Genomic DNA, 57671 nt, shown 5'->3' on the forward strand with positions numbered 1-57671 from the left:
AATCCGGCCCAGGTGGCGGTGTAGCCATATACCTCCTGTAGCAGCTGCGGCAGTAACACTATCGAGCCGAAGTAGAGCATATAGGCCAGGCTTATCGACAAACAGCCGATGGTGAAGTTGCGCATCTTAAACAGCGACAAATCGACTATTGGATGGTCGTCGGTGAGCTCCCACACCAGCAACACCAATAGCGCCACCACGGCGACCACCATCAGCACTATAATTTCGGTGGAGCTAAACCAGTCGAGCTCTTTATCGCGATCCAGCATCACCTGCAGCGAGCCAATGCCCACCACCAACAGCACCAAACCCACCATATCGATCGGGCGGATTTCGGTTTGGGTTTCACGTCCGCGCAGCGTTTGCAGCGTCAGCAATACCACCACCAAACCAATCGGTACGTTGATGAAGAAGATCCAGCCCCAGTGATAGTTATCGCTGATCCAGCCGCCCAAAATCGGGCCGCAGATCGGCGCGACAATCACCGTCATCGCCCACAGCGAGAGCGCCACGCTGCGTTTCGCCGGCGGATAGTTGTTCAGCAGCAAACTCTGCGACAGCGGAATCAGCGGACCGGCAACCACGCCCTGAATGACGCGGAAGAAGATCAGCATCTCAAGGCTTTCGGACATGCCGCACGCCCAGGACGCCAGCACAAACAGAATGGTCGACCAGGTAAACAGCTTCACTTCACCGATGCGCTTCGCCAGCCAACCGGTAATCGGAATCGAGATGGCGTTTGCCACCCCGAAAGAGGTAATTACCCATGTGCCCTGCGAGTTCGAGGCACCGAGGTTACCGGCGATGGTCGGAATCGCCACGTTAGCGATGGTGGAGTCGAGTACCTGCATAAACGTCGCCAGCGACAGGGCGATGGTCATCAGGACTAACGGCGCACCTTCAAGCGGTTTTTGTGCCATAACAGCCTCCCGCGGCGTTAGTCAGCGTTGGCACGAACGATGTCAGTAATCAGCTGGTTAACCGGCGCGAGGTCGATTGCCAACGCATTACTTTCATACGCGGCTTGCGAACGCACGGCGCTGGCCAGCGTGGCGCCATCTTTGTTCTGCGTGTCGACTTTCACCAGCGTGGAGAGGCCGATACGCAGCGGATGTTCCGCTACTTGTTTCGGATCCAGCTCAATACGCACCGGCAGACGCTGAACCACTTTGATCCAGTTACCGGTGGCATTCTGCGCAGGCAGCAGCGAGAAGGCGCTGCCGGTACCCATGTCCAGGCCCACCACTTTGCCGTGATACTCCACGTCATCGCCGTAGATATCGCTGATCACCGTGGCCGATTGACCGATACGCACACCCGCAAGCTGCGTCTCTTTAAAGTTCGCATCGATCCACAGGTTAGTTGACGGCACCACCGCCAGCAGCGGCGTGGTGGTGGAGATTTGCGAACCCACCTGCACGCTACGACGTGAAATGAAGCCATCAATCGGGCTACGAATCTCGGTACGCTGCAGCGCCAGCCAGGCATCGCGCAATTCAGCCGCACTTTGCTGTACCGCCGGCTGGTTTTCCAGCGAGGTATTCAGAATCATCGCCTGGTTAGCGTTGTATTGCTGTACTGCCACATCCAGCTGTGCTTTGGCAGTTGCCACGGCATCACGCGAGTGTTGCAGCTCTTCGCGACCAATCAGATTAGACGCGCCCAGCGGCTCGCGGCGTTTCAGGTCAGCTTCAGCCTGTTCTAACGCGGTTTGCTGCAGCTTGATGGTGGCTTGATACTGCTTGCCGTTGATCATCAGCTGGTGGGTTTGACGCACGCTGGTGGCCAACGCGGTCTGCGCTTTCTCAAACGCCTGCTCGGCATCGGTTTTATCCAGTGACACCAACACATCGCCTTTCTTCACGATGTCGGTGTTGTCGAACCACACTTTGTTTACGCTGCCGGAAACCTGCGCCATCACCTGCACCTGGTTGCCCGCCACGTACGCATCATCGGTTTCCTGGAAGTGACGCAGCACCAGATACCAGTAAGCCAGATACGAAACACCAATAATTACAAACACGATAGCCAGCAGGATCAGCACACCTTTGCGCTTCTTCTTTTTATTCGCTGGCTGTTGCGGGCTTTGAGCTTCCGCTGTCGCACTCATGTCGTTCTCCACGTTTTCCATTTGGTCGGGATGTGCTGATCCTTCAACACGGTTGCCCGAGTCGAAAAAGCCAGCGCTTGAGCGCTGGCCGGACAAAAGGGGATTAAAATAGCGATTTCGGAAGGTGATTGTGTCGCACTTCTTGCTATTAGCGCGACAGGGAAGCGATAACCTGATCTTCGTCCATTTTATCGAGACGGTTAAGTAACTTACGGGTAATCGATTCCAGCTGATCCTGCTCGTTAGTGGAGAGCGAAGACCACAAGTATTGCAGGCTCTGATGCTGCGGTGGCAGCAGCTGACGCAGGAACTCATTACCTTTTTCGGTCAAATGCAGATGCAGGCAGCGACGATCGTTCTCGCTTTCACGGCGTTCGATCCAGCCGCGCTTCTCCAGCTCATCGGCGATACGCGTGGCATTGGTGCGTGAAGAGCCGAGAGCAGAACTCAGTTCTGAAGGCTGAATGCTCTGATTTTCCTGCGCATCAAGGGTAATCAGTGCCATGAATAAGGTCTCGTTAATTCCCTGCGCCTTCAACATTTTGTTGCGATTATCCAGCAGTTTTCCCTGCATATGCATGCACAAGCGGGTCAGAATAATCTCCTGCAGCGGAAAATCTTTATGGCGGTTAGCACGGATGTTTAGCATCTGTTCAATGGGAGTAAACGAACTTTCCATTTTAAAAAAACCTCTTAGTTGCAACTGGTATAGTAATGATGGTGACAGATTAAGCGTAGTCACAATTTCCGCAGGTGATTGTTAGTACGATCACATTGTCAACATCTGACATTCCAGGTTGTTCCTTAACCCAGGGCATTTCGCCCTGACATCCCGCCTGATCATGCAGGCAGCCGATGTCATCAATTAATCCCGGGAAATCTTTTTACTGATAAATAATTTCGCGAGAAAAAATAACTCTGGTGAATAACTGCGCTGCTAACCATAACAAAGCCAATCATCAATGAACAGTATCGCTCAGCGGTTTGGTCTCATCTTTACGATTTCTAAACACTTTTAGCACGCAGCTTGTCCACTAAAATCAAGGCGTTGATTAACATGCTCTTAACAACGCCCGCGCGGATGCGATACCAGCAAAAATGATGGAATTCGATCGCTAAGCGGGAAGCAGTCATTGCGCGAGGAGAAGAGAGATAATCATTTGTGGGTAATAGTAACCGAAAAAATTATTTCAATGGTGTGTTAATTAACAGGACGTACCAGTGCGCTATAGCGCACGCTTCGCTTATCGGGGAATGAGAAAGGGTAAGGAAGAAACTTGCCGTAGCGGCGCAATTCATTGCGCAGAGTGGTTGTAGTGCATTTATCGCAAGAAAAACGGCGCGATAAATCGCGCCGCCACAATACCAACGCTAATGTAAATCGCGTTACTTCGCTGCCGCCAGCGCGTCCTGAATCCACTTATCGAATTCCGCCTGGTGACCTTTGATCCAGCCATCAACGTGGCCATTGATATCGGCTTCAGACGCATGGCCCGCATGCATCGCTGCATTCTCGGCGTTGATGTCGCCAATTGGCAGCTTCATCTCAGCAAACAGTTTTGCCGCTGCCGGATTTTTCTCGGTCCAGGCTTTGTTGGCGACAATGTGCATGGTGTTCACCGGGAAACCGTAGTTAGCACCGTTCGCCAGCTTGGTATCGACTTTGCTCTGCTCGCCTGGCAGTGAAGAGAACGGCACCTGCAGCCATACCACATCTTTACCCGGCTTCAGCACGTCGCTGACCCAATACGGCGTCCAGGTGTAATAGAACACCGGTTTGCCCTGCTTAAAGCGCGTGATGGTATCGGCGATCATCGCCGAGTAGTTGCCCTGATTGTGCTCAACGGTATTGCTTAGCTTGTAGGCTTCAATCTGGTGATTAATCACCGCTTCACAGCCCCAGCCTGGCGTACAGCCGGTCAAATCCGCTTTGCCATCGCCATTGGTATCAAACAGCTTGGCGATCTTCGGATCTTTCAGCTGCTCAATATTGGTGATGTGATACTGCTCGGCGGTTTTCTTATCGATCAGGTAACCCTGCGCAGCGCCACCGACGTAAGTGCCTTGACGATAAAACTTCGCATCGCCGCCCGCTGCTTTATACATATCGTCGTGCAGCGGTTTCCAGTTGGTGGCAATAAAGGTGGCATCACCGGCTGCGATAGTGGTGTACGCCACGTTGTAATCAATCTCGCTTGGCTTCTCAACGGTATAGCCGAGTTTCTCCAGCGCGCGGCTCACCAGCAGCGTCTGGAAGGTTTCTTCTGAGATGGTGCTCTGAGTCGGTTTAACGGTGATGCCTTTACCGGGCAGGTCGGCGGCGGACACGTGCGTCGCGGCGAACGTCGTCAGGACGGCAGCGATGAGAGCTGTCTTGCGCATAGTCATTCCTTATTTTACGTGTTACGTCGGAGACGGGCGGCCGCAGCGGACCGCCCATTGAAATCAGGCTTTTTTACTGAAAGGGCGCATCAGCAGACCCAGCGGGCCAGTGCTGTACCAGTGGCGGCTGCCACGGCTGCGACTGTCGCGGCCCATCGACTGGGTCAAACGATCAAGAATAATGGCGAGAATCACGATGCCCACGCCGCCGACGGTGGCGAGGCCCATATCCAGGCGACCAATGCCGCGCAGCACCATCTGGCCAAGACCGCCTACGGCGATCATCGAGGCGATGACTACCATCGACAGCGCCAGCATCAGCGTCTGGTTGACGCCAGCCATGATGGTCGGCATCGCCAGTGGCAACTGGACTTTGAACAGCATCTGGCGCGGGCTGGCACCGAAGGATTCACTCGCTTCAATCAGATCGGCTGGCACCTGCTTAATGCCCAGAATGGTGAGGCGCACAATCGGCGGCAGCGCAAAGATGATGGTCACCACCACGCCCGGCACGTTGCCGATACCAAACAGCATCACGATCGGCACCAGATAGACGAAGGCGGGCGTGGTCTGCATCGCATCCAGTAGCGGACGGATAATGCGCGCGGCACGTTCGCTGCGCGCCAGCCAGATGCCGAGCGGCAAGCCGATGATGATGCAGAACAGCAGGGCGGTCAGTACCAGCGCCAGCGTCACCATCGCCTGCGACCAGGCGCCAATTGCGCCGATGGCAATCAGCGAGACCAGCGTGGCAATGCCCATCGCCGGGCTGGCTATTTGCCAGGCGATCAGCGCAAACACCACAATCGCCACCGGCGCGGGCATGCCGAGCAGTAACTGCTGGAACGCGCTGAGGATGTAATCCACCGGCACGCGAATCCCCTGAAACACCGGGCGGAAATGGCTGACCACCCAATCGATGCCTTCAGTCACCCAGCTATCGAGGGGAATCCAGGTTTTATGGAACGGATCCATGATGTTGAAGTGTTCTGGCGCGGGAGCGGGCGCGCTGCTCAACCAGTCGCTGCTGCTGGCAGCATTGCTGGCGGCATCGTGGCCACCGCTGCTGGCGGCGGAGGGATCGCCCCATGCATCGGCGCTGTTATTATCCGCAGGCGCGGCACTGCCGCTCGCCCAGGGATCGCTGCTGCTGGCGGTGGCGCTGGTATCGGTTGTGGCAGGTTGCTGGGAGGTTTGGCTGGCGCTTTCCCACGGATTCGCTGTTTGTTCACTCATGATTAGGCTCCTTCACGGTCTAAAGCACGCAACAGCATGCTTTTCGAAATGATACCGACGTACTGATTCTCCTCGCTGACCACCGGCACGGCGCAGGGCGCTTGTGCCACATGCGACAGCAGATCGTTCAGGGAGGTATCGGCAGGAACCGCTAACGGCGTGTCGAGCAGCGCGCTATCCAGCCCTTCACCGGCCGCCAGCGCGGCTTTCAATGAATCGGTGGACACCACGCCAACAAACTTCTGTTTCTCCAGCACATAGCCATATTCGCGATCTTCATCCTGCAGCAGCTTGATGGCGGATCGCGGACCAAAACCGGCGGCTTTGCGGATCAGTGAACCCGCACTGCGACGCGCAATATCTTTGGCGCTAAACACGTGACTGATATCGACGCCACGGAAGAAGGTGCGCACATAATCGTTGGCAGGATTATTGAGGATTTCATCCGGCGTGCCGACCTGCACCACTTCGCCGCCCTGCATAATGGCAATGCGGTCGCCAATGCGCATCGCTTCATCGAGGTCGTGAGAAATAAATACGATGGTACGCTGATGTTTGGCCTGCAGTTTTACCAGTTCATCCTGCATTTCGGTACGAATCAGCGGATCAAGTGCTGAGAAGGCTTCATCCATTAATAAAATATCTGGATTAATCGCCAATGCGCGGGCTAATCCAACGCGTTGACGCATGCCGCCAGAAAGTTCATCGGGATAAGAGTGAGCGTAATTATCCAGGCCAACCTGACGCAATGCTTCCAGCGCTTTTTCCTGACGTTCGGCCAAAGCGACGCCGGCTAATTCTATGCCAAAAGCCGCGTTATTTAGCACCGTCATGTGCGGCATTAATGCGAAGGATTGGAATACCATGCTGATCTTATTTCTGCGTACTTCACGCAGTTCCGATTCCGATATTTTGGCAATATCGACACCGTCTATGATTACCTGGCCGCGGGTGGGCTCGATCAGACGATTGAGAAGGCGAACCATGGTGGACTTACCTGAACCTGAAAGCCCCATGATGACGAAGATCTCGCCTTCTTCAATGGCCAGACTGGCATTTTTGACGCCAACAGAGAGACCGGTTTTCGCCAGAATACTCTCTTTGCTTTCGCCTTTATCGATCAGCTTAAATGCCTTTTCGGGATTATCCCCAAATACCTTATATAAATTCTTTACTTCGAGTTTAATTGCCATGCAGTAATTAATTTCCCGGTTAAATGTTTAACTATTTCTTGTTGTGGTCCTGAGTAAAATTAAGCGCCCTATACCCTAACATAGTGAAATTATCTGACAACCCTGAATGGCGATATTCGGCGGCACGCGCAGCGGTCAATGGCTAAAATCGCCAGTGCTCACAAGGGATGCGCGTGGATTAAATTTTTATGAAGGATAGTGTGATTTATCACTATTTCACGGCGGAAATGGTGTCAATGGCGTGAAAAAAGATGTTGTGAGTGGAAATAGAAAGGGGCGATTGATGAATATTTAAATGTCAATTATGACGAGGCGAGGGGAATAAATGTGGAATCCAGGTCGCCATAAATGGCGACCCTACGACGTAGGGTGCGCATTAATGCGCACCGGGTATTAATGTTAAAAATTCCAGTCTTCGTCTTCGGTCTCTACTGCTTTCCCCATAACGTATGAGGAACCGGAGCCCGAGAAGAAGTCGTGGTTCTCATCAGCGTTGGGCGACAGCGCAGACAAGATCGCCGGGTTCACTGCGGTCAATTCCGCCGGGAACAGCGCTTCGTAGCCGAGGTTCATCAGCGCCTTGTTGGCGTTGTAGTGCAGGAAGGTTTTCACCTCTTCCGCCCAGCCGACTTCGCCGTACAACGCTTCGGTATACACCACTTCGTTTTCGTATAGTGCCAGCAGCAAATCAATCGCGAACTGTTGCAACTCTTCACGGCGACCAGCATCAACATTTTCCAGCGCTTTTTGGTACTTATAGCCGATGTAGTAACCGTGAACCGCTTCGTCACGAATGATCAGACGAATCAGGTCAGCGGTGTTGGTCAGCTTGCCACGGCTTGACCAATACATCGGCAGCCAGAAACCGGAGTAGAACAGGAACGATTCAAGGAACACGCTGGCAACTTTCTTCTTCAGCGGATCCTCGGCGCGATAGTGCTCCAGCACAATCTTCGCCTTGTTCTGCAGCGCGTCATTCTCTTCACTCCAGCGATACGCCGCATCGACATCTGCGGTGTTACACAGCGTGGAGAAAATCGAACTATACGAACGCGCATGCACCGCTTCCATAAAGGAGACGTTCGACAGCACGGCTTCTTCATGCGGTGTCATCGCATCCTCCATCAGGCCCGGCGCACCGATCACGTTCTGGATGGTGTCGAGCAGCGTCAAACCGGTAAACACCCGAATGGTCAGCTGCTGTTGCTGGTGGTCCAGCGACTGCCATGCCGGCAGATCGTTGGAGAGCGGCACTTTTTCCGGCAGCCAGAAGTTGCTGGTCAGTCGGTTCCACACTTCGAGATCTTTCTCGTCCTGGATGCGGTTCCAGTTAATCGCTTGAATTTGTTTAAGTTGCATAGTTTTCATCACAGTGAGCAGGAGACGCAGCCCTGCACCTCGGTGCCTTGAAGCGCCATCTGGCGCAGACGAATGTAATAGAGCGTTTTGATGCCTTTTTTCCACGCGTAGATCTGCGCTTTGTTGATATCGCGCGTGGTGACGTCGTCGCGGAAGAACAGCGTCAGCGACAGGCCTTGATCGACGTGCTGCGTGGCTTCGGCGTAGGTATCAATAATCGCCTCCGGCCCAATTGAGTACGCATCCTGATAGAGGTCGAGATTGTCGTTGGTCATAAACGGCGCCGGATAATAGACGCGGCCGGTTTTGCCCTCTTTACGGATCTCAATGCGCGACACAATCGGGTGAATGCTGGAGGTCGCATGGTTGATGTACGAGATCGAACCGGTGGGCGGAATCGCCTGCAGGTTCTGGTTGTACAGTCCATGCTGCATCACCGCTGCACGTAGCGCTTGCCAGTCGGCCTGCGTTGGCAGAGTCAGTCCGGCATCGGCGAACAGTTTTGCCACGCGCGCGGTGCGCGGCAGCCAGCGCTGTTCGACATATTTATCGAAGTAACTGCCGCTGGCGTATTTCGACTCGGCGAAACCGTCAAAACTCTTCTGATGCTCCTGCGCCAGCAGATTCGAGGTGCGCACGGCGTGATAGGTGACGCAATAGAAGTAGAGATTGGTGAAGTCCAGCGCCTCTTCTGAACCGTACGCCATGCCTTCGCGCGCCAGATAACCGTGCAGGTTCATCTGGCCGAGGCCAATGGCGTGCGAGCGGCGATTGCCTTCCGCCACCGACGGCACCGAATTGATCTCACTCATCTCAGAAACGGCGGTCAGCGCACGCACGGCGGTTTCCACGGTTTGTGCCAGATTGCGCGAATCCATGGCATGCGCAATGTTGAGCGAGCCGAGGTTGCAGGAGATATCTTTGCCGACGCGACGATAGCTAAGATCGTCATTGAACTCGCTGGCGCTATTAACCTGCAAAATCTCGGAGCAGAGATTACTCATGTTAATGCGACCGGCAATCGGGTTACTGCGGTTCACGCTGTCTTCGAACATGATGTACGGATAGCCCGATTCAAACTGAATCTCCGCCAGCGTCTGGAAGAAATCGCGCGGTTTGATGTAGGTTTTGGTGATGCGATCGTCCGCCAGCATCTCGTCGTAATGCTCGCTGATGCTGATATCACCAAAGGCTTTGCCGTAGATGCGCTCAACATCGTACGGCGAGAACAGCGCCATATCGCGATTCTCTTTCGCCAGCTGGAAGGTGATATCCGGGATCACCACGCCAAGCGACAGCGTTTTAATGCGGATCTTCTCGTCGGCGTTTTCGCGTTTGGTATCGAGAAAACGGAAAATATCCGGATGATGGGCATTCAGCCACACCGCGCCTGCGCCCTGACGCGCACCGAGCTGGTTGGCGTAGGAAAACGCATCTTCCAACATCTTCATTACTGGAATCACGCCCGACGACTGGTTCTCAATGCGCTTAATCGGCGCACCCGATTCACGCAGGTTGGAGAGCAGGAACGCTACGCCGCCCCCGCGTTTCGACAGCTGCAGCGCCGAGTTCACCGCGCGACCAATCGATTCCATGTTGTCTTCGATGCGCAGCAGGAAGCAGGAGACCAGCTCGCCGCGCTGCTGCTTTCCGCAGTTAAGGAAGGTTGGCGTAGCCGGCTGGAAGCGACCGCTTAGCATCTCCGCCAGCAGCTCGCGCGCTAAGGTTTCATTGCCGCGAGCCAGCGTCAGCGCCACCATGCAGGCGCGCTGTTCAAACGTTTCCAGATAGCGTTTGCCGTCGAAGGTTTTCAGCGTATAGCTGGTGTAAAACTTCCACGCACCGAGGAAGGTGTGAAAAGCGAAACCCGCCGCATCGGCTTCATCGTGCAGCTGGCACAGGAAAGCGAAATCGTACTGATTCAGCACTTCGGCTTCGTAGTAGCCTTCGGCCACCAGATAGCGCAGGCGTTCACCCGCAGAGGCAAACTGCACGGTATGGGGTTGCACATGCTGCAGGAAGAACTGGCGCGTCGCTTCGTGATCTTTGCTGAACTGGATGCGGCCGTCGGCGTCATACAGGTTCAGCATCGCGTTAAGCGCGTGGTAATCCGTTAGCGAGCTGTTTAGGGTGTCTGTCGTTGCCAAAATTGGGTCACTCCCGCTTTTACATTAGCGATATCGTCGGGGGTTCCCATCAGCTCAAAGCGGTAGAGATAGGGAACCTGACATTTCTGCGCAATGATGTCGCCCGCCAGGCAATAGCCTGCACCGAAGTTGCGGTTACCGGCAGCAATCACCCCGCGAATCCCGCGTCGGTTGGCATCATCATTGAGGAATTGAATCACTTGTCTCGGCACGGCTCCGCGCGAACTGCCGCCGCCGTAGCTCGGCACCACTAAAATGTAGGGCTGTTCGATATGCAGGCGCTGCGTGCCATCAACCGGAATGCGGCGGGCAGGCAGCCCAAGACGCGTGATGAATCGGTGCGTGTTTTCCGACTGGCTAGAGAAATAGACCAGTGGAAACATGGCTTATACCCCGACGGCCGCGAGCTGGCCCAGGCTGGCAATTTTGTCGGGACGGAAGCCACTCCAGTGATCGTCTTGTGTCATCACCACTGGCACCTGGCGATAGCCGAGAGATTTGAGGTTGTCGATGGCTTCAGGTTGGGTATCAAGGTTGATCAGCTGATAGTCGATACCTTTGCGGTCCATGGCATTTTTTGTCGCATTGCACTGGACACAGTTATCTTTGGTGTAAATAATAATGCGCATGATTCGTATTTCCCTTTGATTGCGGTCAGATTGCGAGATACGAAGCAAATTCCTGTTTGCATCGAACTTCGTCCTTGACGACATTGGGTAGTTAGTTGATGGGTTAAATACTAGATGTAGTGTTCCTGGCGGTCAAGCCCACCATATATAGGGTTTTGTGATTTTGTTCTTTGGATAATCGCTAAGCCCAGAGATCATGCGCCTTCCAGGCCGGAAAAATTTTTTGTAAAGGGAATGGAGTGGGAAGGTTGGTTGGATTTTGTGCGATTTGACCCTCATCCCAGCCTTCTCCCGCAAGCGGGAGAAGGAGCCGATCCAGCTAATTATTCCCTCTCCCGCTTGCGGGAGAGGGCTAGGGTGAGGGAAAGCGCGCACTATCTCGCGCCCACAAAAAAGCCTCGCATCAGCGAGGCTTATTGAGTCTACTTTCAGGCTTATCGGCGTGAAGACACCAGCAGCGCGCCAAGCACCAGGCCTATTGCCGCACCGACGCCCACGCCGTGCCACGGCTTGTCGTGGACATAGGCATCAACCTGCGTACCCGCATCACGCGCCGCTTGCGATACGCGACTCTGTCCGCCGCTCAGTTTGGCACGCGTCTGCTTCAGCAGCGCCTGCGCCTGGCTGCGTGCATTATCAACCTCATCTTTAGCTTCACTGCCATAAGATTTAAGTAACGCCTCTAGCGAATCGGCCAGTTCGTTTACATCCTGATTGATATCAATGTCATCGTTTTTTGCGCTTCGATTAAACATTTTTTAGCTCCCTTTGATTTAAAACGTAATACTCAGTGTAGACGAAGCGTGATTAAACGCAGGGATGTGCCAGGCTTTAGGGAAAATTCCGAATGCCCATGCCATCCTGCTGCTGTAAGGTTGCGGGGCTGTGAGAAGAGAGGAGCAAGCATGTATTTACGACCAGATGAGGTAGCGCGCGTACTTGAGAAAGTAGGCTTCGAAATGGATACCCAAACGCCAAAAATTTACGGTTATCGTCGCGGCGAAAACTATGTGTATGTTAATCGCGAAGCGCGAATGGGACGGACCGCCTTAATCATTCACCCGACGCTGAAAGAGAAAAGCCAGAGCTTTGCTGAACCGGCCTCAGAGATGAAAACCTGCGATCACTACACGCAATTCCCACTCTATTTAATGGGCGATTCGCAGGAGCATTACGGTATTCCGCACGGCTTCAGCTCGCGCGTTGCGCTTGAGCGTTATCTGCAAGGCGTATTCGGCGCCTGATCTTGCGCCCCGTCAACGCGGGGCCGCAAACCCTCACTGAATCCTCTCCTTCTGCCCCGTTGCAAATCCGCACGCTGACGCGTATAACCTTGTGTCCATATAGATGTTCAGACGTCCATACGGATAATTATGATGCAAACTCAGGCTACGCCTCCGCAGGAAAATTTTAAGCGCACCATGAAAGTACGGCATCTGGTGATGCTGTCGCTTGGCGGTGTGATCGGAACCGGACTGTTCTTCAATACCGGCTATATCATCTCAACCACCGGCGCAGCCGGAACCTTGCTGGCCTATCTGATTGGTGCGCTGGTGGTGTGGCTGGTGATGGTCTGTCTCGGCGAGTTGGCCGTGGCGATGCCGGAAACTGGCGCATTCCACGTCTATGCCGCACGCTATCTCAGCCCGGCCACCGGTTATACCGTCGCCTGGCTGTACTGGCTCACCTGGACGGTGGCGCTGGGTTCCAGCCTGACTGCCGCCGGATTCTGTATGCAGTATTGGTTCCCGAGCGTGCCGGTATGGACGTGGTGTCTGGTGTTCTGCATCGCCATCTATCTGCTGAATATCGTCTCAACGCGCTTCTTTGCCGAAGGTGAATTCTGGTTCTCCATCATCAAAGTGATCACCATCATCGCTTTTATCCTTCTCGGCGCAGGCGCGATCTTTGGTTTTATCCCGATGAAAGACGGCAGCGCCGCGCCGGGATTGCACAATCTCACCGCGTCCGGCTGGCTGCCGCACGGCACGCTGCCGATTCTGATGACCATGGTGGCGGTCAACTTCGCGTTCTCGGGCACGGAATTGATCGGTATCGCCGCTGGTGAAACCGAGCAGCCGCAAAAAGCGCTGCCACTGGCGATCCGCACCACCGTGGCACGGTTGATCATCTTCTTTATCGGCACGGTATTCGTGCTGGCGGCGCTGATCCCGATGGATCAGGCGGGGATCGTCAAAAGCCCGTTTGTGCTGGTGTTTGAAAAGATCGGCATCCCGTACGCAGCGGATATCTTCAACTTCGTGATCCTGACCGCCATCCTCTCCGCCGCTAACTCCGGCCTGTATGCTTCAGGCCGTATGTTGTGGTCGCTGGCTAATGAGAACACGCTGCCGCGTTGTTTTGCGCGTGTTAATCGCCGCGGCATTCCGGTGCTGGCGCTGACCGTGAGCATGATTGGCGGCCTGCTGGCGCTGTTCTCCAGCGTAATTGCGCCGGACACGGTGTTTGTGGCGCTGTCGGCGATTTCCGGTTTTGCCGTGGTAGCGGTGTGGCTCAGCATCTGCGCCTCGCACTATGTGTTCCGTCGTCGCCATCTGCAAGCGGGTGGCAGCTTACTACAGCTGGCGTATCGCGCGCCGCTCTATCCGCTGACGCCGATTCTCGGCTTCCTGCTTTGCCTGCTGGCGTGCGTCGGACTGGCGTTCGATCCGTCGCAGCGTATTGCGTTGTGGTGCGGCATTCCGTTTGTGCTGTTCTGCTATGCCGCATACCATGTCACGCAACGACGTAAGTCATCCCTTAAGGCTGAGGAGGCCAACGATGTCGCGTAATCCCATCGCGCAGGCACTAACCCAAACTGACACGCTGATTCTCGATGGTGCGCTGGCGACCGAGCTGGAAGCGCGCGGCTGCAATCTGGCCGATGCGTTGTGGTCGGCCAAAGTGCTGGTAGAAAATCCTGAGCTGATTTATCAGGTGCATCACGATTACTTTGCCGCAGGCGCGCATGTGGCGATCACCGCCAGCTATCAGGCCACACCGCAGGGTTTTGCTGCGCGCGGATTAGATGAAGCGCAGGCGCTGGCACTGATTACCCAGAGCGTACAGCTGGCGCAGCGCGCGCGTGACGACTATCGCGCATCTTCGGCCAGCACCGCGCCATTGCTGGTGGCCGGATCCGTCGGGCCGTATGGCGCGTTTCTGGCCAATGGCGCGGAGTATCGGGGTGATTACGCGCTGCCGGAAGAGGAGATGAAAGCGTTCCACCGTCCGCGCGTGAAGGCGTTGCTGGAAGCGGGTGTCGATCTGCTGGCCTGCGAAACGCTGCCGTCCTTCGCTGAGGCGCAGGCGCTGGTGAGTTTACTGGCCGAATTCCCTGACAGCAGCGCGTGGTTCTCCTTTACCCTGCGCGATGCCGAACACCTCAGCGACGGCACGCCGCTGAGCAAAGTGGCGCAGCTGGTGAATGCGGCACCGCAAGTGGTGGCGATTGGCATCAACTGCGTGGCGCTGGAGAGCGTGACGCCCGCTCTGCGCAGCTTACAGGCGCTGTGTGACAAACCGCTGCTGGTCTATCCGAACTCCGGCGAGCAGTACGATGCCAGCAGCAAAACCTGGCACTCCGCGCCATCGGGTTGCACGCTGCATGACAAGTTCGCCGAATGGCAGCAGGCGGGCGCACGTTTGATTGGCGGCTGCTGCCGCACCACGCCGCAGGATATCGCGGCGATTGCCGCCTGTTGTCAACCGCAATAAAGCGCAGAAAATCATCAGTGATAGCGCGATTAAGCACAGAAGGGCAGTTTACACTGTCCTATCTGATGCTAATGCGGACCTGCTATGAACCTGCGACCTCTTTTTCCTGCCTGTGCGCTGCTGCTGAGCGGCTGCGCCACCATTGTCGGCACTGAAACGCAACCGGTGAAAATCGACTCCCTGCCGCAAGGCGCGCGTTTCACCGTGCAGGATGAGACCGGCCGCGCGGTGGCGCAGGGCTATACGCCGCAAACCGTTGAGCTGGCGAAATCGACCGGGAATTACTTTGGTAAGAAGCACTATCAGGTGATGCTGGAGAGTCCGGGCTACGTGCCGCTAACCTTGCCGATCGAGGCCAGTGCCAATCTGTGGTATTTGCTGGGCAATATTCCGCTATTGGGCTTCCCCGGCTGGTTGCTGGTCGATCCCTTTTATGGCGGCATGTACGATCTCAAACCTGAACATCCGCAGCCGAAGTTGAACGTCGTTGGCGCACGCGGTTAATCACGCAGCCATTTATGGCGTAATGCCGCTCAGTTAAGCGCAGAGCGACTTTCGTTCGCCATGTACTGAGGCAGTTGCAGTACCCTGGTGCGGCGACCGAGCAGAGAGCGCCTGGCCGCGCCCTCTGCACTCCCGGGCCTTGCGCCAGCCCAATCCGCCGCTTCGCGGTACCTTCACTCATTCACGATTCCTGACGGACCGGTGGCGATTCGCTCCTGCTCAGCGCCACCTCTCGCCGCATCCATGCGGCTCGCCCTGGAATCCCTCATTCGCTCAGCGGTTTGGGATGTCGCCTCAACACCGTCGCTGCAGCGACAATGCGTTTTTCTGACTCACCATTGCTACAAACCCCGTAGGGTCGCCATTCATGGCGACCTGGTGCGCATGAATGCATAGACAATGATTACTGCGCGGTGGGCTTCACCATCGCATTGGCGCTTTTATGCTGCGCCAGATGCTGCTGCTGGAAAATGCACATGCGGATGGTGTTGCGGTATTCGCCGTTGATGAAAAATTCGTGCTTTAGTACGCCTTCCACCTCAAAACCCAACTTGGTGTAGATATGCACCGCCTTCTTATTCTCTTCATCGACAATCAGATAGAGTTTGTAGAGATTCAGCACCGAAAAGCCGTAATCCATCGCTAACTTTGCCGCTTTCGTGGCTAAGCCTTTGCCCTGATGTGAAGGATCGATAATGATCTGAAACTCAGCGCGGCGATGCACGTGATTAATCTCGACCAACTCCACCAAACCGGCTTTGTGTCCATCATGCTCCACCACAAAGCGACGCTCGGTTTGATCGTGGATGTGTTTGTCATACAGGTCAGAAAGCTCGACGAAGGCTTCGTACGGCTCCTCAAACCAGTAACGCATCACGCTGGCGTTGTTATCGAGTTGATGCACAAAGCGTAAATCTTCCCGCTCCAGCGGACGTAACTTAACCGTCATACGGTATTCCTTGTTGTTGAATGTTGTTCCACGATGCGGCCCTGCGCCATGCGCGCCGCGCGATCGCACATGTGATCGATCACATCCGGATCGTGGCTGACCAGCACCATGGTTAAACCATCTTTTTGTTTTAGATCGTTGAGCAGGTTGAGGATCTCGGCCTGCACCGACATGTCCAGCGCCGAGGTCGGCTCATCCAGCAGCAGGATCTTTGGTTCCAGCAGCAGGGCGCGCACAATCGCCACGCGCTGACGCTGACCGCCCGAAAGCTGATGCGGATAGCGATCCGCCAGCGCCGGATCCAGCCCGACATGGCGGAACCCGGCATTAATGCGGTCGTCGATGTTATCACGCTTAAGCATTTTCAGCGGTTCCGCCAGCGTGCGACGCAGGCGATGACGCGGATGCAGCGAAGCGTAGGGATCCTGAAACACCATCTGCACATCGCGGCGCAGCTGGCCGGTAAACGCTTTGCCGGGCTGCACGGCGGTGCCCGCCAGCGACATGCTGCCGCTCCAGTGCGGATTCAATCCCGCCAGCACCCACAGCAGCGACGACTTGCCGCAGCCGGACGGGCCAACCAGACCAAAACACTCACCGGCCGCGACCTGCAGCGACACATCGTGCACCACGGTACGCAGCTCGTAACCTTGCTTGTGCGAAACGCTGAGGTTCGATAACTCAATCATCATTCTTCTCCAGTGCTGCACGATCCAGCACCGGCAAGCGCTCGCCGTGCGTGGCTTTACTCGGACGACAGGCCCACAAGGTGCTGGTGTAAGGATGGCTGGCGTTGGAGAGTTCGGACGCCGGCAAGGTATCCAGCACGCGGCCCTGATACATCACCATCACACGTTCGCAGTGCTCGGAAACCTGTTGCAGATCGTGGCTGATCAGCAGCAAACCCATGTTGCGCTGCTCCACCAGACGACGAATCAGCGCCAGTACCTGATCGCGCATCGCGTGATCGAGTGCCGACGTGGGTTCATCGGCGATCAGCAGTTCAGGATCGGTGATCAGGGCGATCGCCAGCATCACGCGTTGGCCCATGCCGCCAGAGAGTTGATGCGGATAACGTTTCATCAACTGACGCGGATCGGGCAGACCCACCGCATCCAGCATTTCGCACACTTTCTCTTTACGCTCGGCGCGGCTCAATTTGTGGTGCAGCACCAGCGGCTCTTCTACCTGCCAGCCGATAGTGCGCGTGGGATTGAGCGCATATTTCGGATCCTGCATCACCATCGCCACTTTGCTGCCGCGCAGTTGAATCCAGTCACGCTCGCGCAGGCTCAGCGCATCGGTACCGACAATCTGCAAACGATCGGCCTGCAAGTGCAGCGAAGGTGACAGCAAGCCCATCAGCGTGCGCGCGGTGAGTGATTTACCGGAACCGGATTCCCCCACCAGCGCCACGCGCTCGCGGCCAATTTGAAAGCCGATGTTATCGACCAGCAGCGCATCATCGCTGCGAATCGTCAGACCTTGTACATCAATTAACAAATCATTTGGCATGACGAGTATCCAGTCGGTCACGCAGGCCATCGCCTGTCAGGTTAAACGCCAGGCTGGCGAAGAGAATCGCGCCGCCGGGTGCGGCGGCTACCCACCATTGGTCGAAGATCACTTTACTGCCTTCCGCCACCATCGAACCCCATTCAGCGGTAGGCGGTTGCACGCCCATGCCAAGGAAGCCGAGGCCCGCCGCTGAAAGAATGATTCCGCCGAGGCTCAGCGCGGCACGCACCACCGCCGTTGGCATACACAGCGGCAGAATATGACCAAACATCAGGCGCAAGCCGGTGATGCCCTGCATGCGCGCGGCGGCGAGGTAATCACTGCGGCGCAGCGCCAGCGTTTCAGCACGCGCCTGACGGGCAAACGGCGGCCAGCTAGTAAGCGCCAACGCCAGAGCGCCATTCATCAAACCGGGGCCGAGCATGGCGACCAGCGCCAGCGCAATCACCAGATTCGGCAGCGACAGGAAGATATCGGTAATGCGCATCAACACGCGCTCGGTCCAGCCGCCCAGGTAACCGGCGGTAATGCCGACCAGCAGGCCAACCGGAATGGTCAGCACCAGAATCAGTGACACCAGCAGCAGCGTTGGGCGCGCGCCGTAAATCACGCGTGACAGCAGATCGCGGCCAAAGCCATCGGTGCCGAACCAGTGCAGCGCCGACGGCGCCTGCAAACGCTGGGAGATGATCTGCGCATTGGGATCGAAAGGCGCCAGCAAAGGCGCGAACAATGCCATCGCCACCACAATCAGCACCAGCGTCAGGCCGATGGTGAGCGAGGTCACGCGCGCGCGGCGGCGGCGCGGACGCAGCGTTTCCAGTTCAGAGAGTTGTTGAGTCATCGGGTTCTCGGATCGGTTAACCAGGTCAGGGCATCGGCCAGCGCGTTGAGCAGAATAAAGCAGCTGCCAATCAGCAAGGTCGAGCCAAGAATCGCCGGTACATCAGAGGAAAACAGCGCGTTGGTCATGTAGCGACCGACGCCAGGCCAGGCAAAAACCGTTTCGGTCAAGACCGAACCTTCCAGCAGCGTGGCGTAGGAGAGGGCGATAACGGTAATCAGCGTGCCCAGCACGTTGGGGAAAATATGCCGCAGCAAAATGCGGCCACGGCTGGCACCTTTGGCGCGCGCCAGCACCACGTACTCTTTGCTGCTCTCTTCCAGCAGCGCCGCGCGCAGCAGGCGCGTAATGCCCGCCATCGCCAGCAGGCCGAGAATCACCACCGGTAGCCACAAATGGGCAATCGCATTGCGGAACATCTCGGGATCGCCAGACATCCAGCTATCAATCAGCACAAAACCGGTTTTCGGCTCCAGCGTGTAGATCCAGATATCATCGAGCTGGCCCGGTCCGGCAGACCAGTGCAGCACGGCGTAAAACAGCAGCAAACCCAGCAGGCCGAGCCAGAACACCGGCACCGAGTAGCCAAGCAGCGACACAAAACGCGCCACGTTATCGATAATGCTGCCCGGTTTCCACGCCGCCAGCAGCGCCAGGGCAATGCCAAACACTGCGGCAAAAATCATCGCGCAGGTGGCCAGCTCAATGGTGGCGGGGAAGGTACGCATCAGGTCGGCGCTGACCGGTTGATTGGTCAGGTGCGATAAGCCGAGATCGCCGCGCGCCAGATGGCTGATATAGCGCCAGAACTGCACCAGCACCGGCTGATCGAGGCCGAGATCGTGGCGCACCTGCGCGTAAGTGGCTTCACTGGCGTGATCGCCGGCGATCTGTTGCACCGGATCGACAGGCGACAGGTGCGACAGCATAAAAGTGAACGCTAACAAACCGACCAACGTTACCAGCAGCGAAAGCAGGCTGGTAACGAGGTGGCTAACGCGTTGCCAGAGTGGCCGGGCGAACCCGGCCTGTGAAGCTGACACTGCCATTACTTAGAAACCTGCGAGTAATAGACCATGTCCGGGTTGATGCCCTGCACATAGCCTTGCAGATTGTCGCGCAGCGCAATCAGGTTTTTCGCCTGCAAGCCAATCACATACGGCGAGTTCTTCAGCACTTCACGCTGCATCGCCTGATAAAGTTCGACGCGCTTGTTGTTATCGCTCTCGGCGGTGGCGGCCAGCGTTTGCTTGTTCAGCTCTGGGATATGCCAGTCAGAACGGTAAGCCACGGTTTTGCTGCCATCTTCCGGGTTGTAAGCGAAGGACGCGGCGTTGGTGTTTGGATCGAAATAGTCTGCGCCCCAGGCGTTCAGGGTGGCTTCGTATTTGTGCGCCTTCACGCGGGTAGAGACTTCAGAGCTCAGGCCAGGCTGCACTTCAACCTTCACGCCACCTTTGGCAAAGCTGCCCTGCAGCGCCTGCGCGATGTCGAGGTAAGGCGGCTGATTGCTGGTGGAGAGCTTGAAGCTGACGTTAGTCAGACCGGCTTTCTTCAGAATCGCTTTGGCTTTCTCAGGATCGTAGGTGTATGGCGTGTCGTTGATTGCGCCGAGGAAACCTTTCGGCAGGAAAGTCTGATGCACGTCGAACTGGCCTTTCAGCAGGTCGTTAGCGATACCTTTATAGTCGAACAGGTAACGAGCCGCTTCCCACAGCGCCGGGTTCTTTAGCACCGGATTTTCACCAATGTTGAACTGGATGTAGTAGAGCGACGCCATCGGGATCGCTTCAGTCTTCACGCCCGCTTTGCCTTTCAGCGAGGCAATCTGATCCGCGCCGAGGTTACGCGCGATATCTACATCGCCCTGTTCCAGCAGCAGACGACGCGCCGCCGGTTCCGGCACGTTTTTGATCAGGATGTTTTTCAGCTTCGGTGCGCCCGCCGGAGACGTTGGGTTGGCGCTCAACAGAATCGCTTCATGCAGCACCACTTTGCGAATCTGATACGGGCCGCTACCGGCAGAGTGAGTGCCAAGCCATGCGTGGCCGAAGTCACCGTTTTTCGCGTTGGCCTGCGCGGTTTTCTCATCAACAATCGAAGAGACCGGCGCGGAGAGCAGGCTGAGCACATACGCCGGGCTGACGTTGGCGCTCCAGCTGATCTGTACGTGGTTGTCATCAACTTTCTTCAGGAAGGTATCGACGTTGTCTTTATTCCAGCCAAGTTGGGTAAGAATAAAGGAGGGATCGAGGTTGAGTTTCACCACGCGGCCCAGCGAGAAGATCACATCTTCCGGACGCAACGGATTGCCGCTGGCGAACTGAGCGCCTTTGCGCAGTTCAAAGGTCAGGCTGCGATTATCGCTGCCCGCTTGCCAGGAGGTCGCCAGCGTTGGCTGCAAATCGGTTGGATTGGTGGGATCGGACTGAACCAGGCGCTGATAAATGTTAGTGAACGCTTGCACCGTGGTGAGCTCAAAGCCCTGCGCGGGATCGAAGCTGTCGGCATCGTCGGTGGACTGGGCAATAACCAGCGTATCTTTCGGCGTCGCTGCCTGAACAGAGAAGGCGGCTACCAGCGATAACGCTAGCAGTGAGGGAATAATTTTTTTCATGTTGTTTCCTTGCCTAAAAAAAGTAACGCGAGTTTACGAGAGCGCAGCAGTGAAGAATAGTCAATTTCAGGCTATGCATATGCATTAATGATCTAAGTCGGGTGGTTCAGTTATAAGGAAGGTAGGCTGCATGGCCGTCGTAGGGGCGCCATTTATGGCGACCGAAATGGGATATATCAACTCAACTGCAACGAAATATAAATGTTCTGTGATTAACCGATAATTAACTTTACTTCGTTCCTTCCGGGAATATAATGGCCGCAATTTCAAAGCAGGAGAGTTCAGTTGGACAGTCACCCTTTTAGTTGGCATCACAAGGCAAGCTGACGCGCGAACTTTTTTGTCGCTGCTTGCCACCTCGGCGGGCAGCAATCCTCCCTTTTCTGATGATTGTTCCCTTATAACGACACTGTAACGGGCTAAAGCCCGTGGGAAGATCATCATGCATATGATTTTTAACACACTTTTCCCTCCGCCTCGATACGCGCGCTGAACCTCAGCGTGCTGATTTGCGCTGCGCATTAGACAGCTTTTCGCTGTTCGATTGCGTGGTGTTTACCTTCGTCTTTATTTATTACTCGTTATTTTTCGAGCGACTCTTTTCGTCTTTAATTTCCGGGAGGTGATATGGAAATTCCCGACAGGTTATTTTTAATTTAAAAAAGCATTGCCGTTAATTTAATTTGTGTGCCACGCACGCAGGGATTTTTATTGCCGTAATAAAGAGGAATGTCACCATGACTGACATGAAACTCAACCAGGAAAAAAAAGCCTGGAATACCACGCGCCAGCCGCGTCAAAAAACACCGCGTTACCTGATTGAAGATGAAGCCGGCTTCACTGCCGACGAAACGCTGGTGCGTCTGCGCAGCGATGCGCTTGGCCTGAGTGCACGTGAAGCCGAGGCACGTTTAGACGTGTATGGGCGCAATCAGGTTGAACACGACAAAGCGCCACCGGCGTTATTGCAGTTGCTGCAGGCGTTCAACAATCCGTTTATCTATGTCCTGATGGCGCTGGCGTTGGTGAGCTTTTTCACTGATTTCTGGCTGCCGCTGCGCAACGGCGAGGAGACCGATCTGACCGGTGTCATCATCATTGTGACGATGGTAACGCTCAGCGGTTTGCTGCGCTTCTGGCAGGAGTTCCGCACCAACAAAGCGGCGCAGGCGCTGAAATCAATGGTGCGCACCACCGCAACAGTGCTGCGTCGTGAGTCAGCGCAGCAAGCGCCGCTCAAACATGAAGTGGATATCGCCACGCTGGTGCCGGGTGACATCATCTATCTGTCGGCGGGGGATTTGGTGCCTGCCGATGTGCGGCTGCTGGATTCACGCGACCTATTTATCAGCCAGGCGATTTTGACCGGCGAATCGTTACCGGTTGAAAAATATGACGTCACCGGCCACGTCACCAGTAAAAGCAGCGGGGCCAGCGAGCAGGGCACATCGCTGCTGGAACTCGGCAGCGTTTGCCTGATGGGCACCAACGTGTCCAGCGGTAGCGCCAAAGCGGTGGTGGTGGCGACCGGCAGCGAAACCTACTTCGGCAGCCTGGCGAAATCGATTGTGGGTAACCGCTCACAAACCGCCTTTGACCGCGGTGTCAACAGCGTGAGCTGGCTGTTAATCCGCTTCATGCTGGTGATGGTGCCGGTGGTGTTGCTGATTAATGGTTTGACCAAAGGCGACTGGCTGGATGCTTCGCTGTTTGCGCTGGCGGTGGCGGTAGGTTTGACGCCTGAAATGTTGCCGATGATCGTCAGCTCTAACCTGGCGAAAGGCGCCATCGCCATGTCGCGGCGTAAAGTGATCGTCAAACGCCTGAACGCGATTCAAAACCTCGGCGCGATGGATATTCTCTGCACCGATAAAACCGGCACGCTGACGCAGGACAACATCATTCTGGAGCATCATCTGGATTGTGCTGGCGTCGAAAATTCTCGCGTGCTGATGTTGAGCTGGCTCAACAGCCACTATCAAAGTGGCACGTTGAATCTGATGGATCGCGCCATTTTGCAGTACGGCAAAAACCGCGTCAGCGAGGCGGTGGGCGACACCTATATTAAAGTGGATGAACTGCCGTTTGATTTTATTCGCCGTCGCGTTTCGGTGGTGGTGCGCGATCGTCGTCTCAATCAACAGATGTTGATCTGCAAAGGCGCGGTGGAAGAGATGCTGAGCATCGCGACTGCCGAGCGTGAAGGCAAACTGGTGCAGCCGCTGAACGAAACGCGTCGCGCAGAACTGCTGGCGCTGGCACATCAATATAATGAGCAGGGTTTCCGCGTGCTGCTGGTGGCGAGTCGCGTGCTGGCGGAGCCGGGTTTACAACAGCCGCTGAGCGTGGCGGATGAGCAAGGGTTAACGGTTGAAGGGCTGCTGACTTTCCTCGATCCACCGAAAGAGAGCGCCGCCAAAGCCATCAGCGCGCTGCGCGACAATGGCGTCAGCGTCAAAGTGCTGACCGGCGATAATCCGGTGGTCACCGCGCGTATTTGCCAGCAGGTTGGCATCGACAGCGGCGCCATCATCACCGGCGACCAGATTGCCCTGATGAGCGACGAGCAACTGGCCGATGCCGCCGCGCAGAGTTCGGTATTCGCTAAACTCACGCCGCTGCAAAAATCACGCATTCTGCGCGCGCTGCAACAGCAAGGGCATACCGTGGGCTTCCTCGGCGACGGGATTAATGATGCCCCGGCGCTGCGCGATGCCGATGTTGGGATTTCCGTGGATAGCGCGGCGGATATCGCCAAAGAGTCCTCCGATATCATCCTGCTGGAAAAAGATTTGATGGTGCTGGAAGAGGGCGTCATGAAGGGACGCGAAACCTTCGGCAATATCATCAAGTACCTGAACATGACCGCCAGCTCCAACTTCGGCAACGTGTTCTCGGTATTGGTGGCGAGCGCCTTTATTCCGTTCCTGCCGATGCTGGCGATTCATCTGCTGATTCAGAACCTGATGTACGATCTGTCCCAGCTGGCGCTGCCGTGGGACAAAATGGACCGCGAGTTCCTGCGCAAACCGCGTAAATGGGACGCGCGTAATATCAAACGCTTTATGCTGTGGATTGGGCCAACGTCATCGATTTTCGATATCACCACCTTCGCGCTGATGTGGTACGTGTTCGCGGCGAATACGCCAGAAATGCAGTCGCTGTTCCAGTCCGGCTGGTTTATTGAAGGCCTGCTGTCGCAGACGCTGGTGGTGCACATGCTGCGCACGCAAAAGATTCCGTTTATCCAGAGCCGTGCGGCGCTGCCGGTGCTGCTGACCACTGCGTGTGTGATGATCGCCGGTATTCTGCTGCCGTTCTCACCGCTGGGCGCGATGGTGGGATTGGTGCCGCTGCCATGGTCTTACTTCCCATGGCTGGTGGCAACGCTGCTGGGTTATTGCGTGGTCGCGCAGGGCATGAAAATGCTCTACATCAAGCGCTTTGGTCAGTGGTTTTAAACACATGGAGGCGAAATGCGTAACCGCAATCTCAATAAGGTGGTGTTTCACCTGATAATGATGATGATCGTCATCGTGGTGTTAACGCTGGTGTTTCGTTAACGAAAAAGGGCAGGATTTCCTGCCCTTTTCTTTACTCTTCGTCTGGCTGGTAATACTGCACGCCGATTTCAATGCGCTCGCGGCCGCTGGCTACGCGATGGCGATTGCTGTCGCGCAGCGAATAGATGCAGCCGCAATACTCTTGCTGATAGAAGCGTTCGCGCTTGCTGATCTCAATCATGCGTGACGAGCCGCCACCTTTACGCCAGTTAAATTCCCAATAAAGCATATCCGGATAGTGCGCCGCCGCACGCACGCCGCAGTCGTTGATCTGCTGCATATTCTTCCAGCGCGAAATACCGAGTGAACTGGTGATCACCGGGAAGCCGTTTTCATGTGCATACAGCGCGGTGCGTTCAAAGCGCATGTCGAAACACATGGTGCAGCGCAAGCCACGTTCCGGTTCCCACTCCATGCCGCGCGCCCGCTCAAACCAATTGTCTTTATCGTAATCGGCATCAACAAAGGGCACACCAAACTGCTCGGCAAAGCGGATATTCTCCTCTTTACGCAGCTCGTACTCTTTCAGCGGGTGAATATTTGGGTTGTAGAAGAAGATGGTGTAATCGATGCCGGAAGCCAGCATCGCTTCCATCACTTCGCCCGAACAGGGCGCACAGCAGGAGTGCAGCAGCACTTTGTTGTGACCGTTGGGTAAAGGCAGCGGCTGGCGGGTAAAGGAGTCAGACATAAGCTTTATTGGTTAATGGAGTGTTGCGTAAAGTCTAAGGGGATAGCGCGGAAGATGCAAAGTTGAGGAAATACTGGCATTAAAAAAGGCCGCAAACGCGGCCTCTTGGTTCAGCAAAGAAAGTTATTCAGTCACTTTCTTTTTCAGATCGCTGGCACCTTCTTTGGTTTTATTCCAGCCTTTCTGCGTGCCTTCTTTGGTAGCATCCCAACCTTTCTCAGAACCTTCTTTGGTTTTGTTCCAGGCCTTCTGCGTCCCTTCGCTGGCTTTGCTGGTCATGCTGTCGCTTTTACCTTCAGCGGCATGCTTAGCTTTGAGCTGCTGCTCTTTACCTTCGTTCTGCGCCTGATGCAGTTTTTCTTTAGCGGTGTTAGCACCGGCCTGCGCGTTAGCGACAGTCTCATCAGTTGCATGTGTGGTCGCGGCAAAAGCCGAAGAAGCCATCAGAATGGCTGACAGTGCAATAATGGTCTTTTTCATAATTCCCTCTTTCATGAAATATGTCGTCTCAGGTATTCATCCTGGCATAGGCCGGGATGGAAAGATTTAAGAATAAACCAGGAATGAAAAAGGTCTAATTTCGTTGGTTAAATCGACACCAGATAGCATTTTAGGTTGTTACAGAGAGTGAAGGGAGCCATCTTAACGGTGGCCCCGCAGTGTTAATCTGCCAGCTGCTGCGCAATTGCGCTGAACATAAGCGCGGCTTCAAGTGGCTGAGAATTCATCTTTGGTTCAGCTTCAGGCCAGGTTGACCATTGCACGATCACCAGGTTTTCAGCACGGTTCACCATAATCACCTGACCATAAATACCCAGCGCCCACAGTGAATTTTTCAACGATTTATCGGCGGTGGGAGCGACATGTTGCGCATTGGCGGCAACCGCGTTGTTCCACCATTGATAGCCATAAGTGCCTTCAGGATGAGCGGCGGATAGCGAGTTGCGCGCCTGCGTCCAGTTGGATGCATCATCCAGCCAGTTATCGGGCAACATCTGCTGACCATTTGGCAAACGACCCTCATTCATGATGAACAAGCCGAAGCGGCCCCAATCTTCCAGCGTGGCGTTAAAGCCATGTGCGCCCACGTCGTGCTGGCCTTTAACATAGGCATGCCATACGCCATCGCTGGCCATGCCGTAAGGCTTCCAAATGGATTGCTCCAGCCAGGAGGCGATTGACATGCCGGTGGCTTTCTCCAGTACATCGCCAAGCAACCACGCACCGCCGGATGAGTACGACCAGGATTCTCCCGCCGGATGTGCGCGATGCAGTTGCCTGATGATATTGCGCACGCAATCGTAGGTGCCAGGGCGCGCTTCGCACTGCGTCAGATGCGCAAAGTCAGAGTTGGGATTGGTGTAATCCTCATTCCAGGCGACACCGGAAGTGTGCTGGATCAATTGCTTCAGCGTGACGCCATCCCAGGCGGTGCCTTTGAGATCCGGCTCGTAGTCCGTCACCCGATCGTCAAGCGAATGGATTTTACCTTGCTTGATGGCGATACCTACCAGCGTGGAAACCACCGATTTACCCACTGAACGAGACGTCCATAGTGTCTGGTCGGTATTGCCTGCGCCGAGATACTTATAGGCAATTTTCCCGTTCTTCAGCACCAGCATGCCGCTGACATTTTCCCTTTTCAGGTAGTCGGACAACGAATAGCGTTTGCCGTTGAAGGTGTAAGAGGCATCGGTCAGCGACTTACTGGCGGCTTTCAAAGCCGTTGAATCGCCATGATGAAATACATCGCCCGTATAGTTGCGATAATCATTGCGGAATCCCACCACGCGATCGGCCTGGCTCCAGCTCAGCATCTGATGCGGATCCGGCAGCTTCTTATCAAAAGGCTGCGGACAAGATTGCAGCATTACGCCACCGCAATTCTGTGTTTCCGCTGCGAAGGAGGGCGAGGCGAAGGAGAGGGCGATCGCGCTCAGTGATGCGGCCATCAGGATCGGTTGTAAAAGACGTTTTTGCATTTTGTTCTCTGCGCTTGAGGAGTGAATACGCAGCAGTATATGAATGGTTAATCCCCTGATAAAATCACTGAATGGGGGAAAATCCCTCTCAATTATGGGATCTGCTATGACCGCGTTGCGCTACTCCTTTTCGCAAATTGAAGCCTTTGCCACGATTGCTGAAACCGGCAGCGTTTCAAAAGCTGCCCTGTTGCTGGGGAAGGATCGCACCACGGTGCGTGACCTGCTGGATTATCTTGAAGATGCGTTGGGTTACACGCTGTTCTTACGGGAAGGGCGCAGGTTACTGCTGACGGAAAAAGGCCAACAGCTGCATCGTCAGGCGCATCTTTTTCTGCGTCAGGCGCAGGCATTTGAATCCTACGCGCGTGCATTGCCTGTTGCCGTCGAGCAGGAACTGGTGCTGGTTTACGATCCTTTCGTTCCGCACGCTTTTCTTCACGCTGTGATTGAATATATGGCTGAGAAGAACATCCGTTTTAACGCATGGAGTTGTACGCGTGATGAGGCTGAAGCGGCGCTAAAAAATGGGACGGCGCATTTGCTATCTGCCAGGCGCAGCATCGTACGTTGGGAAATGAGATGGAATGGCAGGCGCTGGGCACCATCGAACTTAATTTTTTCGCCGCCCACACGCTGTTTCGCGAACAGCAGCGGCCGGTGACGCTGCTCGATCTGTCACTAATTCCGCAGTTGGTAATGCATCCCCACCACGATGAACAGATTAGCCGACGCCTGCAAATTTCTGGCAAGTGCCTGTTCGTTAACGATCGCGCCATCCTGCAGCATTTGCTGGAAAGTGGTGCGGGTTGGGGATTCCTGCCGATGCATTTTCAGGCTCAGCAGTGGCGCAATGTGCAGCTATTGCCCACCGAAGTCGGCAATCAGGGATTAAATGTTACGCTGGTAACGTTATGGAATCCCGGGGGCAATAAACATGCGATAGCCGAGGCGTTTATTGCCAGCCTGCCCGAGCTGTGGAGCCGCATTTATTCCTCGTCGCGTTCTTTAGCCGCGCGCTGACGATCGTAGAACTCATCCTCGGCGGCGATGATCTCATCCATCAGCGAATTCATATCCACTTCATGCAACTCTTCTACGAAGAGACCGGTAAGCGGCGTTTCTGGCGTTAGCTTTCCGTCTTCATATAACTGCCAGATCTCTTTCGCATAGCGCGTTTGCAAAATCTGCGGAGCGTATTGCCCGTAATAGGCGGTGATGTTATTCACATCGCGCTCAAACATCGATTCTGCGTGATTGTTTGCGGCGGCATCGACAGCTTGTGGCAAGTCGATAATGACCGGTCCGTTGGCGTCCTGCAGCACGTTGAATTCCGACAGATCGCCATGAACAATGCCGGCGCACAGCATGCGCACGATATTGCGGATCATGGTATCGAAATCCTTCATGGCATTCTCTTTGGAGAGGAACACATCGCTAAGGCGTGGCGCAACCAGGCCTTCTGCGTCTGTGACCAGCTCCATCAACAATACGCCATCGATGCAAATGTAGGGCTGCGGGACGCGCACGCCGGCATTCGCCAGGCGGAATAACGCATCCACTTCGGCACTTTGCCAGGTCTCTTCTTGCTGCTTACGCCCGAATTTCGACCCTTTTTGCATCGCACGTGAATTGCGGCTGTTACGGACTTTACGTCCTTCCTGATAATGCACGGCCTGCTTAAAACTTCGTTGCGTGGCGTCCTTGTACACTTTGGCACATTGGATTTTGCCGCCCGTTAACACGGTATAAACGTCAGCTTCTTTGCCGCTTCTTAGTCTCTGTAGTACTTCATCTACCAGGCCATCATCGACGAGAGGCTGGAGTCGGTTTGGGATTTTCATGCGAGTCGCCTTGAAAGAGTCCAGATACAAAAAAGCCCGTAAGGCTTGCGCCATACGGGCTCTTAGGACTTCATCGGATGACTCTGGTAATCACCGATGGAGAATTTTGGTGGGCTGGCGGAGTCTGAATTAGTCCGCTAACCAACTGAATTAAAATGCTAATTCTTCAATTCAATTATTCTTTGGTGCCTAAGAAGGTGCCTAAAACTAATTTTCATTTTATCGGTCCGCTTGGCCTTATCTTACAAGGCTACTTAGGAGAAGGCGAGAGCTGGTTTCGACAATCACCTCGCCGGGTTCTTCCGCGATACGCAGCGTAAGCCCTTGAGCATTAACGGCAGCTATCAGCTCAGCGAGCTCGATACCGTCAACATCGACCGCGACTTTCCCCATGTTCAGCGCCAGCACATTGATGCTGTCAGCGTTAAGGTTCAGACCGATTTTCACTGTATTCGTCCTCCCGATACCGGCCCGTTGTGATGCGGGTTATGGTGCTGTAGCCGCTGCTTACTATTAGTCCGGTTGCACGACGGGCACGTAGTATGTCGATGGCACCAATCAGTGAAGAGCGTTCGGTGAGGCTGAAACGGCCAAGGTCAGTGCGCACCAGTTCATACCTTTCCACAATGAAATTGACAGCATCACACAGGGAGATACCGGAGTTTATGTGCGCCTGAATCACGCTGTCGTCGCCAAACGGTGTGTCGTTGAGCGTGAGGCCATAGTGTTTATCCAACAGATGTGTGAGCAATAACTGCCAGACCTGCACGGGCGACGGGCATGGCTCAGCCGCCCGTGGCTCGGGTAACGGTAAAGTTTGCATTGGGTGTGTCCTGTTTTTGGGAGGTGGCCGGTCAGCCGGTTACAGTCGAAAATGTATAAATCGTGATGTAGACATAACCGTGTGAGCCAAGCGTGTCAGCTTCGCAGGTCAGCCCAATGTGATTCAGGGTAACGCGTTGCTGATGGCGAGGATTCAGCTCACCGGCTGAAAGCATTTGTTCCAGCTGTTTCATTATCAGTGGAAAAGCCTGGTCAAGGCGCAGTGCTTCATCGTCGCTGAAGTCGCCGGTAAATCCTGCCCGGTCAGCTAGAAAGTGCAACCGGTGGCCTTCCTGCACCAGCCTGGCACCGAAGCACGGCGTTTTATTACACGTAAGCCCCCATTGTTCAGAATGCATATATCCTCCTTCAGGACCAGCCGCGTTCGGCAAACGAGACAATCTCTTTGCTGCCGACAATCAGATGGTCCAGTACTCGCACTTCAACCAGCGCCAGCGCTTTTTTCAGCCGTTCGGTGATGCGTCGGTCGGCATCACTGGGCTCGGCATATCCGGATGGATGGTTGTGGGCAAAGATAGCCGCAGCGGCGTTATGCCGCAGTGCGGCTTTAACCACCTCGCGGGGATGAATTTCCGTGCTGGTGATGGAGCCGTGAAACAGGGTTTCGTGTGCCAGCAATCGGTTCTGATTATCCAGAAACACCACCATAAACACTTTCCGCTCCAGCCCTGCAAGGTTCAGCTGCAGCCAGTCGCGGGTAAGTGATGCGGAGGTGAACGCCACGCCGGGTTCGCGCAGGTGATTTTCGATAAGCGTCAGGGCGCGTTTTATGGTGCGGTGTGATGAAAGTGGAAGAGGTAATGCAGTCGTTTCCATAATGTCCTCCGGCATCAGTCGATGATGTGCATGATGGCGCTGCTTTCAGGATGGTTCAGCGCAAATTCACGCAGACGATAGTAGTGTTCACTCATGGCGGCGCTGCTGGTTCTGCTGGCATGATGGCTCCAGTTCAGCAGACAGACACTTATGCCTGCCGCTTCGCTGCTCATCTCCGCGCTGTTGCCATTCAGCTTGTTGAACATGGCCCAGTTGTCCTCGCTGTCAGGTGCGATGAAGACTCCACCGTTGCTGAGCGTGTAATAATTCCAGTATCCACCGTTGTAGGCTTCACACAGGCGATCCATCCAGGCGAAAGCGCGAGGTTCCAACAGCATCCACTGAGGGATTTTGGCGAAGTGCTTAGGCCAGAAGTTAAGACGCCGCCTATCCGGTACGGGTGAGGCAGTAACTGATGATGTAGTTTGATTCATGGTGACTCCTTTTGGCATAAAGCAAAACGCCCCGCTCTTTCGAACGGGGCGTCTGCGGGTGTGATGTCAGGGGGGTGAGTCTTCTGTCGGGCAGTGCAAATTCATTGCTTTTGCCGTTGGCCCAGGTAACGGTTAGTCGGATTACGCCAGCTTCGTCATCAACGTTGATATTGTCAGCGCGGGACAGATTCGAATTGTCATCGTTGAAAACAATGCTGATGAGGGATGGAGAAGCGGCTTGTTTAACGATATACCAGAGGTTCGCAGCTGTTTCAGGTGCATCGGATGACATCAGAAGACTTAACGGCTCGTCTCCCCGACGCGGGTATAGTTCACGGCTTTAAAAAAAGGTTAGACTTGTTTCTGTATTACATCAGAAAAAAAAGCTATCAAAATGATTTTAATTACTTTTTTATATTGGGTTTTATGGTTTCCGGTTTTTTTAATGAGTTATATTAATCTTTCTCTTTAGTTTCTTTTTGGTGCTGTATATATTTTCGTGCTATCCACCAGCTAAGATGACAAAGGGACTCCATGTCTACGCTTCGCTTTATTCCTCTAGATGCTTCTGAATCGGCTGTTTTGAAAGACTCTCGTTCGCTTTTACCTCTTGATGTTTATAAGAAAATTGCTCAGTTTATTCGCCAGGCGTTAAGCAATATCCCCCAATCTGCTGTTTCGCCCGAGCTTGACGATGTACGCAGCCATAATGCGGTATCTGTCGATGGTGAGAGGGGTACAGGAAAAACGTCAGTGCTGGTTAACCTGAAAGAGTACCTTCAGCAGGATCATAAAGATTTGTTGAATGATATACACATTCTTAAACCAGTTGATCCCACTCTACTGGAGGAGAACGAATCTCTTTTTCTCCATATCATTGTCGCCGCACTCCTGTCTGATAAGGCAATCAAATTGGCGCAAAGCCAGTCGCCAGCCAAAAGCCAGGCATTAAATAAAAGCCTTGAATCACTCGCACATGCATTAGCTTCTGTCGAAACTCAGAGCTCAGATTACGGCATGGATAAGCTACGCGCTATGTTCGGCAATCAGCATCTCGCCGACTGTGTGCAGCACTTTTTCAAAACCACTCTAGACCTATTGGATAAAAAGCTTCTGGTATTGCCGATTGATGATGTCGATACCTCTCTAAATCGTGCTTTTGAAAACCTTGAAATTATCCGCCGTTATCTGACAACCCCGTATGTCTTGCCGATTGTCAGCGGAGATCGCGATCTATATCGTGAAGTCACCTGGCGTGATTTTCACGGGCGTCTGACCAAAGATTCCCATTATCGTCCGCGCGAGGCTTACGACAGAGCTGTAGATCTGGCCATAGAATATCAGCGTAAACTGTTGCCGCTGCCGCGTCGTTTGGTGATGCCGGAAGTGAGCGAATACCTGACGGAAAAATCGGATAGAGGGATCAATCTGGAACTTAAAGGAGAGAAATTAATCTCTCTCAATAGTTTCTATGTCTGGTTACAGATATTTATTTCCGGTCCGGTGAATGGCCTCGAAGACAGCCAGCTTTCCTTGCCAATACCCTCGATTCGCGCGCTGACTCAGCTGATTAACCACTGTGGCTCATTGATTCCAGATTTACCCTCTGCAATTCGCAACGCGTCTGATGAATTACAGGTTAAGCGGCTTTGGCAGATGCCAGGGGTAAATCCAAAAGCATTCGATACTTTTTATCAGGAATATCGCCAGCAGAGCATGTCATCCAAACGTGACTATCCACGTGCATATCAGCGATTTTATGATGAGCAACACCAGCCCATAACCACTGAAGAATGCATTCTGGGCAGGGAGGAAATAGACAAATGGGAACAGGCGCTGCTCAATTATTTCCGGTATGAAGTCAAGGCCGGAGCAGTATATCTGGTGCTGCTCGCAAGCAGCTACTGGCAGTCACTGAAAGATAACCGTTCAGATATGGTAGGCCGCTCTGTGCTCGACACGCCGCTGTTCAAACCGCTAATTCACGATACCGGCGATCTTAACCATTTTGACAAAAAATACGATTTTTCTGAATGGATCAATCGCCTGCAGGACCGCTTACCGAGTAGCTGGCTTGACAGTCTGCAATCTCATCACACGATCCTGCCTTATCCAGTGGCGGAAGTAGGGGTGAATACCGCAATTAACTGGAAATATTGGCAGCAGGTGCCCGATGAGGTGAAAGAGCAGGACGTGGGCGACAAAATCATCTTTCTGGTGTCTTTGTCTATGCAGTTCAACTTCTATACCAACGCCAAACAGTCACTGATGATGAATATCGGGCGTATTTTTGAAATCATCGTTGCCAGCCTGTGCGGCGATGTGCGCCTGATTGATTTACAAAGAATCATTCAGAACGCGCCCTTCTTCTCAGCCAGAGCGCTGGCACCGACGAAAAATGTCACGGTCACAGAAGATGATACTAAGAACAAATTCAATGACGAAACTGAGACGAGCGATTTCCACCAACAGCAGGGGGATGTTGCGGATATCCAGGAGAACTACCTTGCGGAGCTAGTGCTTAACATTTCGAACTGGCGCGAGCGTCACTCTCTCAACAATGTGCGCTTTTCACCATGGCTGGTCTATAAGGTCTTCAACAAGGTCTTTAGTCAGGCGGCAAACACGGTACTTTTTCCCAGCGGTTCCAAAGATATTGGTAAAGCGATCGAAAGTATCGGCAAAGTTTTTTATTCAACGTGGTCAGCTTTTGGCAGTTTCGAAAAGGGGCGCTTGTTTGGTCTGCCGGAAGTGGTGGCTACGGTAAATTTAATTTCTCCCTATAACTTTGTTAGTAATGACCATTTCAATGTCAATGTTGGGCCTTTCGTTGTCAGAGCAGAACAGGTTGCGCCAGCAAAAAGTAAATACGCTGCGAGTACGCGGACGGCCAGCTATTACTTGGCCGATCATCCTCTTAAACTTTGGATAGAGGAAGCGCTGGCGGTATTTGCTCCCGCCCCCAAAAAACAAACTACGGACACTGAAGTTAGCGATCCTCGTCTCTGGCTGCGCGAAAAATTGGGGTTGGAGAAGGATACGCGTTTAACGGATAAGAGAATTGCAGCTTCATTGGAAAATTTTAATAATGATGAACGAGCGAACTTACTGAATGAGATGTTCACTTTATACTCTGATTATCATGTGACCAGCCGCCTTCGCGATATCATCGACCAGATGAAGGGGGAAAGATAGTGCTACTAAGGTCACTTTCAGAACATGCTGCCGGATGTTTCTACGGCAGCGAATTGCTAGCCTCACAGCTGTGGATTTTTTTGCAGCAAACCGCAAGCGGGGATGAGACTCAGCGTGTAAAGGCGTTACAGGAAACCTGCTATCAGCAGTTGATTGAAAGTGTGGACAGTCGCCATCCGCGCCGTTACCGCCTGAATGATATAAGCCAACTGATGAATCACCTCTGCGATGGCGACCTTTTTTATACGAGCAGACTACCCTGGCTAACCAAGCTTTTTGATCAATTGATGGTGCGCAACGGCGATCTTATCTGCTATCGCGAAACGGAAGTTCAGGCCTATGCCCGGCTGACGGCAGAGTTAGACCCGACGCTGCTGGTGGCTTGGAATCTGAGTCAGTGGCTGGAAAGAAGCAGTAATCCCACGGCGCAGGATATACAGCGTATTGTGGCTGTTCAGGACACTTTTTTTGCACCGCCGGGTAACCCGGTACAACCCTTTGCGGAAGGGCATGTGCATATCGGAGGCGTGACTGCTGACAGTGCAATTCTTGATGAATACCTCTTGGCAAACCCGGCTTCAGAGCTGCCTGAGAACAAGCGTTCAACCCCCTGGCATATGCAGCAGACTTCGCAACTCAATAATATACTTGAACGCTTAAGAGCATTATTGTGGCTGCTGCTGGATGGAAAAAGTGATGATCCGGCCGCCTGCATTTACCAGCAACCGGAGCGGGAGAATTGCGACGCACGATTACATCCGTGGCAAGAAGGGTGGGTAAATCTCGTTCCACAGCTCTCAATGCCGCTACAAAAAGCCAGACTTCCCGACTGGGAAACGACGGCAAAAATCCATGCCGTAAATGAAGTGGGTTCCCCTGGTTGGCTGCTCAGTCAGTTTGCCGTGGCGATGAATTGCAACTTACGCGGGCGCTGGTTGTGGCTGCAGCTCTATCTTTGCCGTTGTTACAGCTCTCCTCAGGCTACGCCACAGGTTCGGGTCGCCATTCTCTGTTGGTATCAATCGCTGAATGAGTTTCGTCGACGGCTGATTATGGATGGTCAGGGGTTGACCAGGTTCTCTAAACACTATTTTAACGGCCCTTTGGGCAGGGGGAGCAAGGCATTACGCAAAGACAATATAAGACAATTATTATCAGTGGCTGGCGATGTGGTGGAAATTAAGTCACATCCGGGCGCTTTCTGTGCCGACTTTGCCGCAGATTTTGCCACCACGCTGGCGCAGGAGACGGGTTTCACACTTCCGGACGCGCCTTATATCTTTGGCGAGCATGAAATCGTCCCGGATGCGAAAGTGCATAACTATATGCAGCAGCTTGAGCGCTGGCAGTTTTGCGGCCATTTTTCTCGCTCGGCAATGCCCCAACAACGCGGTAGAGTTCCAGTCGCCAATATGAAAGAACTGTGGAAATCAGCCATCGAATTGATGAAAAAAGCAGATAACACAGCCTCCTGGAACCGGCCCGAATTCATGATGGGATATCGTAATCCGCATTTTCACTTTCAGCCCGCGCGCTGGTTTCGAGGGCTGGACGTGGCGGGGGATGAAAACGATCTGCGCATCGAATGGTTTGCCCCAGTGCTACGCTGGCTGCGGCGGGGGTTAATTTCACGCCCTGAGGGTGAGTACGCTTCGGCTGGTTTCCATTTGAGCATCCACGCCGGGGAGGACTATTCCCACCCTCTATCTGGCATGCGGCATATTGATGAGACGGTCCGTTTTTGTGAAATGCGCGACGGCGATCGTTTGGGGCATGCTTTGGCGCTGGGCATTGAACCTCAGTGGTGGATGGCGCGTCAGGGCGAAATGATTCTACCAGCAGACGAACACCTGGATAATCTCGTCTGGCTGTGGCATTACGCCGTTACGCTAAGTGGACGTTTACCACTGGCGCAACAGGTGCAGTCCCGGTTAGCGCGTCGGATAGCCCGCTTCTTACCTGAATCTGGCTGGCAAACCGTTCCTGACCTTGCTGGCAGCCGTCACTCTGCTCCGCTCAAGCATGAAAGCGTCAATCCCGAAATCCTTTTTCGCGCCTGGCTACTACGCAAAAACTGTCATTTTCAATTGATGCAGTTGCATGGCGGTACTCCTCTCAGCACACTTGAATTCAGCGCCTTACCCGACTTCACATTCCTGAAGAGCCCTGATCCTGCGGCAGTGCTGTATGCTAATCGGCACCAGCACCTGTCCGCCGCAAGCGCTCAGCCGTTGGTCATTGTGCGTATCGGCGATGAGTGGCAAGCGCAAAACGACCACATTGCTCAGGGCGGAAAAAGCACCATGGGAGATAGCGGAATGCTGGAGGATATCGATACCCCGGCAGAGGTGGAATTTATGCATGCAGTGCAGGATTATCTACTGGATCGATACGATCGAATAGGCTTGATCATTGAGACAAATCCCACGTCAAACATCTATATCGCCCGGCTCGAAAAGCACCGCGAACATCCTATTTTTCGCTGGAGCCCGCCTGATGAGACATTGCTGGCGGCGGGTGAAGTCTATAACCGTTTTGGCTTACGTCGCGGTCCGATGAGGGTGTTAATCAATACTGACGATCCTGGCGTGATGCCTACTACATTACGTACCGAATTTTTATTACTCCGTGAAGCCGCCATCGAATCAGGTATCAGTCGAACGGTAGCTGAGCGCTGGTTGGAGCAGATCAGACAATATGGCATCGAGCAATTCCACCGGAATCACATGCCTGTTTTTTCCCCACTTTAAGGTGTTATCAGATGGACAAAGAACCCGATGTTATTGCCAGTTTTCCGCAGTTAATACGATGGTTTGATGACAAAGCCAAAAGGCTGTTGGATAAAAGTAAGGAGGTACGTATGCTCAGTTACCTATTCCGGCGCTTGTCGCTTTATTTTGGCAGTGCACTCTGTTTCTTCATTTTATGCCTGGTGATGACGTTCACCAAAAGTGTGACGCTCGTTATGGTCAATAATTGGTTAAATTCTGTGCCAGAGGCTCTGAGCTGGTGGGTGGGGTTAGTACTGCTGGTTATTACTGGCGCCTTGATTTCGTTTTTTCGCCAGAGTAACCGGATTGCGGCTATCATACTCTCCAGCCTGATACTAATCGCCTTGATGGTACTATTCTTCGTGGCATTAACTGCCGAACAACCGATAATCGTTGGGATTTCGCTTGCGGGAAGTGTGACGATCATGGCTTTAATTGCTAACAAAACCTTGGGTTTCACTCGCCGTGATGAGCGTTATCAACTATTTAGCCGCCGTGCTGAATTTTTGGCTACTTTTTATAGATCGCAGCAAGCAATGAATTCTGTCTTTACGCAGGAGAATTTGCAGGAGTTAAAGCAGTTTAACGAAGATCTATGGAGGACCAAGCAAAGTGATACTCTGAGCGATTCATTTTACCTCTTGAAGAAGCTTGAAGATAAACTTAGCAAAGATTGACGCACTTCAGCGATCTTTTCATATCCTTTGGGGTTTATAACAAAAAAGCCGACCCATTTGTCGGCTAAGTTTTGCAGATACTCAAGATTATCCCCCGGGGTTACCTTTGACTCCGCAGCAGGTTGAACTCAGGGAAATGCGAAAACGGATACTACGTCGTGAAATGGAGAATTAAATCCTAAAAAAGCTATCGCACTCTTGATGTCGGCCTCCCTCAAAAGTTCACGATAATCGACAGCTTAAGAGCTCAGTATCATGTAGCGTCACTGTGCCGGCTGTTCAGTGTTCACCGAAGCAGTTATCACTCCACACGTAAAAACAGCAATGAGCCCGATGTTGACCGTGCAATCAAACGCAGTCTTGTTAGTGAGGTCTGGAATGCCAGCGATAATTCTGTCGGCGACAGAAGTATCGCCACGATGGTGAACAATAAAGTCCTAAAGCTCGGACGATGGCTGGCCGGTCGGCTGATGGAGGAACTCTGTATTAGCAGTTGTCTGCCATTAGATAACTGTCTGCTTTGTCAGGCCCACAAAGATGGCACACCAAATAACCCTGCTCATTGGTAATCAGCTATGCGCCCACATCTGCGGGAGTTACGACAGTGGAAAACGCCAGTGACAGGCTCAGGGCGGCGAACTCTTTGTGCCGAGTAAATAACTCATTCATGATGTTTCTCTCAGATTGGATTCAACGGTTGGTGATGATAATGCTGGTGGAATAATTTAGCCGTAAGTAAACATGCCTTGGTTCGTATAAATCCGCGCCTCAATCGCTTTGCACACGATCCCCTGCTGCCACAGCGTATTGCCAAAGCGCCACGTCAGACTTTCAGCGAACTGCATTTTTCGCGGTGTAAATGCTTCCTTGTTCGGCCACCATCCTTCCATCCGTTGCCCCTGAATGGTGGTTGTCCCCTGTTTAAGTTGTGGGCATTTGCCACGGCTCACATCAATCTTCTCAATGCGGATGTAATCCGCCTTTGCCGTCACCGTAACGTAGACGCAGTCATTGCACTCCCAGCCGCTTTTAGTGATATCGACCTTGATGGGGTATTTGTCCTCATCCGCTGCGTGCGCAGGTAAAACAACGAACGATGCGCTGGCGAGCAGCGCTGCTGTGATTATTTTTTCCATTTTTTCTCCGAATATGATAGTTCCTGCGAATCATCACATTGATATTTAATGATTAAATTGAGTAATGGGTGATACCTGCTGGATTCTATAATCCAGTGCTGGTGGGGGATAATGAAGATAACCGATCGTATCGATCGGTAATTCTGATCGTCACCTGAAGAAAAATGACCAGACTGAGCCCGCCACGCTGGCAACGGTATGCGTGACGGCCTTAAGCGCACTACGGGCGAGCTGAGGCAACGGAGCCAGATCAATTATTCGGTCTATAACCTCCACGGCGCCCTCGCCAAAACTGCTGCGGGCTGTGCTGATAACGCTGCTGGTGCGATAGCCCGAATGCAGGTGCGGCACCAGCGGACTGCGGGCCTGCTTTGGGAGACGGGTGATGATATGTTCAACCAGAGCGGGCAAACGGTAGCGACCACGAACTGAAACCGGAATGATGTCTTTCTCTGCCATGCCAAGCTGTCGGGCAACGGCCTGTTGTTTCAGAGCGATGTGCTCCGCCTGTAAAGGTGAAGGCTGCGCTGACGGCCAGCACCACTGATCTGCGGGCTCGATTTTGTCCGCCTGATTCAGCGCCCAGATCAACGGTGGCAGCAGGCCACTGAACTCCTGAAACACGTCATGATAAAACTGCTCTTCAATGGAGAAGGCGCGGTCATCCGCTTTGAGAACCCAGATCACCATGTCCACCTCGGGCATCAGTTGGCGGTAAAGATCACGGTACTCGCCATCGCGCTGCTGACTTTCACCAACGCCTGGTAGATCCACCAGTGTCAGAAAATGGTTTCCAAAGCGCAGCCGCACACGCTGTGGCTGTCGGGTGCATGCTTCCACTGCGCTCACGCCACAAACTTCACTGCGGAATAACGCGTTGCAGAGGCTGCTCTTTCCAACACCCGTTTTGCCCATGATGCCAATCACGGGTTCATAGGTGACAAGTTGGCTCAGTTCGCGAATTAGCGTCTGGCGCAGTGCTCGTGGATAGCGCCGCAAATGGCGGCGGATGAGGGCATAACCTGAAGATTTTTTCATAGGCATTCTCAACATAATAAAGGCCATCCGGTGTGGGTGGCCTGAAGTAGTCCAATGGGAGGGGATTCAGTAGAGTGATATATACCTTGAAATTATTTAAAAATTTGTTCTTTGGCAATTTTACTTATCCGTCGAAAAAGACAGTGAGTCAATAATTGTGAGGGGAAATTAAAAAAATAAAGCAGCGAGAATGTGAAATTCCTGTTGCGGGATGATGATTTAAAAACCCTGATTTGTCACGTCATCAATTCTATAATTCATCCTTATTTGTCTATTTCAGTCCAATCGAGTCCAGTGAGAAGCAAAATATCCAACCAGATATTATAAAATGCAATTTAGTTCGATGTTTATTTTGAGGTTGACGTGCGATCTGGTTTGCTATTAATTGCTACCACTGCATACCAACAGCCGACAGGTGAAACATGTCTAACATTCCAGTCAATGCATTTCCTGAGTTCATTCGTGAAACTATTTATGATATAGAGGAGCATACGCAAGCCCCACGAGCTTTAATAACATCCTCTGTAATCAGCGCACTCTCTCTGGCATGCCAGGGTTTAATAAAAGTAAGGGTAAATGATAGTCTTGAATATAACACCTCTATTTTTTCTCTGATAATTGCTAATTCTGGAGAAAGAAAAACATCTGTTGACCGAATGGTTCTCGCACCATTTTATCAACATGACAAAGTCAAACTGGCACAGTCTGATGAACTGAAGTCAGGTCATGGCGCCAGACTGATGGCATGGCGTGAAAGAGAAAAAGGTATTCTGAGTCAAATCAGGAAAAAAACAGTCAAGGGGCAATGCACTGCTGCATTGTCTGATGCGTTAGTCGAACTGCAACTTGAAAAGCCTTTTCTGCCCAAAATGAACAAACTCATTTATAACAACGTCACTCCCGAGGCTCTACAACATGCGATGTATAATCATGGTTCGCACGTAGGATTGATTGCCGATGAGGGAACAAATATTCTGGATCGTAAAGTGATGAACGAATTTAGTTTTACTTGCTCAATGTGGGATGGCGTTCCTTTTAGTATTGAAAGAAAAACGTCGCCGAGTTTTACTATCGTAAATGGTCGCATCACCTTGTCTGTGATGGTGCAGAAAAAACCTTTTGATTTTTATTTAAGGCGCCAGGGAGAAAAAGCCCGCGGTAGTGGCTTCTTTGCGCGTTGCCTGATAGTTAATATTGATGAACAGCTTTCCACACAAGGTGAGCGATATATCGATGAGCGCCCAAAAAACTCTCATTATCTTAAACTGTTCCATAAGCGAATAAATGAACTTCTGAATGAGAAAGATTTACAGGATGAAGTGTCTTCTGAAAAAGTTCTGTCCTTCACTCCTGCTGCTTTGTATGAATGGCAGGGAATTTATAACCTGATTGAGAGTCGTATCGGTCCGGATGAAGATTACGCCAACATGAATGATTTTGCGTCCAAGCTTGCTAATAATGTTGCTCGTTTATCAGCTTTACTGTGTTACTTTACCCAGGGTGAGCGTCCGATTGAAAAGGAGCATGTCGAAAGTGCATGGTTGATATGCGAATGGTACATGAAACAAGCCATTAATCTTTTTGGTTATGAAGAAGGCTACTATGAAGCGCTCTTATTATCATGGCTGCGCCGTGAATATTATCGCTCAGATGTTGTTGTCAAATATAATGATATCAGAAGGTCTGGACCTAATGTTCTGCGGAAAGGTAGATTACTGGATAAAGTAATCAGCAACCTGAAAAAAGAAAAAGCCATTGAAATTGACTTCTCATTCCATGGAGCAAGACTGGTACGCAGAGGTCGTAATTTTCGTTGCAATATTTTCACTAAAAACCCTGTTTTTGAGTACTACTGAGTTGCTACAACTTGCGACAGTCGCAAGTTGTAGCAGCTAAATTGACTAAAAAACCAATAAATTAATTTCAGAGTGAAATTATCGGGGCTTTTTTTCATGTGCCCATCAGGCATGGGTGCATACTATTACTTTGGCCTGAATAATTAATATTTGGCTGTCGGTGTAGTATTATATATACGTATACTTCCACTATATTCATTGATAGTTAATTATATATGCTCATTAACTATCAATTTATTGAGCTAATGGTCTAATCATCCTCGATTGTTATCAATTGAGTGTAGGTGCATATCATTAATCACTCGTCAGTATTTATTACTCATGCATAGTGTATGCAAGGGCTAAGCTTGGAATGGTTGCGCTGTTAGTCTGCCGTCATAATTAACCAAATTGACTTAACTTAAAGGCATTGAAATGGGCAATGGTTCTCATAATGAACAATATCGACAAGACTTTATGAATGCCATCCTTGATGCTGTTGACGAATTCCCACGTACTTTAGCGCTACGGGTTGATTTGCGTTTTTCGAAGGATTATCAGTATGAAAAATCCAATAAAGAAATCACACGCTTTATTGAATCCCTCAAAGCCAAGTTAGCAGTGGACTGCCGAAAGCGTAGCGACCGCTGGAATCGTACTTTACGTAATCGCTTACGGTATATCTGGGTGCGCGAGGTTGGTGAGCTTAATCGTCGCAAACATTATCATGTTCTGCTTCTGCTGAATAAGAATATCTACAAGGGGCCAGGTAATTTTGATTCCGATAACAGCCTTGCAGCCTTAATTCAACAAGCATGGTGCAGTGCGTTAAGTCTGGACTGGGAACAGCACCGGTACTTAGTCCACTTTCCAGAAAAGGCATGTTGCTATCTGCATGGCAATTCAGCCAATTATATGCAGGAAGCGACTGACCTGATGCGCAATATTGATTACATGGTGAAGAATTATTCTAAGCCTTATGGCGATGGGTATCGTTCGATTGGTTCGAGTCGCCGATAGTATGTACGGATAACGCTGGCAGTTTGGTCATATCGGCTGCCAGCATATTTGGCTTTAATCACAGCTATTTCTTTTTAGGTTTTACGACATTATCAAATGCAGCTTTGATTTTCTGATCCTGACTTGACCAGACCTCAACCCGGTGCATCTTCATTGCAAATATTTCATCTCTCGTTTTGGACTGATTATTTCGGTCACGGGCAGATGGCCATTCCAGTTCATTTATTCCATTCTCTATGCCTTTTAACGCTTCTAATTTAGTGTTCCACCGGCTTGGGGGGCACGCTTCCTGCAACAGTCTGAAAATTTCATTTTTAACGGCATCAAAGCGAGCCGCTTTACTTTTGCCACCCTGCGCCGGAACATCTGTTTTAACGGCCTGATCTTGTTGCCACAATTCTTCATCTGCGAGACCTCGGCAGTAATTGAGGTATTCAATGCCCTGGAGAAGGCACTTTATCGCTTCATTTTCATTCGTGTTCAGGAGCCCAAGCCCCAGATGCCAGTTAACATCAGCCAGAAAAACAAGATCACCTATAGTCTCGCGAGTTGTGACCGGTTCATCAAATGTCATCCTATAAACTTGATCATCAAACTTACGGCGTACTACCGGATTCTTAAGCATGCTTTCAACCAGCGATAGTACAAACTCATGATATTCATTGGCATCTGAAACCACCCCTTCCTGTTCCCGCTCAGCCACCCTGAGTCTTAATGACAATGCTGCGCTCTTGTTGTTGAACGCAGTTTTCAAGTCATCGATAAAATCATCAAAATTAAAATCATCCATAATTCAGCTAGTTGCACTCCGTTAAAAATGAGGTATTGCAGCCGTATGTTTCACAACTGCAGCAGCAGATAGTCTGGCTCCCGTCCAAAGTAGACCAAAAGAGGAAGCCTTATCATGGAACCAACTGCCGTTAAAATCCTGCGCATACCTGCGCTTGTCAAGAAATTAGGTATTGGCCGTTCTACGGTATATGACTGGCTTGACCCGGATTCAACTCGTTATGACCCGACTTTTCCGTTGAGGATAAAAATTGGGGTAAAGGCGGTTGGCTGGCTAGAGTCGGAAGTCGATGAATGGATTTTGAGTAAAAATAGGCAGTCTTGATACCTGTATTTGCCTTAGTTTTAGAAGATCACCCGATAGGGAGTGAGACTTGCACTCCTCCCACTGACTTTAATTCCGCATCCTCAACCGCCACATCGTTGCCAGTATTGGGGATCCGCGCCTTGTATTGGTGACGCAGTCGAACTTGGGCGTTTAGGCTGCACGAAACGCAGCTCTGGCAATTCACCGGGGTGACTGGCTGCTGTTCCTCGATGCTGATGACGAGGTAAGTGATGGGTTTGTGTATAACCGTTGTCAGAAAGTGCAGGCAGCACAGGCCGATTTGATGGTAAGCAACGGCTGACTTCAATGGTGTTTGGCATAGTAGTGTCAACACGTTCTCAACGTTTGCGTGGCCTGACTGGCACTGATGTTTTCTCCCGGACTTCGCGCATCAAATCATGCAAGCACTCTTCATAGAGCGTTTTATCCGTGGACCGCAGGCGCTCAATGAAACCACGCTTTTTGTTGCAACGCTCGCAGCGTTTCATGTGGGCATTCCTGAGGATGTGGCATCCGCGCAGTGCTGGCAGGCACAGAACCGATGCTGCAGGTTAATGAATGGAATGATAAACAACGCTGCGGTGGCAAAGATAATCGTTTTGATAGATCAATAAATCGCTATCGATCGCTTTTGCCGATCAATTGCTGAGGGACTCAAAAAGAACAATGCCAGGATTGAAGGTGGTATCTCTCGTATCGCTCTGACGTTACAAACATATTGAAATCAACCTTAACGCGTTCACTCCTGCAATCCCGCGTTTTCTTGTTCCGGAAAGCGGTTTTATAAGCGTGTGTGGTTTGTGTTAAGCATCTCAACGGAAATCGTTCATGGGACCGATGATTAAGTGACGCCGCACACAATGAACGCCTCGGCTCGCTGGCCAGCCTGAAGTATCTGTCGACTGCGCTAACCGGCAGAGCGCGGCTCCGCCGGGCCGCAAAAAGTGGCGTTTCGGGCCTGAAGACCATGGTCTGATGGAAAACAAAGGGGACGGATATTAAATCGGTACCTCTCGCAGTCTGATGGGAGCGTCTCCCCTTGGGAAAACACTGGCGCTCAGACTGTATGAGCCTGCCGGATCCCCTCCAAGTATAATCATTACAGGCTCCAAGCACTGGTAGTCAGGGTTCGCTGCAATGCTTGTCATGGATCTGAAGTCATCACCACTGGGCTCGGATGAGCCTCCTGGGTGAAAATGCCACTCACCAACGTAATACAATCCTTTTTTCCAGCGGGTATGAAGTAAAGACCTCAGCCCTTTGACACCCCGCTGAAATGTCGTCCGGCCAGCGAGTGAATCCGCAGGTCGGGTCGTGGCCTCCACGATCATAGCCGTTAAACTGTCATCACTATATGAGCCAATCAGAATGCCGCCTGTTTCATTCACGCCGGCTTTAAGGCATTCGGAAACCATCTGCTCAATGGTTGAGGCGCTAAGGACGACCGTATAAAGTGCACCCTCACTGGAAAAAGTCACATCTTTAATACTCATGCGGCTCTCTCTCGACAGTGCCATCAGGCATCTGCTTAAAATATTCATAGATTCTCCCTGGCGCGCTGACGACCCTGCAAATGAATTTTGTACCAACGGCCGCCCATAACTGTACGTCATCGGCTCGGGCCGGAAAGACAGGGTGCCAGCAACCGATCCCTTCTATTCTCGCCTCATCCATGTCGATCTCAGGTGACGCCGAGGCGGCGAAGCGGCTGGAAGCATCCGTCACCGGAAACGTTGTTTCACTGGCAGCAAACGCAAATAAACCCTCAGCCCGCCATGTCATAGCCAGGCTGATAAATATTTTTTCACTTTGCCAGTCAAATGCCGCTAATGCCTTAAGAACACCATCATCACCGGTACAATCAATGATGACGTCGTACTGACGCAGTGAGCGTTTTGCAACCTCACACTCGGGGGGAAACGCGCAGCTGAATGAACGTGCACTTGCGTCAGGCAGAATACGATTAAGATGTTCAACCAGCGCGGACGCTTTATTATGACCAACTGAGGTCATTGTCAGGGCGTGGCGGCTCAGATTTCCGGTCTGTAGGATATCTGCGTCCAGAATGCTCTGGCTGACAACACCAATTCGCATGAGGTTTTCTGCAATCATGCTGCCCAGTGAGCCTGCACCGATTATCAGTACCTTTTTACTGCGGATATCGTTAGTTGCTTCGCCTCGCGTTCTGAGCTGGTCGGCTGCCCAGTTCTGTGTCCTCAACCACCTGATGGGTTCCTGCGAAAGTGGCTGTTCGCGATCCCAGGCTCTGCGATTCCGTTCCGTTGGGCGGAATCCAGGGCGTTTTGTCATTGTATTGCTAAGGCCGGCCAGACGCAGCGCCAGCCAGTGAATGCGCGCTGGCGCATCTCCAATTTTGTTTTCCAGTGGAAAGCCCAGCAAGAGTAATCCGGGCGCGCGTTGCTTGCGAAGAGCTCTGACAGCCCGCCCAACATCTGAAAAGAGGTCCGTCAGTGATAACCCGCATTGTGTGAAGCAATGGCTAAGCTCCTGCCAGGTCCTCGGTGCCTGCCATGGGGCCAGAACGGGAAGGGTAGGCAATACAGACCAAACTGCGTTTGTTGTTCTCGCGCCTTTGCGCATGAACGGGGACCATTTGGTTGCCCGGATAAGGTTTCCCTTTTTATCAAAAAACTCACGCAAAAAGCGGGTCCCACGCGCGCCAGGCAATCCAGTGCTGCTTGCAAACCCCCATTCTCCTGTTTTCGATGCCCAGAAAGGAAGATCATCAGTCTGTTCACTAAAACCGATTACGGTAAAGGGTGACTGATTGGGGAAGGCGGGGAGTTCAACAGCATCCCCGGTTGTGGCCAGATTTTCCTGTGCAGCGGCGTCAATCCAGAGCAGCAGCCTACTAAGTCGCCAGCTGATCCTGTCGAGTAATGCTTCGGGTTCCTGACCCCATAAGTTACGACCAAATGCGGCGGGCGTATTCTCAAGGCACGGATTTCCTGATGTCCATTCGCGGGTAGACGCATCCGAAAAGTTGTAGTTCTGGTGCTGAAACGTTGCTGATATACCTTCCGATTTATCGGGATAGAGCTCTATGCGTATCTGAGCCTCTTCCTGCCAGAGGACCAGATGCCAGACGCTGTTGTCTGGCATGAACCTGGAGCAGGGTACGGAAAGCTCAGCGGTGAATTTAAGCGACCATCTCTTGTCAGCAGAGAGCATCCAGGCATTGTTCGTCCGCATCCTGGGATCATTATTGATAAGGGTGAACGCTGCCTGCAGCTCTCCTGGTACCTGCTGAACGACTGTACTCAAGCGAAGCGTCCGGTTTTTTGTGGTTCTGCTGGTTTACTTGGCGTTGTAAATCCACCATTGCGATCGCCGCCCTGAGGGCCGGGTAAAGGAAACTTGGATCCGAACAGTTGGCGCCAGAGCTCTGCACTTTTCTGCGCATCCTCAGACGCCAGCGCTTTACGGGCAATTTCCGCCGCACCCGCAATACCCTCATAAAATGAACAGAAATCTTCGGTTGATAAGCGCGCCATCACGTCATGTTCTTCAACGCCGTGATCCGGCAAACACGGTTTACCTTTCTGGCTGTAAATGTCTGCCCAACGGCACAAAAAAGTGTCCAACAGCTGAACCAGACCTTTGCCCATTGAGGTGGTTCCATTATCCAGCGCGTTACCAATCAGATGCTCCAGCGGATAGCCTTTAGGGTATTTCGGCAGGTTTTCGCTGCTCTGCTGTCGCCACCATTTCACCGCCCTGACAAGGTTGATGTAGTGACCGTTGCAAACGCGGTTTTTCTCAGCGGTCCATCTGATCTGCGCGAGAGGATGCGTCCGGCCCCACTCATTTTTTTCCCTGTCAGGCAGCACTAGCGGGTGCGCTTTCCATTCTGAAGCGGGGGCGTCCTCTACCTGCGCACTGTTGCTCTCAGACAACCATCCGGTATTGGGGGACCAGCTTTTATTCAGGCGCCAGTCAGTTTGCTCTTCCAGAGAGCTAACAGTTAGGACTGACTCTGACTTATAGAGCTGCTCAAGATGGCTTTTTTCTGCACCTGACTCAGGGATGGCGGTGATCACCAGGTCCAGTTCGACATACGAGAGGGTAATACCAAAAGAGCGTCCTTGCGTTTCCCATTTACCCGGGTAATACTTTTCGAGGAATGGGATGAACAGGTCCATTGCATCAGTGGGAGATATCCGGGTATGGTCAAGATTGGTCACCACGACAATATCAACATCAGGGCGCTTATCGCCGAGCGGACGGATTGCCGTTGAACGACGAATGCTTCCCTGAAGGAATGTTGATACGACAATATCCTTGAGAGGCTCGAAATTCTTCAGGCGCTCGCGCAGTGTCCTTGCACCACTTTTCCAGTCTTCCTTCTGTGTATCAGTCGGCCTGATATTTGCTAAAAATTCGTTGAACTGAGGTTGAAGTTCCATGGTGATTAAACCTTAAATGAAGGAAGGTAGGAGCCATCTCGCTGGCGTTGAAAGTCAAACTCGTAAAAGACGCATGTCCCCAGAAAATCGGTGTGCTGGCCAAGATAAAAATTAACGGCATTTGGCGCAGCGCTGAAAATATGCAGGCTTGCCTCAACCGGTAAATCTGCATCAGTGACGGCATCGGATATCTGTTCGGCAAGCGCTACGGCATGTGAACCGTTTTTCACAGATCGTTGCCCGTACCCGTTAGCAGGGGTGACATGAATGATCCGTCCTATGTCAGGCTGATTTGCGAGTATGTAAGCGTGCGCTTTTGGCAGCGCATTTCTCGCCATGCTGAGCACTACTGCGACATCTCTTCCAGTTCCGACAGTCTCGATCTCGATAACCGCAGCAGGTTCGTTATGGGGTTCGTATTCAGACCAGATGGAGTCGCCCGATCTCCCTTTCTGGACCAGTTCGATTTCTACGCCTGACTTGTGACCAAGACATTTACCGGCAAGCAATGCAATGGAGCTGTGGGTATTCAGATACAGCCGAACTTTACGCTCCGTCTGCCTGATACCTATGAGGAAGGTTTCTACCTGGGGCTTAATAACATCATTCCACTCAATGCCTGGGGAGGGAAATCTACCTTCGAAGAGAGAAAGCAGGGAGAGTGTGTGTTCCGGAAGCGCATCCATGATGTCCAGTGGCCCATCACTGAAAGAGCGTAGTGCAACATTTCTGAAGCTTTCAGGTGCTTCCGATCTGATCCAGTTCTCTTCCACGCAAAGGGCTGTGAATTGCTCTCGGGTAAACCGATAACGTTCCTGACTGCGTAAAGCTCGCGCAGCGCCATCGAAACGGAATTCTGAATTGGTTTCGCAGGTAATCAGACCAATGATCTGAAAGCTGGTATTAACTTTTTCACGCATCGCTTCGAGTGTGGGCTGCGACTGCTGAATGTGAAAACCAGAAAGTACCTTTTCCAGTTCCTGGTCAGTGGAAAGCTTGAGATGTTGGCGCCAGAGCCTACGAACCTTTCCCTTACGGCTCCTGTCGGTCGTGCCATCAAACAACTTATCGAGTCGTATTGAGCCATCCACATTGCTAATTATTTCACCAAGTTGGTCCTCATCGATAATTCTATCTGTCGTGACAAGATGAAAAGCAGAGTTGGCAGGCTCAGTTCCTTTTGCCTGTTTTAGTCTTTCAAGGATTGAGAAGGTCTCAGCACCAATGAAGGCAGGGTCAATTAAATCCTCGTATCCGAAACTAGCAGCCTGTGTAACGTGAAACTTGATTTGATAGTAATCAGCCTGAATCCGATCGGGCCCAGTGCTGCGGCGGGGGGGATTATAACGCGTAATCACGTCATCAAAGGCTTTAGGGCCGTCGGCTTCATAGGAAACTTCTACGACGAAATCTTGTTGGGGATTTTTAAGCCGGGATGCCTCAATCCAGAAATACCGAGCCTGATAATCATGACCGTGCCAGTTAGCCAATACAGAAGTCGCCATAAGATTCCTCCCAAATAACAGTAATATTTTGAAACTATCACGTAAGAGGATACTGTTCAAGTAGACAGTGTTTTTTGCGGGTCTCGGGATTCGTTGATGGCTGGTTTGTATTTAACTAGTTGATATCAAGATTAAATTTAATGTTGTAATAAATTATATCAATCAGACTTCAGTTAAACTGAAGAATAAAATTTTTTTAATTCCCATACGATGCCTGAAAAAGAGCATTTAACTGCAGACTCCTGCAGGATGATCAACTATTGAACAATATGAAATTGATCAACGGTGTAAATATTAACTGTCTATTCAAAACACAAGAGTCATCACAGTCATCATATCTGGTGCATCCTTCGGCTCCCCGGCTTTGCCAGAGCGTCAGCCCGACTGCGCTAACCTGCTGGCCAGTAAGCTTCGCCGAACAGCCAGAAGCGGCGTTTCGGCCCTTGCGGCTAAACATGTCACGAAAGAAGAATCAGAGGACGTCCGTGGATACCTGCTTTGATTCGTATAGCCGTATGCCTGGTTTTTCCGGGTCCGCAACATTCAGAAGATGAGACCTCAATCAAAAATAATCCCTCTCTCCAGTGTCTCACTGAAGCCCTCGTGACTACCTTTCCGATATAAGGTGCGTACCTGCCATGCGTAAAAAAAACGTAGGGTAGGGTTACCCTCCGGACAACTCTCGCGGTACTCATTTCCTCGCGAGATAAGCGCAGTACCACAATTCCCCCCAAACTGCCTGGGCTGCACTGAGCCCCATCCTGCATTCCAGTAGTGCAATTCAGCCAGAGTCTTATCTTTTACTCTGGCTTCAAGCCATCCTTCACGAGGGGATATTTCAATTTTATGAGCAGAGCCTGCGAGCGTGGGTAAAAAAAGCCGCGATGGATACAATTCATGCTGAAGGTATCCTATACGTTCAAAATCAAGCGTACCGGCTAATGGCCACGCCTGACAGTCTGTGTTAATTACCTCTTCGAAAGGAGGTGGATTAATCATCGTTGTAGAACTAAGTAATTCATCGGCCTGGCTCGATAGCATCGTCCCGTTAGCCCAGCACGATTCAATATGAGGTATCGGATCATCATATTCTGCGTCGCGACGGGCTATTTGGGCCCACTGCATAATCGACACTTCAATGCACCTTTCGATTGACATCAAGACCGGTGAACTCAAGGCAATTAGCCTGCCGCCGGGAGTGGCCGTCTCTGCACGAACAAGAAGAGCACGTAGGGAAGCCTCGAACGCTTTACTGTCACCGTTGAATTCTGTCGATGCTGGCAGCCATTCGGGGCATTTCGGGCGAAGAAAAGCCAGAGTTGGATGTACAGGGAGCGCCAGCAGCGCTTTTTGGTTCGCGAGCTCTTCGGGCATTTTCCAGATATGTCTGGCCACCGTAAGCGTGCGAAGGTATGCGGAAATCGCGCGCAGAGCGCTTCGGGTGGAAAAATGGGGCATGAAACCCTCCCCCTGCGGTCGAAGGAAATATCCTGTATCTCCCTGATACGGGGCATCTGGATAAGATTCGCGGTTCTTTGCCCACTCGAAGGCCATTTGCTTAATAAACGGAAGATCACTATACGATTCAAGTCTTGTTAGGGTCGTTCGATAAATTCTGGGTAAATCCACGCCCTGAATACCCTCAAAATCATCCGGGATGATGAAGTTTTCAGGGGCGACGTCCAGATCATGATGATTCACCGGGTTGGACTGTGCTCCGCGCGCCATCAGCAAATCGGAAAGCAGGGAGGGCAGGGGAATATTTTCTGACAGCACTTTGCTCGGGGAGTAGTTGAACTCGTTAATGGCCATCCAGAAAATGCACAATACTTCGACAACTTCGGCTTCAAGTTTGCGTGAACGCAGCAAATCAAACAGTAAGGATTCTGTTGCCTGCATCGATGCCGGTTCACCCAGCCGGGCCGCGAGTTCCTGCATGGTCCACCACCGGGTTGATGTAGAAGGCCATCCAAGACGGGCAATAAGAATACGAAGGTCGTTCATTTCACCTCACCTCTGGGCTGACAGGCGCGAGCAGTTCTGACATCCAGCGCGGGGCTTTAAGGGAAAGCGTGCGGGTATCCTCAAGCACGCAATGAACCATGGTTTGGGCAAATGTTACGGCCTCTTCTGTTCGGTTTTGTTTGATGTAGAAATAGACCATGAGTTCAGTGGGGACGATGCGAGACGGCACAGGATCGTCGAACATGCTGTAAGTTGTTGCAGCCACAAACTCATCGCAACGCTCGGGATAATATTGCGCAACCAGGTCTAGCCGGTGGCGAGTCACTTCCGCGTTCTCCATGTAGCCCACCCAGCCGCCACTCCGAATTTGTGCCTGTACAAGGTACTTCCAGGCAGCTTTTAAGCCGCCAGATCTGCGTTTTGTGTGAAAGGCCGGTTCACAAAGATGCAGAACGCCACTCATTAACGTGGTTTTTGAAAACAGTACTTTATCAAGTTCTGTAAGTAACACTCGTCCCTGTTTTTTTCCTTCCCAGTGTTGATACCAGCTCAGGAGCAATGCCGGGCGATCGTGGTAATGGGGCTCCAGATGATTGAGTAAGTCTGCTAACTGGTCGGGTCCGAAAAGCGTGACATCACCCGTAAAAGGTTTGTCGTCGGTGCTTTGAGCAGAATATTCGTTACGTTCGACACAACCCACTCCCCATCCATTGTGCTCGTTAAGTATGCTGAGCGGCCCGGAAGCACGGGTAAAGCCGTCGTCAGCACGTTGCTGCAGGGTATCCCGGACCTCGGGATGAAGGCCTGTGCGCATTAAAGCATCCAGGGGCCATCCTTCGGTGACACCTTGCTCGATATAAGCTTGCAGGCTGTTTTCGGCGAGTGGCCAGTGCCCCGCACAGGTATGCTCTTCCAGTTTTATCACCAGAGCGGAAGGTTTAAGGCTTGCCAGCAGCCTGTCTGCGGCGGTGAGTACGTGTCGCGTACCCTTACCATCGGTGTAATCCAGAACCCGGTGAACCTGTGGTGCGAGCTGAGCCAGCAACCGACAGGCTTCCCCCGGCACTGCATCGATCAGGTAAGCAATGCCATCCAACGCATTACCCAGCGTCGGGTCTTTGCGATGTCCGTATCCGGTCGTCAGTTCCCAGGTTTGGGTGCGTAGTTCACGCGCTTCAGAAGTCAGACGGTGGGAAACCGCCATTGCACAGAGTTGCAACGGTATCTGAAGGTGGACGCTGGTTTCACTCTGGACATCTTCATCCAGCAATAAACGCTGCGCGCAAATAAATGCCAAAGCGGCCTCGTCGGCCATACGGGTCAGTGAGCCTGACGTGTATTGAACACGGAACGAGGCGCTGTCGAACCAGACACACTGCGAGGCGGCCTTCATTGTCTGGGGAGACAGCCGAACTTCATTTTGTCCGGTCAACATGACACTGACGGTTTGGATATCACAGGCAATCCGATGTAGGGCCGCCTGAAAGTCTGTTGTGGCAGATGTTCTGTTATAACTTTGCCTGAACCGGAGAATATCAACAGGCGAAAGTAACTCGTATATTTCATGGAAGTGGATGAACTCTCCGCGCCACCAACGCTGGGCTAATTGCATCCCAATCCCTGAAAGTGCATCGAGATAATCAGTAATGTTTTCTCTGTCTTCGTAAAAGGGCGCGGGAACAGCTTCGACGTGTGTTTGTCCCTCTGCAAGCATACACAGCTGCAAGTGTATGGCACCGAAGAACCAGTTATGCACGAGGTTCGCCAGATGTTCTTTACGTTTGTCGTAGCTGCCACTCAGCCAGTTTACAGGAATGGGTTCGTTTGAAGGCGTAGAGGTTCTGGTCACCGCCACCTCTACTGCCGCCACAAAAGGGGTTCTGACAAGTTCGTCCGCGTCCTCTCGATCGGTCAGCGTGACACCTGCAAGTGCACCCGCGCGTATACACGCATCGCTGATGATGTTCTTGTCTGGCCCATCAGATAAAGACGTGACAACCGTCATTAAATCGTCAAGATGCCCTTCCTGCACCAGCATCTGGACGCGGGGTAACCAGATGGCGGCGTCATTATTGTCAATCAACCAGACCAGGTCCTCAGGCGAGCTGCCCATTACGCCGAATTGTATAAATGCGCGGGCCAGGAAGCTGAGTTCATTTGAGCCGCCTCCTGAATTATATCGACTGGAGAACTGGGTCAGGCTACAGAACTGATGGAAGGCTTCTCTGCCGCAGATTTTTGCATGAATGGCATCTCCACGATACAACAAGGCAAGGCCCAGTGCTGCTACGTGTAAAAAATCCGTTTCATGTCTTGATGCGACAGATTCAAGTATCACGCTATCCTCTGATGAGAGTGCCAGTGAAAAAGAGACGAGCCAAGCCAGATCACTGTCCTGCATCTGAAATTGACTGCCCCCTACCATACGTGCTTTCAGATGTCCCAGGCGGTTAGCGTCGGCAAATTGCGCGGTATCAAGAGCAGCGATAAGGGCATCAGACAACAATGTTTCAAACAGGAATTCTGGGTACCCCTCTGTCAGGCGATCGATTACCCAGTCACGCGTCAAACCCTTGATGAGGTTGCGTGGGTTACCCAGTTTGGCCTGAACCGTCCATAGCCAGTTCACACGCAAAGACGTCGGTGCCTGGTGTTCAAGCCACTCTGCTACGGTTGGCAGGAGTTCACTGATCCTCTCTTCATAGCTGTCGGTTGTGCGTACAAAAACCGCCAGGCTCTCATGGAAGACTTTCAGGCCCGCAGGGGAGGAGTGAAGCAAATGCTCAACTTTATCAACGTCTGGCTGTGCAGCGTGAATAATGTCAGCAATCTGCAGAAAGGCCATTCTGGGCCAGAAAAAGGGTAAGGCGCAGATAAGCCTGAGCGTATCCTTTTGACCTGGAGCAAGGCGCTCCCATAATGAGGCATAATAAAACCGTGCGTCCTGGCTCAAATCCCCTCTTAACTGCTCGATATCCCATCGGGTGATTCTGCGACCGGCAAGTTTCAGTTCCGACGTTGCGTATATAACGTGCAGAGGATGGCCATTTGTTCTTTGGCGAAGAGCGGAGGCGGCTTCCTGGAGTTGGCTTTCAGCATCGGCCTCACTTCCTGGGCCAGTTGTGAACCAACCTTCCTCAACCGCCTTTAAGAGATAGGAAAAGACGGCGCTCTCAGACATCGCGGGTAACGTGTACCATTTTGATTTAGGGACAAGAGCGAGCAAATCAGAGGGTAGCTGTGCATCGTTCACGGGCTGAGTGCCAACGATCAGCACCATGTTTTCAGGGCAGGGAATGATCTGAGAGAAGACATCATCCAGTGGCCGCTTATCTTCTGCGTTGACGCGCCAGACATGGTCCAGACCATCAAGGACCAAAACAAACGGTTTGCCGTGTGCTTTGTAGTGTGCGGCACACCCTGTGAGTAACTCGCGTAAGCCTCCGAAAGATCTCGGGACGTCCCGATGAAAATTCTCAACCTGCGCCCGCACAGATTGCTCGACAACATAGCTGTTGACCCTGTCGCGACCACGCTCTGTCGTGGATAGAAAATAGTGATGTCGAACGGTGGGAATTTCTCGTTGGATCAGTTCATTACAGAGCGCGCTCAGATACGTGCTCTTTCCTCGACCGGGCGGTCCCGTCAGTACTACGGCTTTGCCTGTCGCATTGATCACATCGCCTGAAAATTCATCATGAAATGCTGCATTAGGTACTTCATATCCTTCAGGGACAACAAAATCCTCGGACAACGGCGCTGGTGGCAAGGCTCGCAGGATAGTGAGGACGTCAGGCAGCGTAATCCATCCTTCTGGCGCAGGGAGGTTCTTCTGCGTCGCCCAAGTCAAGGCCACATATTTGAGATTAGCTATCCCTTCAGGCGTGCCATGTTGCCTGAGGCGGGATTCGATATCGTGCTCCAGAGCAACGTAGCCTTTGTCGCTGTGGCGTATTCTCAACTGGCTGAAGAATAGCGTGCATGCCTCTAAGCTGCCCAGTTCAGCGATCACCCGAGTGCGTTGAGGTTCTTGTATTCTGGAAGGGTCAATTTTGTCTCCCGCCAGGCAAGCTTCAATCGCTGCATCTGGTCGACGGTTTGTGATGAGCGAAATGTCGACCGTACGTGCTGGTTCGAGTTTATTATACGCATCGAACCATTTACGCAGCATCGACCTGGAGCGGTCTGTCTTGCCGGTGTTTTCGAGCATCCAGTCCCAGGAAAGAGGGTGTTTGTCAGCATCCGGTGTGAACTTGATTTGCTGGAGGTCGACCAGGCCATCACTGCGTTCAATCACGATATCATCGAGTGCCTGTGGTGCTTCATTTTCATTGTCACACTCAAATTTAACGCGACGGTAGCAAGTCGGGGCGTCAAGCCAGTCGCACAAGACGCTGAGGCCCTGTAGATTTTGGTAGATGTAACCCGCTGCAGTGATGGCGGTTTTTTTAATATTTTCATTCATAGCATCAAGGTCTGTTTAGCCTGTTCTGACAGAGGTGTACACATTACTCACTGGCCGTGTGACCTGTCGGACCGGGAAGTCCGGGTTTACCGATCATTCAGGATCGAACTAAAGTCGTCGGAGCTGTTTTTACCCGGGGGCGCGGGCAGGCTGTAGGCGTTCAGTTTTTTACTCAGCCCGGAGACTTTTAATGCGCAGGTTGCCATCCAGCACCACGTGGAAACAGCCACTATTGAGACTGACAGCGAGAGAAAGAACGGGTAGGTGTCTTCGGTTACGTAATTTTTCACGATGTCTGTCCCCAGGATGAAGATCAGGTAGACCATCATGAGGGGTAAAAACCACTTCACCTGTTTTCGCAGGTGAATTTTCCCTTCATCAAGGATATACAGTCCGGGCCAGCGCAACACGGTCTTCAGCGACGGAAGATGGGTTGCTGATGTTGATGAGTGAAAAGCGATAAGTTTGACAGACAGATCCTTGTCTCTGTGCAGGCCAAAAGACTGAAGGCGAAACTGTTGTTCGGCGATGGCCAACGGGTCTGAGGGGGAAGCTTTGAGCTGTGCCAGCCATTTGACCGCTTTAACTTGTTCCGCTGGCGTACGCGAAAAGAAGTCACGGCGGTTGAAATGCGTATATTGTCTTGATATTGCAGCGATGAAGGCAAAAATTATACTTGATATAACAGGAATGCTTAGCACGTCTTTCAACATTATGAGCATCATTTTTCCTTCCATGTTGGAGAAAACGAAACTTTGTATATGATTTTTTTTCACGCGTAGGTTATGGCTGAATCATCATAGTGTCTCAACGGTTGCCTTACCAGAAGTACAGACCTTTATGACTTGACCTGCTCCCCGTTAATCAACACTAAGTGCTATTAGTTAATAGGTATTTCTGCTTCTGGCACTTGGCGGCCGATGAGTCTGCATCGTGCCCAACATCTGGACACGATGTAATCAGGCCATAGCAATTAATTTGATACCTTTGTGCCCGCCTTCAATAATACTTCCTCGGTCTGCCGCTATAACAAAATTTGCCCACCATTGCATCATTGGACGACGTTGCTCGAGATAATCGCTTCGGTTGTACGCGCGACGAACCTCATTTTTGTCCACATGAGCAAGCGCTGCTTCAATGAC

At 52.3% G+C, this 57671-nt stretch carries 49 protein-coding genes and 2 pseudogenes (1 of these 51 running past the window's edge); 14 read left to right on the forward strand and 37 right to left on the reverse strand.

What is annotated here, in order from left to right:
- The 11 genes from RTM06_RS03235 to RTM06_RS03285 form a co-directional block, all read right to left on the reverse strand.
- On the reverse strand, positions 1-920 hold a 920-nt coding region (locus RTM06_RS03235; RefSeq protein WP_312179904.1), incomplete at its 3' end, for a DHA2 family efflux MFS transporter permease subunit.
- Positions 921-937: 17 nt separating this feature from the next.
- Positions 938-2110 (reverse strand): multidrug efflux MFS transporter periplasmic adaptor subunit EmrA, encoded by a 1173-nt coding sequence (gene emrA, locus RTM06_RS03240; protein WP_256697186.1) that lies wholly within the window; start codon positions 2108-2110, stop codon positions 938-940.
- A 148-nt stretch (positions 2111-2258) separates the two neighbouring features.
- On the reverse strand, positions 2259-2789 hold the full coding sequence (gene mprA, locus RTM06_RS03245) for a transcriptional repressor MprA (RefSeq protein ID WP_008101638.1): 531 nt from the start codon (positions 2787-2789) through the stop codon (positions 2259-2261).
- Positions 2790-3496: 707 nt separating this feature from the next.
- The gene (gene proX / locus RTM06_RS03250; protein WP_256697185.1) at positions 3497-4492 is read right to left on the reverse strand and encodes a glycine betaine/L-proline ABC transporter substrate-binding protein ProX; all 996 of its coding nucleotides are present in this window, start codon (positions 4490-4492) and stop codon (positions 3497-3499) included.
- 63 nt (positions 4493-4555) lie between these two features.
- The gene (gene proW / locus RTM06_RS03255; RefSeq protein WP_312179906.1) at positions 4556-5728 is read right to left on the reverse strand and encodes a glycine betaine/L-proline ABC transporter permease ProW; all 1173 of its coding nucleotides are present in this window, start codon (positions 5726-5728) and stop codon (positions 4556-4558) included.
- A 2-nt stretch (positions 5729-5730) separates the two neighbouring features.
- The gene (proV, locus tag RTM06_RS03260; RefSeq protein WP_312179908.1) at positions 5731-6921 is read right to left on the reverse strand and encodes a glycine betaine/L-proline ABC transporter ATP-binding protein ProV; all 1191 of its coding nucleotides are present in this window, start codon (positions 6919-6921) and stop codon (positions 5731-5733) included.
- Positions 6922-7320: 399 nt separating this feature from the next.
- Positions 7321-8280, reverse strand: coding sequence for a class 1b ribonucleoside-diphosphate reductase subunit beta (gene nrdF / locus RTM06_RS03265; protein WP_312179910.1), 960 nt, complete (start codon positions 8278-8280; stop codon positions 7321-7323).
- An 8-nt stretch (positions 8281-8288) separates the two neighbouring features.
- On the reverse strand, positions 8289-10427 hold the full coding sequence (gene nrdE / locus RTM06_RS03270) for a class 1b ribonucleoside-diphosphate reductase subunit alpha (RefSeq protein WP_312179912.1): 2139 nt from the start codon (positions 10425-10427) through the stop codon (positions 8289-8291).
- Positions 10406-10810, reverse strand: a complete 405-nt coding sequence (gene nrdI / locus RTM06_RS03275) for a class Ib ribonucleoside-diphosphate reductase assembly flavoprotein NrdI (protein WP_312179914.1) — start codon at positions 10808-10810, stop codon at positions 10406-10408. Before nrdI ends, nrdE begins: the two co-directional genes overlap by 22 nt.
- 3 nt (positions 10811-10813) lie before the next feature.
- On the reverse strand, positions 10814-11056 hold the full coding sequence (nrdH, locus tag RTM06_RS03280) for a glutaredoxin-like protein NrdH (protein WP_312179917.1): 243 nt from the start codon (positions 11054-11056) through the stop codon (positions 10814-10816).
- Between the two features lie 434 nt (positions 11057-11490).
- A complete protein-coding gene (locus tag RTM06_RS03285; protein WP_008101623.1) occupies positions 11491-11811 on the reverse strand; it encodes a DUF883 family protein in 321 nt (106 codons plus the stop codon).
- A gap of 150 nt (positions 11812-11961) precedes the next feature.
- Here RTM06_RS03285 and RTM06_RS03290 point away from each other — a divergent pair, with 150 nt between their 5' ends.
- The 4 genes from RTM06_RS03290 (at position 11962) to RTM06_RS03305 (ending at position 15277) form a co-directional block, all read left to right on the forward strand.
- Entirely contained in the window at positions 11962-12300 is a 339-nt protein-coding gene (locus tag RTM06_RS03290; RefSeq protein ID WP_008101622.1) for a DUF2002 family protein, read from the forward strand.
- Positions 12301-12432: 132 nt separating this feature from the next.
- Complete coding sequence (mmuP, locus tag RTM06_RS03295; RefSeq protein WP_312180026.1) at positions 12433-13848, forward strand: S-methylmethionine permease; 1416 nt, start codon at positions 12433-12435, stop codon at positions 13846-13848.
- A complete protein-coding gene (gene mmuM / locus RTM06_RS03300; protein WP_256697180.1) occupies positions 13838-14773 on the forward strand; it encodes a homocysteine S-methyltransferase in 936 nt (311 codons plus the stop codon). The genes mmuP and mmuM overlap by 11 nt, the downstream gene beginning before the upstream one ends.
- An 84-nt stretch (positions 14774-14857) precedes the next feature.
- Positions 14858-15277, forward strand: coding sequence for a hypothetical protein (locus tag RTM06_RS03305; protein WP_312179921.1), 420 nt, complete (start codon positions 14858-14860; stop codon positions 15275-15277).
- Positions 15278-15680: 403 nt separating this feature from the next.
- On the opposite strand, the gene speG is transcribed toward RTM06_RS03305, so the two are convergent.
- The 6 genes from speG to RTM06_RS03335 are packed head-to-tail and all read right to left on the reverse strand — an operon-like array spanning position 15681 to position 21205.
- The gene (gene speG, locus RTM06_RS03310) at positions 15681-16226 is read right to left on the reverse strand and encodes a spermidine N1-acetyltransferase (RefSeq protein ID WP_008101618.1); all 546 of its coding nucleotides are present in this window, start codon (positions 16224-16226) and stop codon (positions 15681-15683) included.
- The gene (locus RTM06_RS03315) at positions 16223-16915 is read right to left on the reverse strand and encodes an ABC transporter ATP-binding protein (protein ID WP_061718040.1); all 693 of its coding nucleotides are present in this window, start codon (positions 16913-16915) and stop codon (positions 16223-16225) included. The genes speG and RTM06_RS03315 overlap by 4 nt, the downstream gene beginning before the upstream one ends.
- Entirely contained in the window at positions 16908-17741 is an 834-nt protein-coding gene (locus RTM06_RS03320; RefSeq protein ID WP_312179923.1) for an ABC transporter ATP-binding protein, read from the reverse strand. Before RTM06_RS03320 ends, RTM06_RS03315 begins: the two co-directional genes overlap by 8 nt.
- Entirely contained in the window at positions 17731-18588 is an 858-nt protein-coding gene (locus RTM06_RS03325; RefSeq protein WP_256697175.1) for an ABC transporter permease, read from the reverse strand. Before RTM06_RS03325 ends, RTM06_RS03320 begins: the two co-directional genes overlap by 11 nt.
- Entirely contained in the window at positions 18585-19637 is a 1053-nt protein-coding gene (locus RTM06_RS03330) for an ABC transporter permease (protein ID WP_154181619.1), read from the reverse strand. The genes RTM06_RS03325 and RTM06_RS03330 overlap by 4 nt, the downstream gene beginning before the upstream one ends.
- A complete protein-coding gene (locus tag RTM06_RS03335) occupies positions 19637-21205 on the reverse strand; it encodes an ABC transporter substrate-binding protein (RefSeq protein ID WP_176971466.1) in 1569 nt (522 codons plus the stop codon). The genes RTM06_RS03330 and RTM06_RS03335 overlap by 1 nt, the downstream gene beginning before the upstream one ends.
- 737 nt (positions 21206-21942) lie before the next feature.
- Here RTM06_RS03335 and mgtA point away from each other — a divergent pair.
- A complete protein-coding gene (gene mgtA / locus RTM06_RS03340) occupies positions 21943-24666 on the forward strand; it encodes a magnesium-translocating P-type ATPase (protein ID WP_312179929.1) in 2724 nt (907 codons plus the stop codon).
- 133 nt (positions 24667-24799) lie between these two features.
- Here mgtA and RTM06_RS03345 read toward each other — a convergent pair whose 3' ends face one another.
- The 3 genes from RTM06_RS03345 to RTM06_RS03355 form a co-directional block, all read right to left on the reverse strand.
- Complete coding sequence (locus tag RTM06_RS03345) at positions 24800-25459, reverse strand: epoxyqueuosine reductase QueH (RefSeq protein WP_312179931.1); 660 nt, start codon at positions 25457-25459, stop codon at positions 24800-24802.
- A 123-nt stretch (positions 25460-25582) separates the two neighbouring features.
- Positions 25583-25939, reverse strand: a complete 357-nt coding sequence (locus tag RTM06_RS03350) for a hypothetical protein (RefSeq protein WP_008101580.1) — start codon at positions 25937-25939, stop codon at positions 25583-25585.
- A 182-nt stretch (positions 25940-26121) separates the two neighbouring features.
- Positions 26122-27441: a serine hydrolase gene (locus RTM06_RS03355; protein WP_312179932.1), complete on the reverse strand. Its 1320-nt coding sequence runs from the start codon at positions 27439-27441 to the stop codon at positions 26122-26124.
- 106 nt (positions 27442-27547) lie between these two features.
- Here RTM06_RS03355 and RTM06_RS03360 point away from each other — a divergent pair.
- Positions 27548-28464, forward strand: a pseudogene (locus tag RTM06_RS03360) (LysR family transcriptional regulator).
- On the opposite strand, the gene RTM06_RS03365 reads toward RTM06_RS03360, so the two are convergent.
- From RTM06_RS03365 to RTM06_RS03390, 6 genes are all read right to left on the reverse strand, one after another.
- Positions 28431-29285, reverse strand: coding sequence for a PA4780 family RIO1-like protein kinase (locus tag RTM06_RS03365; protein ID WP_256697170.1), 855 nt, complete (start codon positions 29283-29285; stop codon positions 28431-28433). The pseudogene RTM06_RS03360 and the gene RTM06_RS03365 overlap by 34 nt on opposite strands.
- A gap of 237 nt (positions 29286-29522) precedes the next feature.
- The gene (locus tag RTM06_RS03370; protein WP_312179934.1) at positions 29523-29732 is read right to left on the reverse strand and encodes a DUF5983 family protein; all 210 of its coding nucleotides are present in this window, start codon (positions 29730-29732) and stop codon (positions 29523-29525) included.
- Positions 29710-30108, reverse strand: coding sequence for a TA system toxin CbtA family protein (locus RTM06_RS03375; RefSeq protein ID WP_312179936.1), 399 nt, complete (start codon positions 30106-30108; stop codon positions 29710-29712). The genes RTM06_RS03370 and RTM06_RS03375 overlap by 23 nt, the downstream gene beginning before the upstream one ends.
- A 31-nt stretch (positions 30109-30139) precedes the next feature.
- Complete coding sequence (locus tag RTM06_RS03380) at positions 30140-30466, reverse strand: type IV toxin-antitoxin system YeeU family antitoxin (protein ID WP_312179938.1); 327 nt, start codon at positions 30464-30466, stop codon at positions 30140-30142.
- Positions 30467-30476: 10 nt separating this feature from the next.
- Positions 30477-30944, reverse strand: coding sequence for a RadC family protein (gene radC / locus RTM06_RS03385; protein WP_312179940.1), 468 nt, complete (start codon positions 30942-30944; stop codon positions 30477-30479).
- A 14-nt stretch (positions 30945-30958) separates the two neighbouring features.
- Positions 30959-31378 (reverse strand): antirestriction protein, encoded by a 420-nt coding sequence (locus tag RTM06_RS03390; RefSeq protein WP_312179942.1) that lies wholly within the window; start codon positions 31376-31378, stop codon positions 30959-30961.
- Between the two features lie 534 nt (positions 31379-31912).
- Here RTM06_RS03390 and rdrA point away from each other — a divergent pair.
- From rdrA to RTM06_RS03405, 3 genes are read left to right on the forward strand one after another with little or no spacing between them, the layout of a single operon-like run.
- Positions 31913-34573, forward strand: a complete 2661-nt coding sequence (gene rdrA, locus RTM06_RS03395) for an antiviral RADAR system adenosine triphosphatase RdrA (RefSeq protein WP_312179944.1) — start codon at positions 31913-31915, stop codon at positions 34571-34573.
- Positions 34573-37323, forward strand: a complete 2751-nt coding sequence (gene rdrB, locus RTM06_RS03400; protein WP_312179946.1) for an antiviral RADAR system adenosine deaminase RdrB — start codon at positions 34573-34575, stop codon at positions 37321-37323. The genes rdrA and rdrB overlap by 1 nt, the downstream gene beginning before the upstream one ends.
- Before the next feature lie 11 nt (positions 37324-37334).
- Entirely contained in the window at positions 37335-38021 is a 687-nt protein-coding gene (locus tag RTM06_RS03405) for a hypothetical protein (RefSeq protein ID WP_312179948.1), read from the forward strand.
- Positions 38022-38746: 725 nt separating this feature from the next.
- On the opposite strand, the gene RTM06_RS03410 is transcribed toward RTM06_RS03405, so the two are convergent.
- Together RTM06_RS03410 and RTM06_RS03415 are read right to left on the reverse strand one after the other, a co-directional pair.
- Positions 38747-39157, reverse strand: coding sequence for a hypothetical protein (locus RTM06_RS03410; RefSeq protein ID WP_312179950.1), 411 nt, complete (start codon positions 39155-39157; stop codon positions 38747-38749).
- Between the two features lie 150 nt (positions 39158-39307).
- Complete coding sequence (locus RTM06_RS03415; protein ID WP_312179952.1) at positions 39308-40195, reverse strand: GTPase; 888 nt, start codon at positions 40193-40195, stop codon at positions 39308-39310.
- Positions 40196-40617: 422 nt separating this feature from the next.
- On the opposite strand from RTM06_RS03415, the gene RTM06_RS03420 reads away from it, so the two are divergent.
- Entirely contained in the window at positions 40618-42051 is a 1434-nt protein-coding gene (locus tag RTM06_RS03420; RefSeq protein WP_312179954.1) for a YfjI family protein, read from the forward strand.
- A 414-nt stretch (positions 42052-42465) separates the two neighbouring features.
- Positions 42466-43050 (forward strand): inovirus Gp2 family protein, encoded by a 585-nt coding sequence (locus RTM06_RS03425; RefSeq protein ID WP_312179956.1) that lies wholly within the window; start codon positions 42466-42468, stop codon positions 43048-43050.
- A gap of 64 nt (positions 43051-43114) precedes the next feature.
- Here the strand turns inward: RTM06_RS03425 and RTM06_RS03430 are convergent, their stop codons facing one another.
- Complete coding sequence (locus RTM06_RS03430; RefSeq protein WP_312179958.1) at positions 43115-43840, reverse strand: hypothetical protein; 726 nt, start codon at positions 43838-43840, stop codon at positions 43115-43117.
- Between the two features lie 114 nt (positions 43841-43954).
- Here RTM06_RS03430 and RTM06_RS03435 point away from each other — a divergent pair, with 114 nt between their 5' ends.
- The 3 genes and pseudogenes from RTM06_RS03435 to RTM06_RS03440 all read left to right on the forward strand — a co-directional run bounded on the left by RTM06_RS03435 (position 43955) and on the right by RTM06_RS03440 (position 44781).
- Positions 43955-44164 carry an AlpA family phage regulatory protein gene (locus tag RTM06_RS03435; protein WP_312179960.1) on the forward strand — a complete coding sequence of 70 codons (210 nt, stop codon included), beginning with the start codon at positions 43955-43957 and terminating at the stop codon, positions 44162-44164.
- Positions 44165-44333: 169 nt separating this feature from the next.
- A pseudogene (locus RTM06_RS22745) lies at positions 44334-44468 on the forward strand (glycosyltransferase); the annotation flags it as partial.
- 97 nt (positions 44469-44565) lie between these two features.
- Positions 44566-44781, forward strand: coding sequence for a hypothetical protein (locus RTM06_RS03440; protein WP_312179962.1), 216 nt, complete (start codon positions 44566-44568; stop codon positions 44779-44781).
- Positions 44782-45165: 384 nt separating this feature from the next.
- On the opposite strand, the gene RTM06_RS03445 is transcribed toward RTM06_RS03440, so the two are convergent.
- The 8 genes from RTM06_RS03445 to RTM06_RS03480 form a co-directional block, all read right to left on the reverse strand.
- A complete protein-coding gene (locus tag RTM06_RS03445; RefSeq protein WP_312179964.1) occupies positions 45166-45660 on the reverse strand; it encodes a Mov34/MPN/PAD-1 family protein in 495 nt (164 codons plus the stop codon).
- Complete coding sequence (locus RTM06_RS03450) at positions 45650-47452, reverse strand: ThiF family adenylyltransferase (protein ID WP_312179966.1); 1803 nt, start codon at positions 47450-47452, stop codon at positions 45650-45652. The genes RTM06_RS03445 and RTM06_RS03450 overlap by 11 nt, the downstream gene beginning before the upstream one ends.
- Positions 47449-48594: an SMODS domain-containing nucleotidyltransferase gene (locus RTM06_RS03455; protein ID WP_312179967.1), complete on the reverse strand. Its 1146-nt coding sequence runs from the start codon at positions 48592-48594 to the stop codon at positions 47449-47451. Before RTM06_RS03455 ends, RTM06_RS03450 begins: the two co-directional genes overlap by 4 nt.
- A gap of 5 nt (positions 48595-48599) precedes the next feature.
- A complete protein-coding gene (locus RTM06_RS03460; protein ID WP_312179969.1) occupies positions 48600-50099 on the reverse strand; it encodes an SAVED domain-containing protein in 1500 nt (499 codons plus the stop codon).
- A gap of 558 nt (positions 50100-50657) precedes the next feature.
- Positions 50658-52103, reverse strand: coding sequence for a multidrug DMT transporter permease (locus RTM06_RS03465; protein ID WP_312179971.1), 1446 nt, complete (start codon positions 52101-52103; stop codon positions 50658-50660).
- Position 52104: 1 nt separating this feature from the next.
- Positions 52105-56529, reverse strand: a complete 4425-nt coding sequence (locus tag RTM06_RS03470) for an NACHT domain-containing protein (protein ID WP_312179973.1) — start codon at positions 56527-56529, stop codon at positions 52105-52107.
- Positions 56530-56615: 86 nt separating this feature from the next.
- Complete coding sequence (locus RTM06_RS03475) at positions 56616-57242, reverse strand: hypothetical protein (RefSeq protein ID WP_312179974.1); 627 nt, start codon at positions 57240-57242, stop codon at positions 56616-56618.
- Between the two features lie 246 nt (positions 57243-57488).
- On the reverse strand, positions 57489-57671 hold the end of the coding sequence (locus RTM06_RS03480) for an integrase (protein WP_312179976.1). The gene runs 1065 nt beyond the window's last position; only the last 183 of its 1248 coding nucleotides appear in the window; its start codon lies beyond the right edge, outside the window; its stop codon occupies positions 57489-57491.

It is taken from the genome of Pantoea sp. CTOTU46764, assembly GCF_031974595.1.
Classification (GTDB): domain Bacteria; phylum Pseudomonadota; class Gammaproteobacteria; order Enterobacterales; family Enterobacteriaceae; genus Pantoea; species Pantoea trifolii.

Bases quoted from the DNA above. Each gene is read 5' to 3' on its own strand.
- emrA (WP_256697186.1), bottom strand. From the start codon at position 2,110: ATGAGTGCGACAGCGGAAGCTCAAAGCCCGCAACAGCCAGCGAATAAA.
- mprA (WP_008101638.1), bottom strand. From the start codon at position 2,789: ATGGAAAGTTCGTTTACTCCCATTGAACAGATGCTAAACATCCGTGCT.
- proX (WP_256697185.1), bottom strand. From the start codon at position 4,492: ATGCGCAAGACAGCTCTCATCGCTGCCGTCCTGACGACGTTCGCCGCG.
- proW (WP_312179906.1), bottom strand. From the start codon at position 5,728: ATGAGTGAACAAACAGCGAATCCGTGGGAAAGCGCCAGCCAAACCTCC.
- proV (WP_312179908.1), bottom strand. From the start codon at position 6,921: ATGGCAATTAAACTCGAAGTAAAGAATTTATATAAGGTATTTGGGGAT.
- nrdF (WP_312179910.1), bottom strand. From the start codon at position 8,280: ATGCAACTTAAACAAATTCAAGCGATTAACTGGAACCGCATCCAGGAC.
- nrdI (WP_312179914.1), bottom strand. From the start codon at position 10,810: ATGTTTCCACTGGTCTATTTCTCTAGCCAGTCGGAAAACACGCACCGA.
- nrdH (WP_312179917.1), bottom strand. From the start codon at position 11,056: ATGCGCATTATTATTTACACCAAAGATAACTGTGTCCAGTGCAATGCG.
- RTM06_RS03285 (WP_008101623.1), bottom strand. From the start codon at position 11,811: ATGTTTAATCGAAGCGCAAAAAACGATGACATTGATATCAATCAGGAT.
- RTM06_RS03290 (WP_008101622.1), top strand. From the start codon at position 11,962: ATGTATTTACGACCAGATGAGGTAGCGCGCGTACTTGAGAAAGTAGGC.
- mmuP (WP_312180026.1), top strand. From the start codon at position 12,433: ATGCAAACTCAGGCTACGCCTCCGCAGGAAAATTTTAAGCGCACCATG.
- mmuM (WP_256697180.1), top strand. From the start codon at position 13,838: ATGTCGCGTAATCCCATCGCGCAGGCACTAACCCAAACTGACACGCTG.
- RTM06_RS03305 (WP_312179921.1), top strand. From the start codon at position 14,858: ATGAACCTGCGACCTCTTTTTCCTGCCTGTGCGCTGCTGCTGAGCGGC.
- speG (WP_008101618.1), bottom strand. From the start codon at position 16,226: ATGACGGTTAAGTTACGTCCGCTGGAGCGGGAAGATTTACGCTTTGTG.
- RTM06_RS03315 (WP_061718040.1), bottom strand. From the start codon at position 16,915: ATGATTGAGTTATCGAACCTCAGCGTTTCGCACAAGCAAGGTTACGAG.
- RTM06_RS03320 (WP_312179923.1), bottom strand. From the start codon at position 17,741: ATGCCAAATGATTTGTTAATTGATGTACAAGGTCTGACGATTCGCAGC.
- RTM06_RS03325 (WP_256697175.1), bottom strand. From the start codon at position 18,588: ATGACTCAACAACTCTCTGAACTGGAAACGCTGCGTCCGCGCCGCCGC.
- RTM06_RS03330 (WP_154181619.1), bottom strand. From the start codon at position 19,637: ATGGCAGTGTCAGCTTCACAGGCCGGGTTCGCCCGGCCACTCTGGCAA.
- RTM06_RS03335 (WP_176971466.1), bottom strand. From the start codon at position 21,205: ATGAAAAAAATTATTCCCTCACTGCTAGCGTTATCGCTGGTAGCCGCC.
- mgtA (WP_312179929.1), top strand. From the start codon at position 21,943: ATGACTGACATGAAACTCAACCAGGAAAAAAAAGCCTGGAATACCACG.
- RTM06_RS03345 (WP_312179931.1), bottom strand. From the start codon at position 25,459: ATGTCTGACTCCTTTACCCGCCAGCCGCTGCCTTTACCCAACGGTCAC.
- RTM06_RS03350 (WP_008101580.1), bottom strand. From the start codon at position 25,939: ATGAAAAAGACCATTATTGCACTGTCAGCCATTCTGATGGCTTCTTCG.
- RTM06_RS03355 (WP_312179932.1), bottom strand. From the start codon at position 27,441: ATGCAAAAACGTCTTTTACAACCGATCCTGATGGCCGCATCACTGAGC.
- RTM06_RS03365 (WP_256697170.1), bottom strand. From the start codon at position 29,285: ATGAAAATCCCAAACCGACTCCAGCCTCTCGTCGATGATGGCCTGGTA.
- RTM06_RS03375 (WP_312179936.1), bottom strand. From the start codon at position 30,108: ATGCAAACTTTACCGTTACCCGAGCCACGGGCGGCTGAGCCATGCCCG.
- RTM06_RS03380 (WP_312179938.1), bottom strand. From the start codon at position 30,466: ATGCATTCTGAACAATGGGGGCTTACGTGTAATAAAACGCCGTGCTTC.
- radC (WP_312179940.1), bottom strand. From the start codon at position 30,944: ATGGAAACGACTGCATTACCTCTTCCACTTTCATCACACCGCACCATA.
- RTM06_RS03390 (WP_312179942.1), bottom strand. From the start codon at position 31,378: ATGAATCAAACTACATCATCAGTTACTGCCTCACCCGTACCGGATAGG.
- rdrA (WP_312179944.1), top strand. From the start codon at position 31,913: ATGTCTACGCTTCGCTTTATTCCTCTAGATGCTTCTGAATCGGCTGTT.
- RTM06_RS03405 (WP_312179948.1), top strand. From the start codon at position 37,335: ATGGACAAAGAACCCGATGTTATTGCCAGTTTTCCGCAGTTAATACGA.
- RTM06_RS03410 (WP_312179950.1), bottom strand. From the start codon at position 39,157: ATGGAAAAAATAATCACAGCAGCGCTGCTCGCCAGCGCATCGTTCGTT.
- RTM06_RS03415 (WP_312179952.1), bottom strand. From the start codon at position 40,195: ATGAAAAAATCTTCAGGTTATGCCCTCATCCGCCGCCATTTGCGGCGC.
- RTM06_RS03420 (WP_312179954.1), top strand. From the start codon at position 40,618: ATGTCTAACATTCCAGTCAATGCATTTCCTGAGTTCATTCGTGAAACT.
- RTM06_RS03425 (WP_312179956.1), top strand. From the start codon at position 42,466: ATGGGCAATGGTTCTCATAATGAACAATATCGACAAGACTTTATGAAT.
- RTM06_RS03430 (WP_312179958.1), bottom strand. From the start codon at position 43,840: ATGGATGATTTTAATTTTGATGATTTTATCGATGACTTGAAAACTGCG.
- RTM06_RS03435 (WP_312179960.1), top strand. From the start codon at position 43,955: ATGGAACCAACTGCCGTTAAAATCCTGCGCATACCTGCGCTTGTCAAG.
- RTM06_RS03440 (WP_312179962.1), top strand. From the start codon at position 44,566: ATGCAAGCACTCTTCATAGAGCGTTTTATCCGTGGACCGCAGGCGCTC.
- RTM06_RS03445 (WP_312179964.1), bottom strand. From the start codon at position 45,660: ATGAGTATTAAAGATGTGACTTTTTCCAGTGAGGGTGCACTTTATACG.
- RTM06_RS03455 (WP_312179967.1), bottom strand. From the start codon at position 48,594: ATGGAACTTCAACCTCAGTTCAACGAATTTTTAGCAAATATCAGGCCG.
- RTM06_RS03460 (WP_312179969.1), bottom strand. From the start codon at position 50,099: ATGGCGACTTCTGTATTGGCTAACTGGCACGGTCATGATTATCAGGCT.
- RTM06_RS03465 (WP_312179971.1), bottom strand. From the start codon at position 52,103: ATGAACGACCTTCGTATTCTTATTGCCCGTCTTGGATGGCCTTCTACA.
- RTM06_RS03470 (WP_312179973.1), bottom strand. From the start codon at position 56,529: ATGAATGAAAATATTAAAAAAACCGCCATCACTGCAGCGGGTTACATC.
- RTM06_RS03475 (WP_312179974.1), bottom strand. From the start codon at position 57,242: ATGTTGAAAGACGTGCTAAGCATTCCTGTTATATCAAGTATAATTTTT.